Source organism: Cupriavidus sp. SHE, assembly GCF_000812445.1.
In the GTDB taxonomy this organism is placed as follows: domain Bacteria; phylum Pseudomonadota; class Gammaproteobacteria; order Burkholderiales; family Burkholderiaceae; genus Cupriavidus; species Cupriavidus metallidurans.
The window spans coordinates 1-44,543 of the sequence record NZ_JWMB01000056.1 but is presented as its reverse complement, the minus strand read 5'-3'; the positions used below and the strand labels follow the sequence as shown (position 1 = coordinate 44,543).

Below are 44,543 nucleotides of genomic sequence, written 5' to 3'. Positions count from 1 at the left end.
TGATCGCCGTGGTGGCCCTTGGCCGACGCGCCGCAGTGCGCAACACCGCACCCGCCATGCCGTTGGCATCCGCCGCCGAGGAGGCGCCCCCCATCCTTCCAGGACGACTTCACTGACAGGAGACATGCATGTCCGTCTATGACACCCTTGCCCGTCTGGGCGTGGAACTGCCCTCGGCCGGCGCCCCCGCCGCTGCCTATGTCATGGCAGCGACCACCGGCAACACCGTATTCCTGTCCGGCCATATCGCCAGGAAGGATGGCAAACCCTGGGCTGGCAAGCTCGGCAAGGATATCGACACCGAATCCGGCAAGCAGGCCGCGCGCGCGATCGCCATCGACCTGCTGGCCACGCTGCACACCCATATCGGCGACCTGAACCGCGTCAAGCGCATCGTCAAGGTGATGAGCCTGGTGAACTCGACGCCCGAGTTCACTGAACAACATCTGGTCACCAACGGCTGCTCGGAGTTTCTGGCCGAGGTGTTCGGCGAGAAAGGCAAGCACGCACGCAGCGCGTTCGGCGTGGCGCAGATTCCGCTGGGCGCCTGCGTCGAGATCGAAATGATCGTCGAGATCTGACGTCGTCGGAAACCACCCAACACAGATAATGCCGCGCCGCCTCTTGCCGAGGCCGGCGCATTGAATTCCCCCACCACGAGACCAATCATGAAATGGGCCATCTCCCGCCGGGCGCAGCAACTGACCAGCTCGGCCATCCGTGAAATCCTGAAAGTCACCGAGCGTCCGGAAGTTATTTCGTTCGCCGGCGGCCTGCCCTCGCCGGCTTCGTTCCCGGTAGCGGCCATGGAAGCGGCAGTGGCCCGTGTATTCGCCGACAACCCGCAAGGCGCGCTGCAATACGCGGCCACGGAAGGCTACATGCCGCTGCGCGAGTTCGTGGCCAAGCGCTACAACGTCGACGTGGAACGCGTGATGATCACCACGGGTTCGCAACAGGCGCTGGACCTGATCGCCAAGGTGATGATCGACCCGGGCAGCCCGGTGCTGGTGGAAACGCCGAGCTACCTGGGTGCGCTGCAGGCATTCTCGCTGTTCGAGCCGGAATTCGTGTCGATCCCGTCCGACGAAAAGGGCCTGATCCCCGAGGCGCTGACGCCCGAGCTGACCGCCGGCGCGCGCTTCCTGTACGCCCTGCCGAACTTCCAGAACCCCACCGGCCGCCGCCTGCCGCTGGAGCGCCGCCAGGAACTGGTCAAGCGCGCCAAGGAACTCGGCGTGCTGCTGGTCGAGGACGATCCGTACGGCGAACTGAGCTACTCGGGCAACCAGTTGCCGTCGCTGCTGTCGATGAACCCGGACGGCGTGATCTACATGGGCTCGTTCTCGAAGATCCTGGCGCCCGGTATGCGCCTGGGTTTCGTCATCGCCCCGCCCGACCTGCATTTCAAGCTGTGCCAGGCCAAGCAGGCCTCGGACCTGCACACGCCGACGTTCACGCAGCGCATCGCCTACGAAACGATCAAGGACGGCCTGCTCGAACAGCACATCCCGACCATTCGCGAGCTCTACGGCAAGCAATGCGCGTTCATGCTGGACGCGCTGAAGCGCCACATGCCGGCCGGCGTGACCTGGAACGCGCCCGAGGGCGGCATGTTCATCTGGGTGGAGCTGCCTGAGGGTCTGGACAGCATGAAAATCCTGGAAGAAGCCGTGCGCCGCAACGTGGCCTACGTGCCGGGCGCGCCGTTTTACGCGGGCAGCCCGCGCAAGAACACGCTGCGCCTGGCATTCGTGACCGTTTCGGCCGAGCGCATCGAACAGGGCGTGTCGATCCTGGGCGAGGTGTTCCGCGAAGCGATCGCGCAAGCCGCGCCGCAGGCACGGGCGGCCTGAGCCGGCACGCTACAACCAACCCGAGGAGCCATCGAACATGCTTCGCATCTGGGGCAGGCTGTCGTCAATCAATGTCCAGAAGGTGGTCTGGTGCGCGCGCGAGCTGCATTTGGACCACGAGCGCATCGACATCGGCAATCAGAAGGGCGAGCTCGATACCGAGGCGTACGTGCGTCTCAACCCGAACCGCCTGATTCCGGTGATCGAAGATTTCCGCGACACCGACGTGGCCGGCGAGCCGTTCGTGCTGTGGGAGTCCAACGCGATCGTGCGCTACCTGTGCGCGCGCTATGGCGAGGACACGCTGTGGCCCTCGGACGTCAAGGCGCGCGCCTCGGCAGACCGCTGGATGGACTGGCAGACCACGACGTTCAGCCCGGCGATGGTCCAGGCGTTCCTGCAACTGGTTCGTACACCGGCGGACAAGCGTGACGAGGCCGTCATCGAGAAATCGTGCGAGCGCGCCGAGCCGCTGGCGAAGATGCTCGACGACGCGCTGGAAGGCCGCGAGTTCATCGGTGGCGATCGCTTCACGATGGCCGACGTCTCGCTGGCCTGCGCGGCGCACCGCTGGATGGGCATGCCAAAGGCCCACACGGCCCGGCCCAACCTGGAGCGCTGGCTCGCGGCCATGCGGGCGCGTCCGGCGGCCACTGGCATCCTCGAACTGCCGCTGAAGTAATTCGTTGTATCGCGGTCACCGTCGCCCAGCCGGCCGGTGACCGCCTCCTCTCCCTCCCCCTGCCTGTGCGGAAAAAGTCACTACGCCAGCCCGCGTTTTCAGTGACCACGGCGTTGGTTTTACGCCCTTCCCTCCACATCCCCTATTTCGAACACTCGTATTAAGGAGTAGTCTCGCGCGAGAGTGTGAGGTGCTTCAGCCTGCCCCCGAGCAAACCCTGATCCCTGAATCCGGCTCATCATTCCGATGATCCGATTTAAGGCAGGCGGCCCGGAACCCATCCTTACAATCCCCTTCTGTCCACTTTGGGGCGCTATCAAAATGAAGCGGAGCGGTTCTGGCCAAACGTACGGCGGCAGACTGTAGAAGTCGTACGGCAAGGCCGTGCAACGACGCCTGACTCATTTTGATAGCGCCTCCCAGGGGCGCTATCGTCGCTTGAACGGGCATTTGCATTCCGGCAGCCCAGGCCCGTCAGAGGCAAGCTGTCGTTTCATTCCAGAGGAGGATTCAATCGTGTGGAGTCAAGTGTATGACCCGCTCGGCAGTATGGCGTTGTCCACTATTGCCGCCGCGGTTCCGGTTGTCGTGCTGCTCGCAGCGCTGGCGTTCTTTCACATGCAGGCCCACCTGGCGGCCGGGCTGGCGCTGGTCGTTGGCGTCGTCGTGGCGTCATTCGTGTTCGGAATGCCTGCGGAAATGGCTGGCAAAGCCGCCGGGCTCGGCATCATCTCCGGCTTGTTCCCGATTGGCTGGATCGTCCTCAACATCATCTTCCTGCACCGGCTGACCACGATAAACGGGTCATTCAAGGTGTTGCAGAACTCGATCTCGGGCGTCACCGAAGATCGCCGCCTGCAGCTCCTGCTGGTGGCATTCAGCTTTGGCGCGTTCTTCGAAGGCGCGGCCGGCTTCGGCACGCCCGTGGCCGTGACCGGCGCCATCCTGATCGGCCTGGGCTTCTCACCGCTGGCCGCATCGGGCCTGGCGCTGATCGCCAACACTGCGCCGGTGGCATTCGGCGCGCTCGGCGCGCCGATCATCGGCCTGTCCTCCGTGACCGGCATCGACCAGGTGCAACTCTCCGCGATGATCGGCCGCCAGTTGCCGTTCTTCTCGGTGCTGGTGCCGTTCTGGCTGATCTGGGCGTTCGCGGGCTTCCGCGGCATGCTGGCGATCTGGCCGGCGATCCTGGTGGCCGGCGTCAGCTTCGCGGTGCCGCAGTTCCTGGTGTCGAACTTCCACGGCCCGTGGCTGGTGGACGTGATTTCGGCGCTGGTCTCGATGGGCTGCCTGACCGCCTTCCTGAAGATCTGGCATCCGAAGGAAATCTGGACCTCGACGCGCATCCTGGGCCGTCACGACGATTCCAAGGTCGACAATGCCGAAGCCCTCGAAGCCGACGCCAAGGCCAACGCCGCATCGGCCAACATCTCGGTGATCAAGGCGTGGATGCCGTGGGTGATCCTGACCGTCTTCGTGTTCGTCTGGGGCATCCCCGAGTTCAAGAAGCTGATGGACGGCGTCTGGCAATGGAAGTTCGCCATCCCGGGTCTGGACAAGGCGGTGCTCAAGGGCCCGCCCGTGGTGGCGAAGCAAATCGCCGAGCCGGCCGTGTTCGCGTTCAACGTGCTGTCGATGGCAGGTACCGGCATTCTGGTGTCGGCCCTCATCGGCGGCCTGCTGATGGGCTATTCGATCCCGCGTCTGATCAAGGAGTACTTCGAGACGATCAAGCTCGTGCGCTACTCGCTGCTGACGATCTGCGCGATGTTCGGCATCGGCTACCTGACCCGCTACTCGGGCCTGGATGCCACGCTGGGCCTGGCTTTTGCACAGACCGGCGTGCTCTACCCGCTGTTCGGCACGATGCTGGGCTGGCTGGGTGTGGCGCTGACGGGCTCGGACACCGCGTCGAACGTGCTGTTCGGCGGCCTGCAGAAGACCACGGCGGAACAGCTTGGCCTGTCTCCGACCCTGATGGCCGCGGCCAACAGCTCGGGCGGCGTGATGGGCAAGATGATCGATGCACAGTCGATCGTGGTGGCTTCCACCGCCACCAAGTGGTATGGCCACGAAGGCGAGATTCTGCGCTACGTGTTCTTCCACTCGATCGCGCTGGCGCTGATGGTCGGTATCTTCGTGACGCTGCAGGCGTACGTGCATCCGTTCACGCTGATGGTGATCCACTGATCCACCAGCCATCATCCGCTGCAGTCTTCAAGCCCCGCCCTCGAGCGGGGCTTTTTCATGGGCGTATCATGATCGGCTCACCCGGCAGACATGACGAGGATCGCCCCCCATGCTGATGCGCCGTCTGGAAAGACTGATCGACCCGTTCCGCGGCCTGCCCGACAGCCAGCCGCCGGAAAGCGTGTGGCGCTTCTATGCCCATTTCCTGCGCGAAGTCCGCGGCGTCTTCGCGGCGTTGCTGATCGTCGGTCTGATCGGCGCGCTGGTCGAGGTCGCGCTCTTCAGCTTTCTCGGCCGGCTGGTCGATCTGGCGCGCGAGACGCCCGACGGGTCGTTCTTCGCACGCCACCAGAACGAATTGCTGTGGATGGCGTTCGTCGCGCTGATCCTGCGCCCACTGATGATCGGGGCTCACGATGTGCTGGTGCACCAGGTGATCAACCCGAGCCTGGCCAACATGATCCGTTGGCAGAACCACCGCTACGTGCTCAAGCAGAGCCTGTCGTTCTTCCAGAACGACTTCGCCGGCCGCATCGCGCAGCGGATCATGCAGACCGGTTACTCGCTGCGCGACTCGGCCGTGCAGGCCGTGGATGCGCTCTGGCACGTGATCGTCTACGCGGTCAGTTCGCTGGCGCTGTTCGCCGAGGCCGACTGGCGGCTGACAATTCCGTTGCTCATCTGGATCGTCGGGTACATCGCCGCGCTGGCGTGGTTCACGCCCCGGGTCAAGCAACGCTCCGTGGTGGCCACCGACGCGCGCTCGCGCCTGATGGGCCGCATCGTCGACGGCTATACCAACATCACCACGCTCAAGCTGTTCGCCCACTCGCAGCATGAGGAGACCTACGCGCGCGATGCGATGGCCGACCAGACCGACAAGGTCCGACAGGCCGGCCGGATGGTCAGCGCGATGGACGTCACGGTGACCACGCTGAACGGCCTGCTGATCGCTGGCACCACGGGCATCGCGCTGTGGCTGTGGAACCAGGGGCTGGTCACCACGGGCGCCATTGCGTTGTCCACGGGGCTGGTCATCCGGATCAACAACATGTCCGGCTGGATCATGTGGGTGGTCAACGGCATCTTCGAGAACGTGGGCCAGGTGCAGGACGGCATGAAAACCATCGCCGTACCGCGTCGCGTGCTCGACCGTCCCGATGCGCAGCCGCTCGACATCCGCCAGGGCGAGGTCAGGTTCGACCATGTCGGCTTCCACTACGGCAAGGGCAGCGGCGTCATCGACAACGTGAACCTCGTGGTGCGGCCTGGCGAGAAGATCGGACTGGTCGGTCCGTCTGGCGCGGGCAAGTCGACGCTCGTCAACCTGCTGCTACGGCTCTACGACGTGGAGACCGGCCAGATCCTGATCGACGGCCAGGACATTGCTGGCGTGACGCAGGAGAGCCTGCGCGCGCAGATCGGCATGGTCACGCAGGACACATCACTGCTACACCGCTCGATTCGCGACAACCTGCGCTACGGCAAGCCCGACAGCACAGAGGCCGAGTTGCACGAGGCTTTGCGTCAGGCCCGCGCCGACGACTTCATGGACCTGCTGGTCGACTCGCACGGCAATCACGGGCTGGATGCGCTGGTCGGGGAGCGTGGCGTGAAGCTCTCGGGCGGGCAGCGGCAGCGCATCGCCATCGCGCGGGTGCTGCTGAAAAACGCACCGATCCTGATCCTCGATGAAGCAACGTCCGCACTGGACTCGGAAGTGGAATCCGCGATTCAGGAAAGCCTGGAGGCGCTGATGCATGGCAAGACCGTAATCGCCATCGCGCACCGGCTATCGACGATTGCCCGCATGGATCGTCTGGTAGTGCTCGACGGCGGTCGCATCGTCGAAAGCGGCACGCACGCCGAATTGCTGGCGGATGGTGGCCTGTATGCGCGGCTTTGGGCGCACCAGACCGGGGGCTTCGTCGGCGTCGATTGATCCGCCGTCAGACCAGCCCCAGAAGCCCTGCCCCGGCGCCAAGCGCCACCAGCGCCAGCGGGTGCACCTTCGTCTTCAGCATCAGCCCCACCGTCACCAGCGTCACGAGCGCGGCCGTCCAGCTATGGTCCACGCTGCCGGCCAGCACCCAACCCGTGGACATGAGCAGGCCGATGGTCAATGCAGACAGGCCGCGTCGGATCAGGCCTGGCCATACCGCGTGCGGCGAACGGCCCGCGAAGTATTCGAACCCGAGCGCGATGACGCTCGACGGCCCGCAGATGCCGGCCATCGACGCGAACGCGCCGGCCGGCCCGGCCACCTGCCAGCCGAACAGCGCCACAAACAGAATGTTGGGCCCGGGAGACGCCTGCGAGATGGCATAGAGCGCGGCAAATTGCTCATCGCTCATCCAGCCATTCGCTTCGACCAGGAAGCGATGCATGTCGGGAATCACGGAACCGCCGCCACCGACAGCCAGCAACGAGAGCATGCCGAAGTGGCCAAGCAGGCTGCGCAGGATCTCGGGCGAAGTCATGCGCCCCCCTTGCGCATCGCGCGGTATTCGAGCACCAGCGCAACGGGCACCAGCACGGCCATCACCGGCAACAGCGGCCAGCGCAGCAGGCCGATCGCAACGAACGCGGCAACCCCGACAGCAATCGCGCGCACGGTGCGCGGCTGGCTCTGCGCCAGCTTCACGCCCGTCGACAGCACCAGCCCCGCCGCCACCGCGGTCATGCCCGCCAGCATCTGCCGCACGGCAGTCACATCCTGGAAGCGCAGGTACAGGCCCATCGCGCAGAGCACCACGACCAACGGCATCAGCACCAGTCCGGCGAATGCGGCCAACGCGCCGCGCAGTCCGGCGAAGCGCAGCCCGAGCATCAAGGCCAGGTTGATCACGTTCGGCCCCGGCAGCACCTGCCCGAGGCTCAGGATCTCGACGAAATCGCGGTCATTGAGCCAGCGGTTGCGTTCGACGACGGACCGTCGCACGAATGGCAGGACGCCGCCAAACCCTGACAGCCCCATGCGAGCAAATTCGATGAACAACGTACGGGGCGTGGGAGCCGGCGCAAGCTCGGACTCAACGGGAATCGGCGTGGAGGACATGGTCGTGATGATCTTCTTATGCCCTCGCACTGGAGGAATTGGGGGCAGCCGACATGGTACGGCAATCCTGCACGGCGGCACGCACGCGGGGTCATCACGGATTGGAAAGAGGGGGTCTCGATTGGCGATGCCGCAGGATGGGAGTGATGCGTGCGGTGTCGCGGATTATGCGACTTGCTCTGTCCCGTGGGGCCGGAGAGGTGAGAGCCCCGACAGCAACTCACATGCCGAGGGTTCGCTCCCCTCTCCCGCCCAGCAGGAGAGGGGCCGGATCAGAGAATCAGAGGACCAGCGCCGGAGTCACCGACGCCGTTCCCCTTTACTCCCCAGCCTTTACCGGCTCGATCTTCACTTCCTTGAGGCGCGGCTCGATCGCCTTGCCCTTGCGGGCGCGCTTGCCCACGTAAGGGATCAGCGTCTTGCCGGCCAGCTTCTGCGGCGGCACCTTGCCGCCACGAACGCCGATGCCCGAGATCATCAGGCCCGGCGCGCCCACGGCCACCGCCTGCATCAGCGTTTCCTTCGGTTCCAGCTCCATCAGGATCACGCCGCGGCCACCGGCCGACAGCACCTTGACCTCGTCCAGCGCCGCCAGCAGCAGTCGGCCATTGGCCGAGAAGCAGGCCACATGCGTGCACTCCTCACCAACCGGCGTTGGGGCCAGCAGCATGTCACCCTCGTCCAGCGTGACGAAGGCCTTGCCTGCCTTCTGGCGGCCGATCATGTCGCCAACCTTGGTCACAAAGCCATTGCCACCCGCCGTGGCGATCAGCATCCGTTGTTCGGCGGCACCGGCGAACGTATGCGCGATCTGCGTGCCGGCGGCCAGGTCGATCAGCGTCGTCACAGGCACGCCATCGCCCCGCCCGCCCGGCAGGCCCGATACGGCCACCGAGTACACGCGGCCGTTGCTGCCGAACGCCAGCAACGTGTCGATGGTGCGGCATTCGAAGGTGCCGTAGAGGTTGTCGCCCGCCTTGAATGTGAACTGCGACGCATCGTGGCCGTGGCCCTGACGCGTGCGCACCCAGCCCTTGCCCGACACGATGACCGTCACCGGCTCGTCGATCACCTTCACCTCGGCGGCGGCACGGCTGGCCTCCTGGATCAGCGTGCGGCGCGGATCCTTGTCTTCCGGGCTGTACTGCTTCGCGTCCTGCTCGATTTCCTTGATGATGCGACGGCGCATCATCGTCTCGGACTTCAGCAGCACGTCCAGTTCGGCCTGCTCGTCGCGCAGCTTCGCCAGTTCCTGTTCGATCTTGATCGCTTCCAGGCGCGCCAGCTGGCGCAGGCGGATTTCCAGGATGTCCTCAGCCTGGCGGTCGCTCAGGCGGAACGCCTCGATCAGCGCGGGCTTCGGCTCATCGCTTTCGCGGATGATGCGGATCACCTCGTCGATGTTCAGCAGCACCAGCATCCGGCCTTCCAGGATGTGGATGCGGTCCTCCACCTTGGTCAGCTGGAAGCGCGTGCGGCGCGTCACCGTGGCAAAGCGGAACTCGATCCACTCGCGCAGGATTTCCTGCAGCCCCTTCTGGCGCGGACGGCCATCGGTGCCGATCATCACCAGGTTGATCGGCGCGCCCGATTCCAGGCTCGTATGCGCGAGCAGCGTCTGGATGAAGTCCTGCTGCTCGGTGTTCTTGCTCTTGGGCTCGAACACCAGGCGAACCGGCGCATCCTTGCCCGACTCGTCGCGCACCGCGTCGAGCACGGACAGCATCGTCGTCTTGAGCTGGGTCTGCTCGGGCGTCAGCGCCTTCTTGCCGGTGCGGATCTTCGGGTTGGTGATTTCCTCGATTTCCTCGAGCACCTTCTGCGCCGACGTGCCCGGCGGCAGTTCGGTCACCACCATCTGCCACTGGCCCCGCGCCATTTCCTCGATGGTCCAGCGCGCGCGCACCTTCAGGCTGCCACGGCCGCTTTCGTAGATCTGGGCGATCTCCGACGCCGGCGAAATGATCTGGCCGCCGCCCGGGTAGTCCGGCCCCGGCATCAGGGCCAGCAGGTCCGCCAGCGAGATATTCGGATTGCGGATCATCGCTACCGTGGCACCTGCCACTTCGCGCAGATTGTGCGGCGGAATTTCCGTGGCCATACCCACCGCGATGCCCGATGCGCCGTTCAGCAGCACGAACGGCAGTCGCGCGGGCAACAGCTTCGGCTCTTCTTCCGAACCGTCGTAGTTCGGCAGGAAGTCCACCGTGCCCATGTCGATCTCATCGAGCAGCAGGCGCGAGATCGGCGTCAGGCGGGCTTCCGTGTAACGCATGGCCGCAGCGCCATCGCCATCGCGCGAGCCGAAGTTGCCCTGGCCGTCGATCAGCGGATAGCGCAGCGAGAAGTCCTGTGCCAGGCGCACCAGGGCGTCATAGGCAGACTGGTCGCCGTGCGGGTGGAACTTACCGAGCACCTCGCCGACCACACGGGCGGACTTCACGGGCTTGGCATCGGCACGCAGCCCCATCGCCTGCATGGCGAAGAGGATGCGGCGCTGCACGGGCTTCTGGCCGTCGGCCACTTCGGGCAGCGCGCGGCCCTTGACCACGCTCACGGCGTAGTCGAGATAGGCGCGCTCGGCGTAGCGAGCAAGCGTCAGCGAATCGGCAGGCTCGTCGGCCTGAAACGTAATGTCTGGTTGATCCATGTTTGGCAAGATTTCGGCCCGGCAGGCACCTGCGCGCCCGGCAGCCGGCTGTTGCAGTCAGCGTGGGATTCTAAAGGAAGTAGATGGCGATACCGCCGCAACCTCTGGCCGCGTGGCAAATCCATCTCAGGAAGCGGCATCAGGCGCCCGCATGTCAGGGCATGGGCCGGCGACCGCCGATCACCATCCTGACCCGCTCGGCCGCCATGCCGGTCCGCACCACGCGCGCCCCGGACGCCTCGCCCGGCTGGTACAGGCGATAGAACTCCAGCACCGTGGCGACATACTGCTGCGTCTCGGGATATGGTGGGATCTGGTTGTTGTAGCGTTGCACGGCGCCCTCACCGGCGTTGTAAGCGGCCAGCACCAGCTCCAGGTTGTTCGGGAACAACTCCATCAGCCAGCGCAGGTACCGCACACCGGCGGTGATGTTCAGACGCGGATCGGCCAGTTTCTGCTCCACGGTCCCGCGCTTGTCGGCGGCGATGCCGAAGCGCGCGCCCGTGTCCGGAATCACCTGCATCAGCCCGATCGCGCCCTTCGGCGACACCGCCGTCGGATTGAAGCCGCTCTCCACGGCCATCACGGCCTTGACCAGTGCCGGGTCCACGTTCTGCGCCGCAGCCGCCTTCTGGATGATCGGATCGACCATCGCCAGGTTCGGATGGTTGAGCACGTAGCGGTACAGCTTCTCGCGTTCGGGGTCCAGCTTGCCGCCGGGCAGGCCACCCCGAGGCAGACTGCGCATGTTGCTCGAATCGAAGCTGCCGCCATCCTTCATGAACAGCTTGTAGCGCGCATCGAGCTTCGCATCGGCAAAGTGCGCCACGCCATCGGCGTCGATAAAGCCCCAGAGCTCCGCATGGGCGGGCGCGGCAAGGCAGAGCGACGCCAGCGCGGCAAGCATTCCTGCCACCCGCGCTGCCACCCGCGCCACCATCCGCCCAGATCGGCGGAATCGACCGAATCGTTCGATGTTGTTGCTGCCCTGCCTCATTTGCGCATCGCCGTCAGATGTCGGCCTCCACTTCGTTGCCCTTCTCTTCCAGCCAGCTGCGTCGTTGCGAGGCTTCGCCCTTGCCCATCAGCATATTCATCATGGTGACGGTCTGCGGCATGTCGAACTCGCCCAGCGACACCGGCAGCAGCCGGCGCGTATCGGGATTCATCGTCGTCTCCCAGAGCTGCCCGGCGCTCATCTCGCCAAGGCCCTTGAAGCGCGAAATCTGCCACGCGCCTTCCTTGACGCCATCCTTGAGCAACTTGTCCTGGATGGCTTCAAGCTCGCCTTCGTCGAGCGCATAGAGCTTCTGCGCCGGCTTCTTGCCACGCGCCGGTGCATCCACGCGGAACAGTGGCGGGCGTGCCACGCAGACGTTGCCGTTCGCCATCAGCTTCGGGAAGTGGCGGAAGAACAGCGTCAGCAGCAGCACCTGGATGTGCGCCCCGTCGACGTCCGCATCGGACAGAATGCAGATCTTGCCGTACCGCAGGTTCGACAGGTCGGGCTCGTCGTCCGGGCCATGCGGGTCGACGCCGATCGCCACCGCGATGTCATGCACTTCGTTGTTGGCGAACAGGCGGTCGCGCTCGGTCTCCCAGGTATTGAGCACCTTGCCGCGCAGCGGCAGGATGGCCTGGAATTCCTTGTCGCGGCCCATTTTGGCCGAACCACCGGCGGAGTCGCCCTCCACCAGGAAGATCTCGTTGCGCTCGACATCGGTCGATTCGCAATCGGTCAGCTTGCCGGGCAGCACGGCCACGCCGGAGCCCTTCTTTTTCTCGACCTTCTGCGCGGCACGCGTGCGGGCCTGAGCCTGGCGAATCACCAGTTCCGCCAGCTTCTTGCCGAAATCGACATGATGGTTGAGCCAGAGTTCGAGCGCCGGACGGCTGAACGTGGAAACCAGACGCACGGCGTCACGGCTGTTCAGGCGCTCCTTGATCTGGCCCTGGAACTGCGGATCGAGCACCTTGGCCGACAGCACGAACGATGCGCGCGCGAACACGTCTTCGCTCATCAGCTTTACGCCCTTTGGCTGCAGCGAGTGCATCTCGATAAAGCTCTTCACGGCCAGGAACAGGCCTTCGCGCAGGCCGGATTCGTGCGTGCCGCCGGCTGGCGTGGGAATCAGGTTGACGTAGGATTCGCGCACCGGCGCGCCTTCCTCGGTCCACGCCACCACCCACGACGCGCCTTCGCCTTCGGCAAAGCCTTCCTCGCCGGCGTTCTTGTCCGGGTCGGCAAAGTGCTCGCCCTCGAACATCGGGATCACGAGTTCAGCGCCGCTGCCCTGGGCCAGGGCCTCGACCAGATAGCCCTTCAGGCCCTGTTCGTACTGCCACACGGTCTGCTCGCCAGTCTTCTCGAGCACCAGCGTGACCTTCACGCCCGGCAGCAGCACGGCCTTGCTGCGCAGCAGGCGCTGCAGTTCGGCCATCGGGATTGCGGCCGAATCGAAATACTTCGCGTCCGGCCACACCTGCACGCGCGTGCCGCTCTTCTTCTCGCCGCGCTCGATCTTGCGGGTCGCCAGCGGGCGGGTCACTTCGCCGCCATGCTCAAACGTCAGCGTGGACACCGCCCCATCGCGCCAGACCGTGACGTCCAGGCGCGTGGCCAGCGCGTTGGTCACCGACACGCCCACGCCATGCAGGCCGCCCGAGAACGCGTAGGCGCCGCCCTTGCCCTTGTCGAACTTGCCGCCCGCGTGCAGGCGGGTGAAGACGATCTCCACCACCGGCACCTGCTCTTCCGGGTGGATGCCCACCGGGATGCCGCGGCCATCGTCTTCCACGCTGATGCTGCCGTCGCGATGCAGCGTGACCAGGATTTCGGTGCCGTAGCCGCCGAGCGCTTCGTCGGACGCGTTGTCGATCACCTCCTGCACGACATGCAGGGGGTTATCGGTACGGGTGTACATGCCGGGCCGTTGCTTGACCGGCTCCAGACCCTTCAGGACCCGGATGGAAGATTCGCTGTACTGACTGGTTTTGCTCGCCATGGAGTCGTTTTGCGGAAAGTGGGACGCCCGGCCGTCGGCGGCCGGAATGCGCAGCATTGTAATGGATGGGCGCGGCACGAATCCCGTGCCGGCAAGATTGAATGGCGCGGAGTAAACTCGCCGGACCGCGCATACGGCACCTCCGCAGTCGCTATAGCAGCCGTCGACATAACAATAGAAACAATACCTACCGAGCCCGACATGACTGACCGCAAACTCTCCCTGACCACCGTCCTAGTGTGCGGTGGGCTGCTCGTGACGCTCTCGATGGGCATCCGGCATGGCTTTGGCCTGTTCAACCTGCCGATCACACAAACCCATGGCTGGAGCCGGGAGACCTTCGCCTTTGCCCTGGCGCTGCAGAACCTGATGTGGGGCGCCAGCCAGCCGATCACCGGCGCGCTGGCCGACAAGTTCGGCGCCCTGCGCATCATGATCATCGGCGTGGCGCTCTATGTGGCCGGGCTGATCGTCATGGGACTGGCCACCAGCGGCACCGCCTTTGCCACGGGCGCCGGGGTGCTGATCGGCATCGCGCAGTCCGGCACCACGTACAGCGTGGTCTATGGCGTGATCGGCCGCGTGGCCAGCGCGGAGAAGCGCGTCTGGGCCATGGGCATCGCAGCAGCGGCCGGGTCTTTCGGTCAGTTCCTGATGATTCCGGTGGAACAGACACTGATTTCCACCATGGGCTGGCAAAACGCGCTGTTCATCCTGGCATTCCTCGCATGTTTCATGCTGCCTCTGGCGCTGACGCTGCGGGAACCGAAGATGGTCGCGACGACCACCGGCCATCACCAGACCATCGGCGAAGCGACGCGCGAGGCATTCGGTAACCGCAATTTCCAGTTGCTGACACTCGGCTACTTCGTCTGCGGCTTCCAGGTGGTGTTCATCGGCGTGCATCTGGCCCCTTACCTCAAGGACCGGGGCTTCACCGATCCCAAGGTCGCCACGGTGGCGCTGGCGCTGATCGGCCTGTTCAACGTGTTCGGCACCTATACGGCCGGGTCGATGGGCCAGCGGATGCCCAAGCGCTACCTGCTGTCGTTCATCTATATCGCGCGCTCGGTGGTGATCGCCGGCTACCTGCTGATGCCGCTGACGGCGGCCAGCACCTGGGTGTTCGCGGCGCTGATGGGCTTCCTGTGGTTGTCGACCGTACCGCTGACCAACGGGATCATCGCCCAGGTGTTTGGCGTGAAGTACCTGTCGATGCTGTCGGGTGTGGTGTTCTTCTCGCACCAGATCGGCAGCTTCCTGGGCGCATGGCTGGGCGGCTACCTGTTCGACAAGACCGGCAGTTACAGCACCGTATGGATGATCGCGATCGCGCTGGGCTTGATGGCCGCGGTAGTCAACCTGCCGATCCGCGAGCAGGCGCTAGTCCGTCCACAACCCTTGGGGGCCTGAGATGAGACTGGCCAAGGGCCTTGGATTCCTTGCCCTGGCGGCGCTGCTGACGCTGGGATTTCTGGCTTACCTGCGCCCAGCGTTCATGGTCGACCTGACCAATATGGTGCTGGCGTGGTGCGGATGAGTGGATTGACTACCGACCAGCCCCTCTCTCCCACGCCGTGGGAGAGAGGGTGAAAACCAGGAGCAACGCTTAGGCGCCCTCGCCCTTCGTCTTCTTCTCCAGTACTTCCCAGCGCTCGAGTGCTTCAAGCAGTTCCATCTCGATCTCGTCGTGACGTGTGGCCAGATCGGCCGCCCGCTTCGGATCGGTGGCGTACATCGAGCCGTCCTCGAGTTGCGCGCCGATGGTCTTCTGCTCGGTCTCCAGCGACTGGATACGTTCCGGCAGACTGTCGAGTTCGCGCTGCTCCTTGTACGACAGCTTGACCGTGCGATTCGCGCCCCGCGCCTCGCGCGCGGCCGACTTTGGCGCCTCCGTGGCCTGCCTGGATTCAGCGCGGGCAGCCTGCAACGCCTGCGCACGAGCCGACTGTTCCAGCCAGTCCGAGTAACCGCCTACCGATTCGCGCCACATGCCATCGCCTTCGGCAGCGATCGTGGAGGTCACCACATTGTCCAGGAACGCACGATCGTGCGAAACCAGGAACACCGTGCCGCTGTAGTCCTGTAGCAGTTCTTCCAGCAGTTCGAGCGTGTCGATGTCCAGGTCGTTGGTCGGTTCGTCCAGCACCAGCACATTCGCGGGCCGCGCGAACAACCGCGCCAGCAGCAGCCGGTTGCGCTCGCCGCCCGACAGCGACTTGACCGGTGACCGCGCGCGTTCGGGCGCGAACAGGAAGTCGCCCAGGTAGCTCATCACGTGCTTGCGCTGGCCGTTGACCTCGACCCAGTCGCTGCCCGGACTGATGGTGTCCGCGAGCGACTTCTCCAGATCCAGCGAGGTACGCATCTGGTCGAAGTACGCCACCTGCAGATTGCTGCCATTGCGCACCGTGCCGCTGTCGGGCGGCAGTTCACCCAGAATCAGCCGCAGCAGCGTGGTCTTGCCGACGCCGTTCGGCCCGATCAGGCCGACCTTGTCGCCGCGCATGATCGTCGCGGTGAAGTCGCGCACGACCGCCTTGTCGCCATAAGCCTTCGACACGTTGGTCAACTCGGCCACGATCTTGCCCGAACGCTCGCCCTGCGAGACTTCGAGCTTGACGTTGCCCTGCACCTCGCGACGCGAGGCGCGCTCCGCCCGCATCGTCACCAGCCGCTGCACGCGCGCCACGCTGCGGGTACGGCGTGCTTCCACGCCCTTGCGGATCCACACTTCTTCCTGCGCCAGCAGCTTGTCGAACTTGGCTTGCTCCACGGCCTCGTTGGCCAGCAGTTCGGCCTTGCGCGTCTGGTAGGCGGCAAAGTTGCCCGGGAACGAAACCAGCCGGCCCCGATCGAGTTCGACGATGCGGGTTGCCACGCGATCCAGGAACGCGCGATCGTGGGTGATCAGCAGCACGCTGCCGCGGAACCCGAGCAGCAGGTCTTCGAGCCAGCGGATGGCCTCCACGTCGAGGTGGTTGGTCGGCTCGTCGAGCAGCAGGATGTCCGGCTCGGCCACCAGACCCTGGGCCAGCGCCACGCGCTTCTGCAGACCGCCAGAAAGCGCGTCCACGCGCACATGAGGGTCGAGCGCGAGCTTTGCCAGCGTGGTTTCCACGCGGGTGCGCAACTGCCAGGCGTCGGCGGCATCGAGTTCGGCCTGCACGCGATGCAGTTCGGCCAGGGTGGCCTCGTCGTTGTGGGTTTCCAGCTTGGTGAGCGCGGCGTCATAGCGCAGCAGCAGATCGTGCGCCGCGCCCATGCCCTGGCTCACCGCATCGAATACGGTCAAGCCCGGCGCGAACTGCGGCTCTTGCGCCACATAGGCGCACGTCACGCCGCTCTGGCGGGAGATCAGGCCATCGTCGGGCGCTGACATGCCGGCCACGATCCGCAGCAGGGACGACTTGCCCGTGCCGTTGCGGCCGATCAGGCCAACACGTTCGCCGGCTTCAAGGGAAAAATCGGTGTGGTCGAGCAACGCCACGTGGCCGAAAGCCAGCTGGGCATCGGTAATGGAGAACAGGGCCATGGTGGGTCCGACTGAGTAGGCCCAAGATTGTAGACGAGTCGCAGGCGTCGGCACCCATAAGGTGCCCCGGGAAAAGAAGTTCATTGCCGATCTGCGTGACCGCCTGGAAACAAAAAGGGCCAACCGCCAACCGCTTTGATCCTGGCCTCCAACCATCGCTGGTGACGGTCTACGTGCTCAAGGACGGCCTCAAGGCGGCGAGGGACGGCCAGCACTCGGGCTCCGCCAGCGGCGCGCCGCGTCAACGTTCACAGAGCGCAAACTTGCGGGCCACGATGATGGCCTCGTAGCGACTTGTTACCTGCAGCTTGACGAAAATATTCTTGAGGTTCCACTTCACGGTCTGCACGCTGATATTGAGCGTCAGTGCGATCCGCTTGTTGGACATGGATTGCTCCAGCAGCGCAATGACTTCCAGCTCACGGCGCGTCAGCACCGGTATCGGCATATCGTCGTTCGCGCCGCCCCCTCCTTCGTCGTTCGACTCGATGGGGATCGGTGGCCAGGGCACTCCAGCACTTTCGAGTGCCGGACACTCACCCATGAGCCCCCTCACGTATTCCACAAGTGCGGCACCCCCTCCCACGCCTGCGCGCAGCAGTATGCCGTGCAGCCCCTCCCCCTCCTCGATCAGCGTCCGGTGCAGGCCCAGCCGATAGCACGCTGCCAGCGCCGATTGCATGCAGGCGTGCGCCTCCACCCTCCTGCCCAGCGCCTCCAGGGCCCGGGCCTGGAGGAAATCGCTCACGGCAAGCAGGCGGCCGCTGCTCATCGCACCGATGAAGGGACGGGCAGCGTCCAGCGCGATCAAGGCCTCCCGCGCGAGCCCCATGGCAAGCAGCAAGCGCGTGCGTGACATCGCTACGACGGCACCAACTTCGGCGAACTGCGGGTCGGTGTCCGCGTGGGTGCTGGCGATCTCGTCCAGCGCAGTCTGCATGGACCGCGCATGGCGCAAATCGCCGTAGCTCAACACAATGCGCTGCTGCTCCGCCAGCATGCATGCCACCCCTCGGTGCGCGCCAATGGCCCGGAAGTGCACTTCCGCCCTGGTGAAGTAGGCCAGCGCATCCTGCGGTGATTCGCGCAAGCTCATGATCCGCCCGAACACCTGCGCCGCACGCAGCCGCAGGTCGGCAGAGGCGGCTCGCAAGGCCGTCCGGCAGTGCAGCAAGGCCTCGCGGGCCTCATCGACGCGGTCGAGCTCGTACCAGGCCTGCGCCATCACGGCGGTACAGGTCACGGCACAGAGCGAGCGGTCCCCGTGTATGGTCCGCGCGCGGCGCAGGACCATGGCGCCGATGCGCTCGGCCTCCAGGGCGTCCCCCTCGCGCATCGCCACGCCGGCGACGGTCGCCGCCGCGACCAGCGCAAGTTCACCGCGGCCCGTACGCGTGCTGCGCGCGGCCGGCGAGTGGTAAAGATCGCGCGCGCGCAAATGCTGACCCTGCACGGACAGCCAGCGCATACGCAGCGCGAGCTCAACGTCCTGCAAGGCGTCGGGCGTGGACCCCGGCTCATCGGTCTGTAGCACCTGCAGCGCCTGCAGCGCCGTCAGCGCGGCGGCACCATCGTCGCGATGGGTGGCAATCAGCGCCCTGAGCAACAGGACATGGCGGGCAGCCGCTGCATCGGTGCCGGTCGAGCCCGACTGTTCCACGCTTTGCAGCCACTGCTCCGCCAGGTCGTGCCGTCCCGACAACGCACAGGCCCATGTGCCCATGGACAACAGCCGTGGGTGGCCGGCCAGCCGTTCGCAGCCGACGCTTTCCAGCCAGCGCGAAAAGACCCCGAGTTGTGCCAGGCTGTGCGGCGGCGGTAAAGCACGGTCTACCAGCTGCGTCACCAGGCCGAGATCGTCACTCAGGACCGCGCTGCGCATGGCTTCGGCAAAACGTCCGCGCTGTATGAACCAGTGCGCCGCCCGGTAGTGAAGCGGCCTGGCATCGATGCCAACGCGCGCGCGCCGCTTGCCGAGATACGCGCGAAAGATGGGATGGAAGCGATACCACCGCTGGCCGTCGCGTCGCTCGACCGGCAACAGAAACATATGCCGCGAGAGAATTTCAGCCAGGTACCCCGCAGCATCCGCGCATCCGGTGACGCTGGCGGCCAGATCCGCGTGGAAGCAGCGCAGCACCGAAACCTGGAGAACGAAGTCGAGCAGTTCGGGCGACAACTCGTCAATCACCTCTTCCGACAGGTAGGCGTCGAGATTGTCACTGTCGCAAACACACTTGCGCGCGGTCTTGCCATCCGGAAACTGGCTGCACATAGCCCGACTGGCCAGGCGCACACCGACCGGCCAGCCGTCCGTGATGTCATGGATTTGCCATGCCGACTCGGGGCCGAGCCGGACATCCGGCCGAGCTTTCAGGAAGGCCTCCGTTTCATCCAGGTTGAACAGCAGTTCGGCACCATCAACGGCGACCACGTCTTCCATGGCCAGCAAGCGCCCCAGCCGCAGGGCTGGCCTGGTGCGAGACGCAATCACAAGATGCAGGCCCGGGAGCATGGCATCGGCCATGGCCTGCACCAGTCCCACCGTCGCCGGATCGCCGACGTGATGGAAGTCGTCGATCATCAGGTACGATTCGCCAGGTGCTTGTGCCAGGGCATCAAGCAGGGCTGCCGCGAGATCGAATTCGTCAGAAGAATCTTCGGTAGTGACCATCTTCGCCGGCGCCACGGACACGCCGGCACGACCCAGCGCGCTTTCCAGGACCGCACAGAATTTCGGCAATGTCCCGTCGCCAGCGGCCAGCGTCACCCACAGCACGCGCGCGCCGGCCTGCTCCAGGTGGTGATGCCATTGCGCCATCAGGGTCGTCTTGCCGAAGCCCGCGCCAGCGGTCAGCAGGAAGAGTTTTCTGTCACCTGCCGCATGCAGCTTGCCAATCAGACGTTGGCGGATCGTCGTGCCGCTGCCCAGACGTGGCGGCACGATCTTCGGCAAGATACGCGAAGGCAGACTCATCGCTTCATGACTCCTTGCGGTATCGGCACGGGCAGGTTGCCCCGGGGATGCCGGCGCCCCGGGACGCCAAAGCTGCTCCCCTGCGGCATTGCCGCCGGCGGGGAGGGCGGCTACTTCCAATGGCGCTTGCGCAGCTCGTTCTTGAGCACCTTGCCGACGCTCGACAACGGCAGCGCATCGACGAACTCGACGCTGCGTGGGATCTTGTAGCCGGCAATCCGTTCACGGCAATGGGACTGGATCGACTCGAGCGTGGCGCTCTCGCCCTGCCGGAGAACCACCACCGCGTGCACGGACTCACCCCACTTCTCGTGGGGCACGCCGATCACAGACGACTGCGCGACGGCCGGATGACTCGCCAGCGCCTTCTCCACCTCGGCGGAATAGACGTTCTCGCCACCGCTGATGATCATGTCCTTCATGCGGTCGACCAGGAACAGGAAGCCGTCCTTGTCCATGTACCCACCGTCGCCGGTATGCATCCAGCCATTGCGGATCGCCTCTGCGGTAGCCTGCGGCTGGTTCCAGTAGCCGAGCATCACATTCGGGCCACGTACGATGATCTCGCCCACGGTACCGCGCGGGACCTCGTTGCCCTTGGCGTCGACCACCTTGACCTCAACCGTATGCGCCGGGCGGCCGACCGAATACATCTTGCCGCTCGCCTGCGCCGCCGCGTCGTGATACTCCGGGCCAAGCAGCGTGGCCACCGGCGCCAGCTCGGTCATGCCATAGCCCTGCGAAAAGCGCACCGCGGGGAAGGTCTGCCTGGTGCGCTCCAGCAGCGCAGGGGTCATCGGCGAGGCGCCATAGCGCAGGCTGTTTAGCGACGACAGGTCCAGCTCGGCCGCGCGCCCCGGATGCCGGTCCATCCAGTCCAGCCCCATCTGGATCATGGTCGGCGCCAGCAGGACGGCCGTCACCCTGTCCTGCGCAATCCCCTCCATCATGCGGCCAGGATCGAAAGCGGATATCGCCACATGCGTGCCGCCGACCAGGAACACAGCGTTGATCGCCGCGAAGCATGCCAGGTGGAACATCGGCATCACATGCATCATCACGATGGATTCATCCACCGTCCCCGACATCGGCTGGTTGCAGGCCGACGAGATCAGGTTCGCATGGCTGAGCATCACCCCCTTCGGGAAGCCGGTGGTGCCTCCGGTGTAGAAAATCCCCGCCAGGTCGTTGCCGTGACGGTAGGCGTCTTCCATCGGAGCGCTGTCCGCAACCAGGGTTTCATAGTTCAGCATGCCTGCCGGGGTCTCTCCGTCACCGGCATAGATGACGTGGCGCACGGTCGTGCACTCGGCCGCGACCTTCTGCGCAACCTCGGTGAACGGGTCGTCGACAATCAGCACCGCAGTGCCGGAGTCCTTGAACGAATACGCGATCTCTGCCGCGCTCCAGCGGAAGTTGACAGGGTTGAGCACGGCGCCTGCCCACGGTACCGCCATGTAATACTCGATGTAGCGCGCCGAGTTAAGCGAGAACATTGCTACACGTTCGCCTTCGGCCACGCCCAGCTTGCGCAGCGCACCTGCCAGCCGCGCGACGCGATCACCGATTTCGGCGTAGGTCAGCGCACGGCCGTTAAAACGTACTGCGACCTTGTCTGGTCGCTGCTGCATCGAGCGGTGCAGCGCCTGTGTCATATACATGTCGTTGTCTCTGCATTCGTTATCCGCACGTGCGGCAGCGAGCCTCTTGAAGGGCCGCTTTGGCAGCCAGGCGAGCCTTGCCCGCCACCGGCAGGCAAGGCTGTGGCCCGGTTCCGATCAGAAGTTTGCGCCAGGGCCACCGCCACAGTACAGTACCTGACCGGACAGGAAGTTCGACTCCGGCGTGCAAAGCAGATAGACAGCGCCAGCTGCCTCTTCGGCCCTGCCCGCGCGGCCGGCCGGAATCATGCGGCTGGCACCATCGAGCATGGCCTGCTGCACACCGACCTTGATCTCACGGCCTTCGATACTGACGCTCTTGCTCTGGTCCGCCGCCAGCGCCTGGGTCAGGCGCGTTTCGATCAGACCAAACGCCACGGCGTTGACGTTGACCTTCAGGCGGCCCCACTCCTTGGCCAGCGTCTTGGTCATGCCCAGGATGCCGGCCTTGGCGGCGGAGTAGTTCGACTGCCCGGCATTGCCACCGGCCGCACCCGAGGAAATGTTGACGACCTTGCGGAAGACTTCGCGGCCTTCGGCGGCTTCGGCCTTGGCCGCGGCGCTGATGACCGGCTGTGCGGCACGCAGAATGCGGAACGGTGCGGTCAAGTGGCAGTCGAGTATGGCGTACCACTGCTCGTCGGTCATCTTCTGGATCACGTTGTCCCAGGTGTAGCCGGCGTTGTTGACGATGATGTCGATGCCCTTGAAATTGTCGACCGTGGTCTTGATGAGGCGGTCGGCAAAATCAGGCGCGGTCACGCTGCCGACGCAGGCCACGGCTTCGCCGCCGTTTGCACGGATCAGCTCCACCACTTCTTGCGCCGGATCCGCGTCCAGGTCGTTCACGACCACACGGGCACCTTCTGCTGCCAGTTTCATTGCGACTTCACGGCCGATGCCACGGCCCGAGCCGGTGACGATGGCGGACTTTCCTGCGAGCTTGCTCATTGCATGGTTCCTTTCGATGCTGGATGCGGCGGGCCACGCCATGGCCCGTCCGCGAATGGATGGCAGTTCGGCCTGGTGACTCAGTGCAGCGCCACCACGGCTTCGCCAAGCAACTTCTCTTCGCCGTACTGGTTCGTGCACTTGAGCGCGACCTTGATACGTTTCTCGCCGCTTTCCTCGTACTTCTCGGTGACCACGCCCGTGCAGGTTGGCTGGTTGCCCAGATGGGTGATGCCGGTGAACCGGATCGACACATTGCGCACCTGCGACTGCGGCACCCAGCCGGTCAGCAGGCGGCCAAGGTACGCGGCCGACAGCATGCCGTGCGCGAACACATCCGGCATGCGCGCCTTGCGGGCAAAGTCGATGTCGATATGAATGGGATTGTGGTCGCCGGAGGCACCGGCGTAGAGCGCCAGCGTAGTGCGGTTGATCGCCGGCAATGCCAGCGCAGGCAGCTTGTCGCCAACCTTCACGTCATCGAAACGGGGGGATTGCATGGTTCTCTTCTCCTTGTCGATGGTCAGCCGCGACGTTCCACGAGCGTGCCGCGCATGTCGGCGACGTGCTCGCCGTTCTGGTTGGTGACGCGCGTCGTGGTGACAACGAAGTGCAGCGCTCCGCCCTTCTTGTCGTAGACGTCGGTGAGGGTCGTCTCGAATTGCAGGACGTCGCCGGCATAGGCCATACGGTGGTAGTCGAATGCCTGCTCGGCGTGCAGGATGCGGCCCAGGTCCAGTTGCAGCACTTTCATGCGGTCGATGCCGGAAGCGGCCGCGACATCGCTGTTCAGGCACATGAAGAAGGTGGGCGGAACTGGCAGCGAACGATGGCCGGCGTCGCGCGCAGCGGATTCATCCACGTATTCCGGACTGGTCTCGCCGGTCGCCTTGGCGAAGAAGCGCAAACGCCCTTTCTCCACGTCGATCGACCCCTTGCCGAGGTCCATCCCAATCATGCTCTTGTCAGCCATCTGATGTTCTCCTCTCGATAGTCATGGCCGGACGCGGGCCACACCCGCTCCCGCGCCGATCTGGCCTTATGCGCGGCCGTACAGCGTCACCACGCAGGCGCCGCCGAGGCCAAGGTTGTGCTGCAATGCAAGCTGCACGCGCTCCACCTGCGTCGTCTCCGCCGTGCCCCGGATCTGGCGGGTCAGTTCGTAGCACTGCGCCAGGCCGGTGGCGCCCAGCGGATGGCCCTTGCTCAGCAGACCGCCCGACGGGTTGATCACGACCTTTCCGCCGTAGGTGTTGTCGCCGTCTAGCACCATCTTCTCGGCCTCACCGATCTTCGCGAAGCCCAGCGACTCGTAGGTCAGCAGTTCGTTATGCGCGAAACAGTCGTGCAGTTCGCAGACCTGGATATCCGACGGGCTCACGCCTGCCGCCTCGTACACGGCCTTCGCGCCGCGCTCGGCCATATGGAAGCCAACCAGGCCGACCATCGACGGTGGATCGAAGCTCGGCGCCACGTCGGTGGTCAACGACTGGGCCAGGATGCGCACATCGGTGCGGATGTTGTGCTTCTTCGCGAACGCTTCCGTGCAGACGATCGCGGCCGCGGCGCCGCTGGTGGGCGGGCAGGCCATCGAGCGGGTCATGACGCCAGGCCACATAACCTTCTCGTTCATCACGTCTTCCTCCGTCACCACGGTGCGGAACACGGCCAGCGGGTTGTTGGCGGCATGGCGGCTCGCCTTGGCGCGGATCTTCGCGAAAGTCTCCAGCTTCGTGCCGTACCTTTGCATATGCTCGCGACCGGCGCCGCCGAACAGCGTCAGTGCACTAGGCACCCCGGCATCGAGCGCATCCTGCACCATCGGCGCCGAGATTTCCGTGAAGCGCGCCATGGCACGCTCACGGTCGGTCCAGACGCTCGTCAGTGCGCCCGGCTGCATGAACTCGAAGCCCAGCGCCAGCGCGCATTCCACCGCGCCGCTTTCCACCGCCTGGCGGGCCAGGAACAGCGCGCTGGAACCGGTGGAGCAGTTGTTATTGACGTTGACAATGGGAATGCCGGTCACCCCGACCTTGTACAGCGCGGTCTGGCCGCAGGTGGAGTCACCGTACACATAGCCGACGTAGGCCTGCTGGATCCTGTCATATGGCAGGCCCGCATCCTCCAGCGCGAGCCTGGTCGCCGTGGCGCCCATGACGCTGTAGGAATCGCTCTGACCCGGTTTCTTGAACGGGATCATGCCGACCCCGGCTACCACCACATGCTTGGACATCGCTGTTGTCTCCTCGCTGAAATCGCCGTCGTTACATCTTGCGCGTGATGATGTCGCGCATCACTTCATTGGACCCGCCGTAGACGCGCGCCACGCGCATGTCGACAAAGGCGCGGGCGATCGGATACTCGAGCATGTAGCCGTAGCCGCCATGCAGCTGGACCATGTCGTCAATGCATTTCCACTGCACTTCGGTGGCGTGCAGCTTGGCAATGGCGGCTTCTTCGCCTGACAGCCGGCGGCGCATGTGCTCGCCCAGGTAGTAGTCCACCATGGTGCGCAGCGCGACGGCATTGGCCTTGACATCGGCCAGCTTGAACTTGGTGTTCTGGAAGTCCCAGACAGTGCCGCCGAAGGCCTTGCGGTCCTTCACATACTCGATGGTCTGTTCCAGCAGGCGTTCAATCTTGGCGGCAGCCGTCACAGCGATGATGAACCGCTCCTGTGCCAGGTCGTGCATCAGGTAGCCGAAGCCCTTGTTGACTTCGCCCAGCAGGTTGCCCGCCGGCACGCGCACGTTGTCGAAGAACAGCTCGGCGGTGTCCTGCGAGTGCATGCCCACCTTGTGCAGCTTGCGGCCGCGGCGGAAGCCTTCTCGGTGGGTCTCGACCAGGATCAGGCTCACGCCCCTGGCGCCGGCCGCGGGGTCGGTCTTGCAAACCACCATCACCATGTCCGAGCAAAAGCCGTTGCTGATGAAGGTCTTGCTGCCGTTGATGACCCATTCGTCCCCGTCGCGCACCGCCGTAGTCCGGCAGGCCTTGACGTCCGAGCCGCCTCCTGGCTCGGTGATGGCAACGGCGAGGATGGTCTTGCCCGCGCAGATGTCGGGCAGCCAGCGCTGCTTCTGTTCCTCCGTGCCCAGGCGGGCAATGTAGGGCGCCACGATATCCGAGTGCAGCCCGAACGACACGCTGACACCGGCATAGGCCATTTCCTCCGCGATGATGGCCGCGTGGCCGAAGTCGCCACCGCCGCCGCCATACTCGGTCGGCAGTGCCGTGCAAAGAAGCCCTTCGCGCCCGGCCTTGAGCCAGGTTTCGCGGTCGACGATGCCGTCGGCCAGCCATTGTTCCTGGCGCGGCACGCATTCGCGCTCCAGGAAGCGGCGCACGGTGGTACGGAACTGCTCATGATCTTCACGATAGACACTACGAACGACTTCCACGACGTCTCCTCCCTGTCAGGTATTGGCGTAGCCGGCAGGTCCAACGATCCGGCCGGCTCTCGGTGAACAGATGATGCGCCGCGAGCCCCACCACCCCCCCTCCCCGATATGGGTAGTCCGGACACGCTGCTGCACGCCGGGGCGGAACCGGGGCCAGCCCCTACCCAACTCGGGGAGGCGTTCGCCTACAGGCTGGCCGCCATCATTTCCCGCAATGGCAGCGAGTGCGGTGACCACCGCCCTGCCCTCAGGCAACCAGGACCAGCAAGGAGATCACTGTGGACATCACCCGTACCGTGTTCCGCGAGGACCATGAGATGCTGCGCGACAGCGCGCGGCGCTTCTTCGAGCGCGAATGCGCGCCACACCAGGAGGCGTGGGACCAGGCCGGCCGCGTCGACCGCGAAACCTGGCTCAAGGCCGGCCGTGAAGGCCTGTTGTGCGTCGCGATCCCGACCGAGTACGGCGGTGGCGGCGGCGACTTCGGGCACTCCGCGGTGGTGCTGGAAGAAATGCATCGCGCCGGCATCTCTGGGGCCGGCTTCTCTTTGCACTCTGACATCGTCGCGCCGTACATCAACCGTCTGGGTACCGAGGAACAGAAGCAGCGCTGGCTGCCCGACATCTGCGCAGGCAAGACCATCCTCGCCGTTGCCATCACCGAGCCGGGAGGCGGCTCGGACGTCAAGGCCTGCCGGACTACGGCGGTGCGCGACGGGGACGAATGGGTCATCAACGGCAGCAAGACCTTCATCTCCAACGGCATGAGCGCAGACCTGATCATGCTGGTCTGCAAGACCGACCCAGCGGCCGGCGCCAGGGGCGTGAGCCTGATCCTGGTCGAGACCCACCGAGAGGGTTTCCGCTGCGGCCGCAAGCTGCACAAGGTCGGCCAGCCGGCCGCCGACACCGCCGAACTGTTCTTCGACAACGTGCGCGTGCCGGCCGGCAACCTGCTGGGCGAGCCAAACCAGGGCTTCGGCTACCTGATGCAGGAGCTGGCGCAGGAGCGCCTGATCATCGCGCTGTACGCCGCCACGGCACTGGAGCGCCTGCTCCGCGTCACGCTGGAATATGTGAAGGACCGCAAGGCTTTCGGCGGCACCGTCTGGGACTTCCAGAACACCAAGTTCAAGCTGGCCGATGTCAAGGCCAATGCCGTGGCGCTGCGCACCATGGTGGACTACTACCTGGGCGAACACATGCGCCGCAAGCTCACCGTGAATGAAGCGGCCATTGCCAAGCTGCATTCGACCGAAACGCTGTGGAAGTGCATCGACGACATGGTCCAGCTGCACGGCGGCTACGGCTACATGCTCGAGTACCCGATCGCACGGGCCTTTACGGACTACCGCGTGTCCCGCGTGGTGGGCGGCGCCAACGAAGTGATGCGCGAACTGATCGCACGCAAGCTCTGAGCGCGACGCGAACGATCACGGTGCTACCTGCCCGCAAGCCGCGGGCCAATTATCTGGAGAAGACAAGATGAGTGAAAAAGTACTGGTTGGCGGCGTGGGGATGATTCCCTTCAGCAAGCCGGGCGCCAGCCCCAGCTATACCGACATGGGCGCGGAGGCAGTCCGGCGGGCGCTGGCCGACGCCGGCATCGGCTACGAGCAGGTGCAGCAGGCCTACGTCGGCTATGTGTACGGTGACTCCACCTGCGGCCAGACCGCGTTGTACGAAGTCGGCCTGACCGGCATTCCCGTGGTCAACGTCAACAACAACTGTTCGACGGGTTCCACCGCGCTCTATCTGGCCCGCCAGGCCGTGGCGCTGGGCGACGCCGACTGTGTGCTGGCACTCGGCTTCGAGCAGATGCAGGCCGGCGCGCTGAAATCGCACTGGGACGACCGCCCCAAAACACGCGCCCGCTTTGCGCACGTGCTGCAGGATCTGACCGCCGACGTCGCTGACCTGCCGCAGGCGCTGCGCACGTTCGGCGGCGCGGGCCGCGAGCATATGCAGAAGTACGGCACGAAGATGGAAACCTTTGCCGCCATCCGCGCCAAGGCCAGCCGCCACGCCGCCAACAACCCGCTGGCACTGTTCCGGAACGTGGTCACCACCGAGGAGGTCATGAACGACAAGGTGATGTGGCCCGGCGTCATGACTCGCCTGATGGCCTGCCCGCCGACCTGCGGCGCCGCCGCCGCGCTGATCGTCTCGGAAAAGTTCGCGAAGAAGCACGGTCTGCGCACCGACGTGCAAATCCTGGCCCAGGCCATGGCCACGGATCCAGTCGAATCGTTCGATCCGCCGTCCATGATCAGCTATGCCGGCTTCCACATGGCGCAAGCCGCTGCCAACAAGGTCTACGAGAAGGCCGGCGTGAACCCGAAGGACATCCGGGTCGCGGAGTTGCATGACTGCTTCGCCCATAACGAGTTGCTGAGCTACGAGGCACTGGGCCTGTGCGGCATTGGCGAGGGCGAGAAGTTCGTGATGGACGGCGACAACACCTACGGCGGCCGCGTTGTGACCAACGCGTCCGGTGGCCTGCTGTCGAAGGGCCACCCACTCGGCGCGACGGGCCTCGCCCAGTGCTACGAACTGACCCACCAGTTGCGCGGTACCGCGGACAAGCGCCAGGTGGAAGGCGCGAAGCTCGCGCTGCAGCACAACATCGGCCTGGGCGGCGCCTGCGTGGTGACGCTCTACGGCAAGGCCTGACCGACCGTCACGGATGCGGCGGCTTCGTGTCGCCGCCACTCGAAATCTTGAAATCCCACAGCGGGAAACATCCAGCAGGAGCATGAACATGAGCAGGAAACTGGAAGGCAAGGTTGCCATCGTCACTGGTGCAGGGCGTGGTATCGGCCGCTGCATCGCCCTGAAGTTCGCGAGCGAAGGTGCCGGCGTGGTTGTCAACGATCTTGACGCCGCACCGGCCAATGATGTGGTGGAGGAGATCCGCCGCAGCGGCGGCAAGGCACTGGCCTTCGCCTGCAATGTCACCGAGCCGGACTTCGGTGAACGCCTGGTCAAGGCCACACTGGAGGCGTTCGGCGGCATCGACATCATCGTCAACAACGCGGGCTATACCTGGGACAACGTCATCCAGAAGATGAGCGACGAACAGTGGGACGCCGTCATCGACTGCCACCTGAAGGCACCCTTCAACCTGCTACGGGCGGCCCAGCCCTACTTCCGCGAAGTCAGCAAGGCCGAGGCCGCCGAGGGCCGCGAGGTCTTCCGCAAGGTGGTCAATATCTCGTCGATCTCCGGTACGCAGGGTAACGCTGGGCAGGTCAACTACTCCGCCGCCAAGGCGGGCGTGATGGGCATGACCAAGACGCTGGCCAAGGAATGGGGCCGGATGAAGGTTAACGTCAACTGCGTGGCCTTCGGCTTCATCTCGACCCGCCTGACCGAGGCCACCACCGAAGAGAAGACCGTGAGCATCGAAGGCCGCGACATCAAGGTCGGTGTCAACCCGGAGCGCATCGCGCAGGCCAGCAAGGAGATGGCGCTCGGCCGCCCCGGCACGGCGGAAGAAGCCGCCGGCTCGGTCTACATGTTCTGCATTCCGGAGTCGAACTACGTGACCGGCCAGACCATTATCTGCGGCGGCGGTCGCGGCGGGTTCTGAGGCAGGGACAACGGGGCTGCCTGTAGAGAGTCCCGTCTTGCAGCAACCCCGAATGCCAAAGGCGCCGGCAAGTTGGGGAGCGGATCGCGCGGACGTCGGCGGCTTCAGCGAGGCCTGGGGGCGCCGAGGTCTGGCGTATCGGCGGCCAGATCGCGCAACAGCGCCACGGCTTCATCCCTCCCGGACACGCCGAGCTTGATGTAGATGTTTTTGAGATGCCACTTCACCGTCTCCGGTGAAACGGAAAGCGTGCGCGCCACCATCTTGTTCGACATCGCCTGCGCGATCAGCTTCAGGACTTCAGCCTCACGCTCGCTGAGCGTTCTGATAGGCGTGGAGCGGCGCACGGCGGAAGCTGGCGCCACGGCGCGGCCGCGCCATCGGCTCGACGCTTCCAGCAGGCGCCTGGCATAAAAGGCCACGACCGGGTCGAGCCCCTGCTCGTCCAGCAGCCTGCGCATCAGCCCCTGTCCGCCTGTCGCGGCGTCGAGAAGGCTGCGCACCAGACCAAACCGCTGGCCATGGCGCAGCGCCCCGCAGAGGTGCTCCCTTGCAGCGCGTGCGTTGCCGCGCCCGTCCTCGGCCACGGCGCACTGAACCAGCACGGTGGCAAAGTGCCGGCCTCGCGCGGCAAGCTCCACGCTGTCCAGGAGTGGCCTCAGGCGTGCCATGGCGCCATCGTAGTCATGGCGGTGCAGGGCCAGGCCGCTGGCGGACAGTTGCGCCACGACGTCGATCTCCCACACCGAAGCGCGGCCGGCCCCCGCTTCGGTCGACAGCTTCTGCGCGCGGGCGACGGTTGCTTCGGCCAGGTCGATCTCGCCCTCCTGCAACTGCCAGCGTGAGCGCACGGCCAGGGCCAGGGCCAGCAGACGGTCGAGGTGGTGCCGCACGGCGTAGTCCTCCAGCCGGTCCAGGTAGGCTGCGGCCTCCAGGCGCCGCCCGGCGACACGATGCGACAGCGCAAGCATGAGCAGGGCACGCAGCACCGCGTCGGGGACCGAAACGGCTTCGAGTTGCTCGATCCGATTCTCCAGCAATTCGCAGACGGAATCGATCTCATTGAGTTCGTAGAAGGTCTCGCTCAGCAGCACTGCGGCCATGTGCGCGGCGCCCACATATTCGCCGCCAAGCTGCTCCGCCTCGTTCAGCACCTGGCGGAGCACCGGCTCGGCTTGCAGGACCTTGCCTTCCATCAACAGGCTGAGCCCGGACAGACAGCGTCCGACCAGACCGCTGACCATCGCACCACCCCGCAGCGTGCTGTCGGCCAATACTTGCCGCGCCCGCTCGTGCTCGCCTCGGTGCATGTGGAGCCAGCCCACCACATTGCCACGCGCGGTCAGCAGGAAATCGTCCGCATCCGCGGGTACACGCTCCAGTTCCGGCAACAGGACTGCCGCAGCACCGATGTCATCCTGCATCAGGGCCATGCCGCCCCGCAGCACCGTGACAGCGTAACGCTCGCGCGGCCCCAGCGTGGCGGCCTGCTGCGCAAGGCGCCCGATTGCCTGCGCGGCCGCATCTAGCCGGCGCGCACGCAGGTTGATGTGGGCCTGCATGAGTTGCAGCGAGAAGCGCGACTCGACCTGCTCGGGCGGCAGCATGCGCAGAAGGCTGGTCAACTGGCCGAGGCCCCCGCGTGCCAGCAGTTCGGAAGCACGCGCCTCGATCGCATCGGCGGCCGCGTTTGCTTCGCCGGCGAGCACGGCATGCCGGACTGCCTCTTCCACCTGGTCGCGCTGCTCGAACCAGCGTGATGCCGCCGCATGGAGCGCTTGCTGCTGTGCGACCGGCATCGCCCCCACCCGCGCAAGCAGCACTTCGCGCAGCAGGGGATGAAGGCGATACCAGCTTTCGTGCTCATGGCCACTGACCTGGATGATGAACAGATTGCTGCTGTCCAGCCTGACCAGCCGCGTGGTCATGCGCGCAACGGCGTGCGGCTCGCCGACCAGGGCCGCGCACAGGGGTGCGCAAAAGCGGCTGCAGATCGCCACGCAGGTCAGCAGCTTCTGGTCGTCCTCGGCGAGCTTCTGCAAGACCTCGCGCTCGAAATACTCGGCGAAGGCACTCGCATCGCGCAATGCAGTGGGCGAAAAGCCAGCCCCTTGCTTCGCCTTGATATCCAGCGCGAACAATTGCAATCCGGCGACCCAGCCGTCGGTCAGATCGTGCAGCCGGCGGGCGTCGCGCGGGCTGATCCCGCCAAGCTGGTCACGCAGGTAGGCTTCGGATTCCTCGGGGCTGAAGCGCAGGTCGCGCAAGTCAAACATCGTGACGAGGCCTTGCGAGTGCAAGCGCGCCAGCGAAAGCGACAACTCGCCGCGCGAGCACAGCACCAGGTGCAGGTGCGGCGGGGCGTAGTCGAGCAGCCATTGCAGCGCCTGCCAGATGCGCGCGTCCTGGATGTGATGCACATCGTCGAGCACAAGGACCAGGTCCCGTGGCTGGCTGGCAATTGCCTCGATCAGCGTGACCACCCAATGCTCGACCCTGGAAGCGTCGCTGCCGTCCCCGATGAGGTTCGCGGCCTTGCGCGCAATCTCGCCCTCGACCAGCCCGATGCTGGCGAGCAGGCAGTCGAAAAAGCGGCCCGGCTCGTTGTCCTCTTCGGCCAGCGACAGCCACGCCACTTCGAAGCCCAGTGATACCAGCACCTGGCGCCAACTCACCATCGTCGAAGTCTTGCCGCATCCGGCCGGGCCCTGGATCACCACGCAACGCTGGTGCCGCGCTTCCAGCAGCCGCGCCAGCAGCGCCTCGCGAGCCAGTGGCCGCCGTGCAGGACGTGGCGGTACCAGCTTGGTGCCGGCAATGGGCTCGAATACGTGCGAGTGGATGCTTGCCAACGGTGTCTGCCCTGATTGGTACGAAGACATGATTCTGTGGTGCCGGACTCATCACGCAGGCCGTGGCCCGGCGACGGGAAGCTGGACATTATAGTGACATGTTCCGCGCCTCAGCCATTAAGAGGATCGCGGTAGCTCCGCTGTTCGGCGGGCTCCGTGCGCGGCCCGGCATGCTGCATCGCAGCGCAAATACCCCCCATTCTTTACTCCGTTCGGGTAGGCCGTGGTCTCTGTCGGCCCATGCATGATGGCGACTTCTGCCACAACACCGGGAACCCGGGAATGAGCCATGGCCGCCCTGCCTTCCGGCCGGCCGAGCAACCCATAACAAGATGCGGCGGACACCAGCCGCGACAAGGAGACTGCAACGATGATCCGCAAGAGATGGACGTGCACGCTGGCACTGGCGCTGGCACTGGCGCTGGTGAGCCAGTCGGCTTCGGCACAGCCCACCTACCCGACCCGGCCGATCAGCTTCGTGCTGCCGTTTTCCGCAGGCGGCGCCGCTGACACTGTCTCTCGCATGCTTGCTGAGGAAATGAGCAAGCGCCTGGGCCAGCCGATCATCGTCGAGAACCGTCCGGGTGCCGCCGGCGTCATCGGCACAAACGTTGCCGCCAAGGCTCCGGCCGACGGCTACACGGTATTGCTGACACTGACGCAGGCCATCCTCACCAACCAGTTTCTGTTCACCAAGCTTCCCTACGATCCCCGCAAGGAACTGGCCTTCGTCACCGAGGTCTGCGGCGGTTCCGTCCTTCTTGTTGTCAATCCCCGCATACCGGCAAAGGACGTCAGCGAACTGCTCAACTGGGCCGCCAACAACCGCGCGTCATTCGGCTCGTGGGGTACGGGCTCCTACGGACACCTCGCCAGTGCCTACCTGAACCGCTCACGCAAGGTCGACCTCACCCACGTCGCCTACAAGGGCGAAGCACCGATGATCCAGGACCTGGTGGGCGGGCAGATCGACATCGCCTTCGTTACCGCGTTCTCGGCCAAGCCCTTTATCGACTCGGGCAAGCTGCGTGTTCTGGCGGTGACGGGTGAGCGGCGCCTGCCCGCCCTTCCCAATGTGCCGACGCTGGCTGAAGCCGGGCTGACAGATCCGGAATTCCAGTCAACAGGCAAGCTCATCATGATGGTGCCCGCCGGCACCCCTGCGCCAATCGTCGAACGCATCGAGAGTACGGCACGTGCCGTGATCGGCACCGAAGCGATCCGCAACCGCATGCGCGCCATCGGCATGGAGCCGATCGGCAACAGCAGCAGGCAGGCGCTGGCCAACTATGAGGCGATGTATCCGGTGCATCAGCGGCTCGTTCAGTTGACCGGCGCCAAGCTGGACTGACGCCGCTCCCGCGCTGATGCTCGCCCGGGACCGCCCCGGGCCGCTAGACCACTTTCCCGTACTCCGCACTGACGCCGCCCCGCCCCACCTCCCCAATGCGGGGAGGCCGGTCGGGCGCCAACGCGCCCTAAGCTTGGCTGGCCTGCCGTCCGGCACCGGCGCCGCGGCAACTGACACGTGCCAGCGGCTTCACCTCGGAGAACGAAAAACATCATGCTGTCTGGCATCAGGATTGTGGAAATCTGTGGGATCGGCCCGGGTCCGTTTTGCGCAATGCACCTTGCGGACCTCGGCGCGGACGTGATTGCGATAGAGCGCACGGCCTCCGGAGAGTCCGGCGCTCCGGCAGACGGCAGCGTGCTCAATCGCGGCAAGCGTTCAGTGGTGGCCGACCTGAAGACCGCCGAAGGCCGGGAGCTGGTGCTGCGCCTGATCGAAGATGCGGATGCGCTGATCGAAGGCATGCGTCCAGGCGTCATGGAGCGCCTCGGGCTCGGGCCTGACGTGCTCCAGCAGCGCAACCCCCGCCTGGTCTACGGCCGCATGACAGGCTGGGGCCAGTACGGTCCACTGGCGCAAGCTGCCGGGCACGACAACAACTACATTTCGCTCTCTGGCGCGCTCTACTACAACGGCGCCCCTTCCGAGCCGCCCTCCTCGGCCATCACACTGGTCGGTGATGTGGGCGGGGGCGCGCTCTACCTCGCAATTGGCCTGCTGTCCGGCATCCTGAATGCACGCGCGACCGGCAAGGGCACCGTGGTCGACGCAGCCATCGTCGATGGCTCCGCGCACATGCTGCAACTACTGCTTGCCACGCGCAAGAAGGGCATGGTGACGGGCGTGCGCGGCCAGAATGTCCACGACAGCTCGCACTTCTTCGCCACCTATCGCTGCGCCGACGGCCACTTTGTCACGCTGGGCACGATCGAGCCGCAGTTCTACGCCTTGCTGCTGCAAAAGCTCGGCCTGGCCGAAGACCCGCGCTTCGCCCGGCAATGGGATAGCCAACGCTGGCCGGAACTGCATCGCCACTTTGCCGAGCGGTTTGCCAGCAGGACGCGTGCGGAATGGTGCGCGCTGCTCGAGAACACGGATGTCTGCTTCGGGCCGGTACTGAGCCCCGAAGAAGCCGCGGCGCATCCGCACAACGTCGCACGCGGCGTGTACTTCGAAAGCGACAGACAACTGCAGGCTGCGCCGGCACCGCGCTTCGACGGCCAGGCCCGGCGACCGGGGCCGATACCGAAGCCCGGCCAGCATACGGAAGAGATCGCGGCCATCCTTGCCGGCAAGGATGCGCACGGGCTCTGGCATTCCCCCCGTGCAGGCTGACCGGAGCCACCGCATGCGCCGCAGCACATACGCGGACAGTGCACGGGATTGCGCCACGGCGCAACGCGGGCGCCTGCAGCCCCGGCTGTCCGCGCTGATCGCCGAAGTACGCGCGCTGCGTCGCGAGCTCGAAACCATGCTGGCGCAGTACGCGATGCCCGATCCCCGCGAGGTGATGGCATGCCGTGGGCAACTGCTCGACCAATGGATCCAACAAGCACAGGGCCGGCGGCAACTGGTCTGCCTTGCCTGCGCGGCCGAAGAAGGGGTACTCACCCGGCACCATCTTGAGCTTGGCCAGCAGACCGCGTCGACGACATCCGACCGCGCGCTGCGTGCCTTGTACTGGGCAAGTGTCCAGCGCTGGAGTCGCCTGCCGGTTGCTGGCCAGCCCCGGACAAGCGCACCCGTGGTGCGGCGATACGCCTCGGACATCGTTGCAGCCGATATGTGCGAGCAGTGCTGTGAACTCAGGCATGACGCCAGGCGCTTCGCTCCACACGAGGCACTGGCCCTCGAGCACGACGAGATGCACCGGACTGACCAGGCAGTGACGATGTCCCGGTATGGCTGCATGGCCTGCGCGACGCGGTGGGTTCGACGGGTCTTGCCATGGGAGCCGTTTGTCTCCTGGAGCGTCGTGCAGTCCGATGTTGCTTCGGCTGCGACGCCGCCGGGCCCTCTTCACGCGCTGACCGCAATGGCAGTGGGACGGCCTTCCAGCCTCGTGCCATCCAGCCTGTAAAGCACAACAACCCGGTCCAGCCCCCTTCCGTCACCACACTGCGAAGAGAACAAAAAAAAGCCGGCCAACTGGCCGGCATGAAAATACCCGCCGGCAAGGACACCCGACAGGCGTGGAGAACGAACGGAACCAGCAGGACGGCGCGGCACGCGCGTCGACGCTCCATGCACTGGCAGCCAGTTCGACACCAGCGTAGCGGCTCAACCCGACTTTGGCGCCACCCCTGAAGGGTAGTCACCGACAACCCCGTATTACATGGAGATGGCACACCGCTGCCGCGCAGCGTCCACCGAGAACATCAGGGTCAATACGGATGGGTAGTGCGCGAATACGACACGCTGGCCATTTGGAGTGGTCTTCCTCGCCACGCTTCTGCGCTTTACTTTGCCTGCGCTGGCTGCCACGACCTGCAACAGGCAGCACAGGCACGCGCCCGAGAAACAGCGCGACCGGACGGGCCGGAACCACACATCGTGTCCCTGCCGCCGGAATCCAAAAAACGATACGGAGACCCTCAAGCATGAAAAGGAAGTTCCTGACCCTGGCGGCATTGGCGCCTGCTGCAATCACCGCCCATGCGCAGACCAGCGTGACGCTTTACGGAGTGATTGACGGATCCGTCGAGTACGTCAACCGGGTGGCCGCTGCCGCGGCCACGCCCACGCAGGGCGGCAGCCGCTTCGGCATGCCTAGCGTTGGCGGCCTGTCCGCCTCGCGTTGGGGCCTGCGCGGCGTGGAAGACCTGGGCGCCGGCAACTCGGCGATGTTCGTGCTGGAAAGCGGCTTCCAGTGGGATTCCGGAGCCCTGCAAAGCGCCCCGCTGTTCAACCGCCAGTCCTACATCGGCTTGCAGAACAAGGAATACGGCAAGCTCAGCTTCGGGCGTCAGTACACTTCTTTCTTCGATGGCATGGCCAACTTCGCGCCGCTGCGCTTTGCCGCCACCTACGAACCGGGGATCTGGTGGATGGGCCTGAACTACCGCGAAGACAATATGGTCAAGTACACCGGCCAGTTCGGACCGCTGCAGGCCGTGGGCCACTTCTCGTTCGGTACCGGCACGGCAGTGCAGAACGCCAACATCGTGTTGGCCAACGGCGGCGCGGGTGAAACACCGGGTAATTTCACCGACAACACCGCCTACGGCGGTTCGCTGATGTACCTGGACAGCAGCGGCCTGGGATTCTCAGTTGCCGCGGACATCTGGCGCCCGGCCGCCGTAACGGGCCAACCGGGCAGGGTGAACAAGTATGGCGCTGCCGCGCTCTACAACACCGGGCCGTTCAAGTTCACGGCAGGTTACCGCTACAACAAGGGCGAGTTTTCGAATGGCGCCACCGTGCTGCGTGACGACTACTGGTGGGCCGGCGTCAACTACCAGGCAACGCCCGCGCTGGGCCTGTCGCTGGCGTACTACTACGCGGACATCAAGGGCGCACGCGCTGCGGCCACGTCGCCGGAGACCAACCCGGCAAATATGCAGCAGGTCAGCTTCATTGCCGACTACAACTTCAGCAAGCGCACGGACGTGTACCTGTCCGTTGGCTATGCCCACAACGGTGGGTTGAGCTTCGACAGCACCGCCACTGCCTTTGCGTTCAAGTACCCGACCATGACCGGCCAGCAGAATATGGTCGGCGTGACGGTGGGCGTTCGCCAGGTCTTCTGACACAAGACGGCGGGCACCCGATACGCCGGACACCTTCGTCCGGCGCCCGGTACGCGGGATTTCCCGCTGCCCGCTACCCGATTGTGGGGGGTGGCAGAGCAGGCGCGTGCGTTCATCATCCTCTCAGGATGAGCAAGCCTGAAGGACAACGCATGGAACCAGAGACTCCGAACCAGCCCGGACGCACGCTGCGGCATACCCGCCAGATCCTTTGCCGCGGCTACCTGCGCGACGACGGCCTGTACGACATCGAGGCCGAACTGCATGACATCTCGCCAGTGCCGACCGAACTGCCTTTCATCGCGCTTCCGGCCGGTGGGTCCATCCACCAGATGCGCCTGACCATGACGATCGACGCGGAACTGGTGATCCGGCACATGTCGGCCCGTACCGATACCGGCCCCACGCCCTATTGCGCCGAGATCAACGCGGCCTATGCGGTGCTGGAGGGACTGCGTGTCGGCAGCGGCTTCCGGCAGGAGGCAAAGGCGCGCCTGGGTGGCGCCAGGGGCTGCACACACCTAACCGAACTGCTGGGCCCGCTGGCCACCACCGCCATGCAGACGATCATGTCCATGCAGCGCGAGACCACGCCCTGGCACGCGCGGCTGGAAGGCGACGCCCCCATACCCCGACCCTGGGTACTGGGCACCTGCCACGCCTATCGCCTCGACGGCGAAGCCGCCAAGGTCATCTGGCCGATCGACCGCCGCGCGCACGAGTAGCCCGGACCGCCTGACTACCCACTTCGCGGAGGGCTGCCCCGCCCTGCCGCCGTCCACATGCCTGCGAGCGATGCCCGTGCCGGTGCGTCGGTGCGCCGGTGCGATCCAATCCAACCCGGCCCTTCCCGAGATTCCGGTGGAGATAGCCGAGGCGGTGCGCCCAGCCGCGGGCTGCTACCAACACGCATGGCGCCGACGACGATGCGCAGGCGTTGGCACTGTTCTTGCGTATCACCGCCAGACAGAGACTCCCCATTTCTGCCGAAGCAAAAAAAGAAGGGCCCGTTCCTTCACGGGCCCAAGAGTCTCTCCTCGGTGCCCTGCTCGCAAGGCACGACTGAAGAATAGCTATTCGCCTGAGTCACAAGAAGTCGGATAACTCCGTAAGGGAAAGCCCCCGTCAACGCGGGTTGGGTCGAAGCGTTGCGTTACGGGGACGCCGCCATTGCGTAGCGCACGTCTGCCGGCGTTTGCAGTTGTGTCACCGCCGCCCCCCGTGGAACAATCAGCGCCATCGGAAACATCCGATCGCACAACAAGAAGCAGCACCACGAAGCACGACAGAGCCGGACCGATCCGGCCAATTGGTGATCGGCGGATGGCCAGGGCGGCCAGCGCCGCCACGGTTATTTCTGACTATTTTTCGACGGGTGTCATCATGACCAATTCGGGCCTGCCACGCCGCGCCTCGTTCGGGGGCGTCGCGTCTGTCTTCCTTTCCCTTGCCGCATTGCTGACGCCGGCCGCCATCCCGGCGGCGCAGGCGGCATCCAGTCCGGTTATCCAGCGCATCCAGCAGACCGGCGTGATCCGCATCGCGCACCGCGAAAGCTCCGTGCCGTTCTCGTTCATGGCCGACGGCAAGCCAGTCGGGTACGCCGTCGATCTGTGCCTGAAGGCGGCTGACGCCGTGCGCGCCCAACTGAAAATGCCGCAGTTGCGCGTGGAGTGGGTGCCCGTGACGCCGGCCACGCGCATCCCGGCCATCGTCGATGGCAAGGCCGATCTGGAGTGCGGGTCGACCACCAACAATCGCGAGCGTCGCGAACAGGTCGCCTTCACGATCCCGCACTACATCGCCGGCAGCCGCATGCTCGTCAAGTCGGATTCCGGCATCCGCCGCTGGAGCGACCTGCGCGGCAAGACCGTCGTCTCCACCACCGGTACCACGCCGCTGGCCATGATCCGCAAGATGGACGAGTCCGGCGCGATGGGCTGGAAGGTCCTGGAGGCCAAGGACCATGCCGAGGCGTTCGCGATGGTGGAATCGGGCCGCGCCGATGCGTTCGTGATGGACGACGTGCTGCTGTTCGGCCTGCGCGCAAACGCGAAGAACCCGGCTTCGCTGGCGGTGACCGGCGACCTGCTGACGATCGAACCCTACGCGATCATGCTGTCGAAGCAGGACGCCGAGTTCAAGAAGATCGTCGACAAGGCCCTGGTCAACGCGATCTATGACCAGGAAACCCAGAAGCTCTACCGCAAGTGGTTCCAGCAGCCGATCCCGCCCCATGGGATCACGCTGGATATTCCGATGAGCTACCTGCTGCGGGACTCGTTCAAGTTCCCGAGCGACAAGGTGGCGGATTGAGGCGCTGACGCCGACCACCGGTCTTTCTCCCCTCTCCCACTTGCGGGAGAGGGGAGAAAACAGAACACCACTCCGGTCATCCCGTGCGAAGATACCGCCCGTTGCCCTCGGGCCCGCACCGCACCATCCACCATGACCGCAGCCCCCCTCAAGCTGTCCGACCTGTCCGTTTCCACCACGGTGGCCGGGCTGATCGCCATGCTGACCGGCTACACCAGTTCGCTGGTGCTGATGATCCAGGCCGGGCAAGCCGCGCACCTGACTGATGCCCAGATATCGTCCTGGATCTGGGCGCTATCGATCGGCATGGGTGTCACCACGCTCGGACTATCGCTGCTGATGCGGGTGCCGATCGTGATTGCATGGTCCACGCCCGGGGCGGCGCTGCTGATCGCATCCCTGCCCGGCGTGCCCTACCCGGAAGCGATTGGCGCGTTCCTGATGGCGGCCCTGCTAATGACGGCGGCCGGCCTGACCGGCTGGTTCGACAAGCTCATGAAGGCGCTACCGGCCAGCATCGCTTCGGCCTTGCTGGCCGGGATCCTGTTCCGCATCAGCGTCGACGTATTCGTCCAGGCCCAGCACCAGACGCTGCTATTGCTGGTGATGTTCGCCGTCTACCTGTTTGGGCGGCGCTGGTGGCCGCGGTATGCGGTGCCCGGTGTGCTGGTGATCGGCGTGGCGCTGGCCGGCGTACTCGGCCAATTGCACTTCGAGCAGTTTCACTTCGCCGTGACCATGCCGGTCTGGACCACACCGGCGTTCTCGGTATCGGCATTCGTCAGCATTGCCGTGCCGCTGTTCATCGTGGCGCTGGCGTCCCAGAACATCCCGGGGCTGGCCGTGCTGCGTGCCGATGGCTATCACGTGCCGGCCAGTCCGCTGATTGCGGTCACCGGCGTGGCGTCGGCCATCCTGGCGCCGTTCGGATCGCACGGTATCAATCTGGCGGCCATCACGGCCGCGATCTGCACCGGCCCGCAGGCTGACGCCGATCCGCGCCGCCGCTACATGGCCGCCGTGGTCTGCGGTATCGGCTACCTGGTCATGGGCATCATGGCGGCCAGCATCGCCGCATTGTTCGCGGCCTTCCCGAAGGCGCTGGTGGTGGCCGTCGCCGCCTTTGCGCTGCTTGGCTCGATCGCCAATGGCCTGACGGTGGCCATGCAGACGCCGGTCGAACGGGAATCGGCCCTGCTGACGTTCATGATCACGGCGTCCGGCATGACGCTGGCAGGCGTCGGCTCGGCGTTCTGGGGCGTGGTGGGCGGCATGCTCGCGCTGCTGGTGCTCAAGCCGCGCGAGCCAAAGTCCGCTTGATGGTCGCCTGATGGTCGCCTGATCGTCGCCGGGCAACGGCGCCAGCTCAAAGACCCGATCTGCTACAGCAGCAGGAAGGCAATGTCCCCCACGCCGATCTGCGTGAGCGACATGCCCTTGCGGCGCTGGAACAGCACGTGCTCGAGCACCCGGTCACGGTGCTCGGCGAACACAGCGGGATCGAACCGCAACGCGGCGGTGGCGTAGTGCTCCGCCAGCAGCTTGTAGACACGATGGCGCACCAGCAGCAGTTCGTTGTCGGTTTGCAGGCGCGACATCTCGACGCTGTGCTCATCCTCGAGCTGCCGCATGCTGACCACCACGCGCGCGTGCATCCCTCGATAGCGATCGATCTCGGCATGAGCGCGGCGCAGTTCGTCGCGCAGCGTCCGCACTTCCTGCATCAGTTTCAGATTTTGCTGCACGCCTCGCTGAATGCGGGACGCTTCTTCCAGCGCGTGGTCGGCGGCGGCAATCGTGTTCTGCCAGACGCCCTCTCCCGGATCGCGCCCGGGATCGGACTCCCCCTGCAAATGGCCGAGTCGCGTGGTCGGCCAGGCCGTTACCCCGTCAAGCTCGTTGTTCATGATGCTCCCCTTGATCCCATCTACAACCTCGCCAGCCGCCGGCGTATGTTTTGGTGCCGGCATGGTCAGGCCAGATTGGATACTGCCGCGACATTCTGGAGGCGCCTCTTGTGTATTCCCGGGCGCCCCGTGCGTTTTCAGCGCATACCATCATTCAATTCCCCTATCCCTTGCAGGGCAACCACCGCGTGGGAGGGTAATCGATCACCTGAAATTACGATGACGCCAGGATTCTCGGCAATTCGTCCCATGGTTTGCAGCCCCGTTTGGGGGTAATCGGGGGCGCGGATTGCATAATATCGAATCCACGTGCCGCAACAGTCTCTTTTGATCAACTCATGAACGGATATCTGCTCCTCGCCCTGGCCATCGTTGCCGAAGTCATCGCCACCAGCAGTCTCAAGGCCGCGGAGAACTTCACGCGCCTGGTCCCCAGCGTCCTGGTGGTGACCGGATACGTAGCGGCGTTCTGGTTACTGATGCAGGTGATGAAAACAGTGCCAGTCGGTGTGGCCTATGCGATCTGGTGCGGCGCCGGAATCGTGCTGGTGACGCTCATCGCATCGGTGCTCTACCGTCAGGTCCCCGACCTTGCGGCCTGGCTCGGCATCGGGCTGATCATTGCCGGCGTGGCGGTGATCCAGCTTTTTTCGAAGATGTCGCACTGATTCCGACAGCACCCTGCCCGGCTGCGCTCACCCTTTCGGTGGCAGCGTACGCAGCAGCCGGTTGACCTGTGCCAGCGTCTCGCATTCGTCAGCCTTGCGCTGCCGGCGCTGTTCGACGATTTCCAGCATGGCGCGGATCTGCCCATTCTTGGCCTCGCAGGCCTCGCGATTTGGCTCCGCGCACGGGACCTCCAGCTCACCCCGCAAGCTCTCCTGCACGATATTGATCAGCGCCGTGCAGCCCGATGTATCGGCCAGCGCCGGATCGGACGCCGGTGGCACCGCCAGAGCCGGCATCGCACCCATCAGGACAAGCAGCGGCAACCGGCAAAGACTCGCGCGGACGGATGGCATGGTTGGGCGGAAGCTGGCCAAATGGGTCCCCCTTTGCGGCGTGAAGCCAACATCATATCCGTTCGCTGAATCATCCAATCGGAAATGTCCACAAGGTGAGCGGATCGCGTCAAGAAACGCCGCGTTTCGCCTGAACAGAGACATTCAATTTATTACTATTCAAGCACCAACAGCCACACCGTTAGCGTAGTAACTCGACAAAACCGGCTTTGGCGCATGGCATCGAATGCACCACGATTGCAGCCACCGTTCCGTTCAATTCCAGTAGATGGACCGCGGTGCAGACACTGGCCAAAATGAAAACAGACCATCGTGAAATGGTCTGCCAAAAGGTGGATAGGTAGATCGGCGACGGGCCAATCAGTCGTCTCCCCAACGCCAGCGTGGCGGCTCCCCCTTGATCCAGCAAACGACGAACAGCGCCAGGCTCAGGATCACCACGACGAAGACAAAGACAATGGGACGGTGGTCAACACGGAAGAAGAAGACAGCCAGCGCTAGCAACGCGAAGTACGCGCCATAGGCTACCCAGCCTTGCCAGCAAGTCGGGAGCCCCCATCCCCAGCCATAGCGCTTGGCGTAAAACCAGTATTCAGGGTCGGTTTGCATGGTCAGGCTCCGTATGCCGCATGGACGTCAGCGCAATGTACCCGCGCAGACTTGATCCTCAACGATACGCCTGCCCCGTGGACCTAACGAGGTGCTGTCGCAGGAACGACTGTGGTCCCCGGAGGCGCGATGAACGGAATGAACTTGCAGGGCTCACGCTGTCCGAACGAGCAGTTGGACCCGATCGCGCAGCCGGTAATTAGCAGGGCAAAACACATACTGGTCAATGCTCTCATTATTATTTTCCCAGAGTATCCCTATAGCGTAGCACGGCATCCGACCAGCTCTTCGCCACAACTGCGAAGAAGATGACCTGCCACAATTTCTTATGCTCCGATCGTTCCAGATACTAGCGCAGACAATCAATGTGCAAAGGCCAAGTGGTAATGACTGAGAGGCCGCCAAGTAGAGAACTGCTGCGGCAACTACTAAGGCAAGCCAATTCACCTTGATTTCCAGCTACAAGTCTTGGTGTCAGCGTAACCGCGGGTGAGGATGGCCTTGTCCACAAGACGGGGCGCGTCCAGCCACCCCGTCTACCGTGGGCCACCGCGCGTGGCAGCAACTACGGATAGTTCATGCACAGCGTCGCAATGGCGCTGACGTTTCCGCTGGTGACGACCTGCCCCGCCTGGAAAGGCGTAGGGAGCCCCCATCCCAGCCGTGGCCGCCTGGCACGCGATCAGGACACACGCTAGTAGTGCGGGCCGCCCTGCCAGCGATCCCGGTCACTTTCGTTATCCCGGTGATCGCCCCGATCACGATCGCCATGATCGTGGTCTCGATCGTAATCAGATCGACCATCTCCGCTGTAATACCCACCGCCTCTGTGATCGCCATGATCGGGGGTAATGACGCACCCACCGAGCAACGCCACGGAGGTGACGAGAAGCACAAGAATGGGCTTCATATGGCACTCCTGTTCAGCCTTTTCCTTTCTCGAGCATACGCATTGGACTACCGGCACGATGTAGGAATGAGGACATTCCGCAGCAAGGCGTTCTCCTACAGCGAGAGACGGCGCAGCGCGAAACAACCGGAGGCAACGATGAAGGGAGAGGCCAGTGCCGACTGAACGATGGTCCCGCCGACAGGAATCATAAAATATGCTGTAACCGTTTATTTTGGCGGAACAGAGAATTATGAATAACTGTGATGCCCCAAACAGTGCCCCAA

General features: G+C 64.9%; 36 protein-coding genes and 1 pseudogene. 20 read left to right on the top strand and 17 right to left on the bottom strand.

The window, feature by feature from the left end:
• The 6 genes and pseudogenes from RN01_RS34765 to RN01_RS26470 form a co-directional block, all read left to right on the top strand.
• A pseudogene (locus RN01_RS34765) lies at positions 1-116 on the top strand (EamA family transporter); the annotation flags it as partial.
• A 12-nt stretch (positions 117-128) separates the two neighbouring features.
• On the top strand, positions 129-581 hold the full coding sequence (locus RN01_RS26490) for a RidA family protein (protein WP_017513045.1): 453 nt from the start codon (positions 129-131) through the stop codon (positions 579-581).
• 87 nt (positions 582-668) lie between these two features.
• Positions 669-1,856 (top strand): PLP-dependent aminotransferase family protein, encoded by a 1,188-nt coding sequence (locus RN01_RS26485; RefSeq protein ID WP_017513046.1) that lies wholly within the window; start codon positions 669-671, stop codon positions 1,854-1,856.
• A gap of 37 nt (positions 1,857-1,893) precedes the next feature.
• Entirely contained in the window at positions 1,894-2,538 is a 645-nt protein-coding gene (locus RN01_RS26480) for a glutathione S-transferase family protein (protein WP_017513047.1), read from the top strand.
• Positions 2,539-3,054: 516 nt separating this feature from the next.
• Positions 3,055-4,731, top strand: a complete 1,677-nt coding sequence (locus tag RN01_RS26475; RefSeq protein ID WP_024569928.1) for an L-lactate permease — start codon at positions 3,055-3,057, stop codon at positions 4,729-4,731.
• A 109-nt stretch (positions 4,732-4,840) separates the two neighbouring features.
• The gene (locus RN01_RS26470; RefSeq protein WP_017513049.1) at positions 4,841-6,673 is read left to right on the top strand and encodes an ABC transporter ATP-binding protein; all 1,833 of its coding nucleotides are present in this window, start codon (positions 4,841-4,843) and stop codon (positions 6,671-6,673) included.
• Positions 6,674-6,680: 7 nt separating this feature from the next.
• Here the strand turns inward: RN01_RS26470 and RN01_RS26465 are convergent, their stop codons facing one another.
• The 5 genes from RN01_RS26465 to RN01_RS26445 form a co-directional block, all read right to left on the bottom strand.
• The gene (locus RN01_RS26465; RefSeq protein ID WP_008649963.1) at positions 6,681-7,211 is read right to left on the bottom strand and encodes a chromate transporter; all 531 of its coding nucleotides are present in this window, start codon (positions 7,209-7,211) and stop codon (positions 6,681-6,683) included.
• Positions 7,208-7,789, bottom strand: a complete 582-nt coding sequence (locus tag RN01_RS26460) for a chromate transporter (protein WP_011517094.1) — start codon at positions 7,787-7,789, stop codon at positions 7,208-7,210. The genes RN01_RS26465 and RN01_RS26460 overlap by 4 nt, the downstream gene beginning before the upstream one ends.
• A 319-nt stretch (positions 7,790-8,108) precedes the next feature.
• On the bottom strand, positions 8,109-10,439 hold the full coding sequence (gene parC / locus RN01_RS26455) for a DNA topoisomerase IV subunit A (RefSeq protein WP_024569929.1): 2,331 nt from the start codon (positions 10,437-10,439) through the stop codon (positions 8,109-8,111).
• 154 nt (positions 10,440-10,593) lie between these two features.
• On the bottom strand, positions 10,594-11,379 hold the full coding sequence (locus RN01_RS26450) for a lytic transglycosylase domain-containing protein (RefSeq protein ID WP_029700226.1): 786 nt from the start codon (positions 11,377-11,379) through the stop codon (positions 10,594-10,596).
• A gap of 70 nt (positions 11,380-11,449) precedes the next feature.
• Positions 11,450-13,444: a DNA topoisomerase IV subunit B gene (locus tag RN01_RS26445; protein WP_008649957.1), complete on the bottom strand. Its 1,995-nt coding sequence runs from the start codon at positions 13,442-13,444 to the stop codon at positions 11,450-11,452.
• A 201-nt stretch (positions 13,445-13,645) separates the two neighbouring features.
• Between RN01_RS26445 and RN01_RS26440 the strand changes: the two genes are divergently transcribed.
• A complete protein-coding gene (locus RN01_RS26440; protein WP_024569930.1) occupies positions 13,646-14,857 on the top strand; it encodes an MFS transporter in 1,212 nt (403 codons plus the stop codon).
• Between the two features lies 1 nt (position 14,858).
• Entirely contained in the window at positions 14,859-14,984 is a 126-nt protein-coding gene (locus RN01_RS34950; RefSeq protein ID WP_008649954.1) for a hypothetical protein, read from the top strand.
• Between the two features lie 69 nt (positions 14,985-15,053).
• Here the strand turns inward: RN01_RS34950 and RN01_RS26435 are convergent, their stop codons facing one another.
• The 8 genes from RN01_RS26435 to RN01_RS26400 form a co-directional block, all read right to left on the bottom strand.
• Positions 15,054-16,979: an ATP-binding cassette domain-containing protein gene (locus RN01_RS26435; RefSeq protein ID WP_017514490.1), complete on the bottom strand. Its 1,926-nt coding sequence runs from the start codon at positions 16,977-16,979 to the stop codon at positions 15,054-15,056.
• Positions 16,980-17,220: 241 nt separating this feature from the next.
• On the bottom strand, positions 17,221-19,935 hold the full coding sequence (locus RN01_RS26430) for a LuxR C-terminal-related transcriptional regulator (RefSeq protein WP_160171253.1): 2,715 nt from the start codon (positions 19,933-19,935) through the stop codon (positions 17,221-17,223).
• A gap of 131 nt (positions 19,936-20,066) precedes the next feature.
• The gene (locus RN01_RS26425) at positions 20,067-21,617 is read right to left on the bottom strand and encodes a long-chain-fatty-acid--CoA ligase (protein ID WP_024569932.1); all 1,551 of its coding nucleotides are present in this window, start codon (positions 21,615-21,617) and stop codon (positions 20,067-20,069) included.
• 117 nt (positions 21,618-21,734) lie between these two features.
• Entirely contained in the window at positions 21,735-22,568 is an 834-nt protein-coding gene (locus RN01_RS26420; RefSeq protein ID WP_024569933.1) for an SDR family NAD(P)-dependent oxidoreductase, read from the bottom strand.
• Between the two features lie 80 nt (positions 22,569-22,648).
• Entirely contained in the window at positions 22,649-23,068 is a 420-nt protein-coding gene (locus tag RN01_RS26415; protein ID WP_017513658.1) for a MaoC family dehydratase, read from the bottom strand.
• A gap of 23 nt (positions 23,069-23,091) precedes the next feature.
• Positions 23,092-23,541 carry a MaoC family dehydratase N-terminal domain-containing protein gene (locus RN01_RS26410; RefSeq protein ID WP_011517104.1) on the bottom strand — a complete coding sequence of 150 codons (450 nt, stop codon included), beginning with the start codon at positions 23,539-23,541 and terminating at the stop codon, positions 23,092-23,094.
• A 66-nt stretch (positions 23,542-23,607) separates the two neighbouring features.
• A complete protein-coding gene (locus RN01_RS26405) occupies positions 23,608-24,801 on the bottom strand; it encodes a lipid-transfer protein (protein WP_017513657.1) in 1,194 nt (397 codons plus the stop codon).
• A gap of 31 nt (positions 24,802-24,832) precedes the next feature.
• Entirely contained in the window at positions 24,833-25,969 is a 1,137-nt protein-coding gene (locus RN01_RS26400) for an acyl-CoA dehydrogenase family protein (RefSeq protein WP_017513656.1), read from the bottom strand.
• Between the two features lie 278 nt (positions 25,970-26,247).
• Between RN01_RS26400 and RN01_RS26395 the strand changes: the two genes are divergently transcribed.
• From RN01_RS26395 to RN01_RS26385, 3 genes are all read left to right on the top strand, one after another.
• Complete coding sequence (locus RN01_RS26395) at positions 26,248-27,387, top strand: acyl-CoA dehydrogenase family protein (RefSeq protein WP_017513655.1); 1,140 nt, start codon at positions 26,248-26,250, stop codon at positions 27,385-27,387.
• 67 nt (positions 27,388-27,454) lie between these two features.
• On the top strand, positions 27,455-28,642 hold the full coding sequence (locus RN01_RS26390) for a lipid-transfer protein (protein WP_017513654.1): 1,188 nt from the start codon (positions 27,455-27,457) through the stop codon (positions 28,640-28,642).
• 88 nt (positions 28,643-28,730) lie between these two features.
• A complete protein-coding gene (locus RN01_RS26385; protein WP_011517109.1) occupies positions 28,731-29,561 on the top strand; it encodes an SDR family NAD(P)-dependent oxidoreductase in 831 nt (276 codons plus the stop codon).
• A 104-nt stretch (positions 29,562-29,665) separates the two neighbouring features.
• On the opposite strand, the gene RN01_RS26380 is transcribed toward RN01_RS26385, so the two are convergent.
• Positions 29,666-32,443, bottom strand: coding sequence for a LuxR C-terminal-related transcriptional regulator (locus RN01_RS26380; protein WP_024569934.1), 2,778 nt, complete (start codon positions 32,441-32,443; stop codon positions 29,666-29,668).
• A 340-nt stretch (positions 32,444-32,783) separates the two neighbouring features.
• On the opposite strand from RN01_RS26380, the gene RN01_RS26375 reads away from it, so the two are divergent.
• The 7 genes from RN01_RS26375 (at position 32,784) to RN01_RS26345 (ending at position 41,149) form a co-directional block, all read left to right on the top strand.
• Positions 32,784-33,764, top strand: a complete 981-nt coding sequence (locus RN01_RS26375) for a tripartite tricarboxylate transporter substrate binding protein (RefSeq protein ID WP_017512657.1) — start codon at positions 32,784-32,786, stop codon at positions 33,762-33,764.
• A 213-nt stretch (positions 33,765-33,977) separates the two neighbouring features.
• On the top strand, positions 33,978-35,099 hold the full coding sequence (locus tag RN01_RS26370) for a CaiB/BaiF CoA-transferase family protein (RefSeq protein ID WP_017512656.1): 1,122 nt from the start codon (positions 33,978-33,980) through the stop codon (positions 35,097-35,099).
• Positions 35,100-35,112: 13 nt separating this feature from the next.
• Positions 35,113-35,844 carry a hypothetical protein gene (locus RN01_RS32600; protein WP_017512655.1) on the top strand — a complete coding sequence of 244 codons (732 nt, stop codon included), beginning with the start codon at positions 35,113-35,115 and terminating at the stop codon, positions 35,842-35,844.
• 520 nt (positions 35,845-36,364) lie between these two features.
• Entirely contained in the window at positions 36,365-37,513 is a 1,149-nt protein-coding gene (locus tag RN01_RS26360) for a porin (protein ID WP_017512654.1), read from the top strand.
• Positions 37,514-37,665: 152 nt separating this feature from the next.
• On the top strand, positions 37,666-38,238 hold the full coding sequence (locus RN01_RS26355; protein ID WP_017512653.1) for a DUF2889 domain-containing protein: 573 nt from the start codon (positions 37,666-37,668) through the stop codon (positions 38,236-38,238).
• 658 nt (positions 38,239-38,896) lie between these two features.
• Positions 38,897-39,829, top strand: coding sequence for an amino acid ABC transporter substrate-binding protein (locus RN01_RS26350; RefSeq protein WP_024569935.1), 933 nt, complete (start codon positions 38,897-38,899; stop codon positions 39,827-39,829).
• Between the two features lie 132 nt (positions 39,830-39,961).
• Positions 39,962-41,149 (top strand): benzoate/H(+) symporter BenE family transporter, encoded by a 1,188-nt coding sequence (locus RN01_RS26345; protein ID WP_024569936.1) that lies wholly within the window; start codon positions 39,962-39,964, stop codon positions 41,147-41,149.
• Positions 41,150-41,211: 62 nt separating this feature from the next.
• On the opposite strand, the gene RN01_RS26340 is transcribed toward RN01_RS26345, so the two are convergent.
• The gene (locus RN01_RS26340) at positions 41,212-41,736 is read right to left on the bottom strand and encodes a hypothetical protein (protein WP_011517119.1); all 525 of its coding nucleotides are present in this window, start codon (positions 41,734-41,736) and stop codon (positions 41,212-41,214) included.
• Positions 41,737-42,074: 338 nt separating this feature from the next.
• On the opposite strand from RN01_RS26340, the gene RN01_RS26335 reads away from it, so the two are divergent.
• The gene (locus tag RN01_RS26335) at positions 42,075-42,404 is read left to right on the top strand and encodes a multidrug efflux SMR transporter (RefSeq protein WP_011517120.1); all 330 of its coding nucleotides are present in this window, start codon (positions 42,075-42,077) and stop codon (positions 42,402-42,404) included.
• 27 nt (positions 42,405-42,431) lie between these two features.
• Here RN01_RS26335 and RN01_RS26330 read toward each other — a convergent pair whose 3' ends face one another.
• Both RN01_RS26330 and RN01_RS26325 read right to left on the bottom strand, forming a co-directional pair.
• Complete coding sequence (locus RN01_RS26330) at positions 42,432-42,758, bottom strand: hypothetical protein (protein ID WP_024569937.1); 327 nt, start codon at positions 42,756-42,758, stop codon at positions 42,432-42,434.
• 360 nt (positions 42,759-43,118) lie between these two features.
• Positions 43,119-43,367, bottom strand: a complete 249-nt coding sequence (locus RN01_RS26325; RefSeq protein ID WP_017513373.1) for a hypothetical protein — start codon at positions 43,365-43,367, stop codon at positions 43,119-43,121.
• 700 nt (positions 43,368-44,067) lie between these two features.
• On the opposite strand from RN01_RS26325, the gene RN01_RS26320 reads away from it, so the two are divergent.
• The gene (locus RN01_RS26320) at positions 44,068-44,442 is read left to right on the top strand and encodes a hypothetical protein (RefSeq protein ID WP_017513374.1); all 375 of its coding nucleotides are present in this window, start codon (positions 44,068-44,070) and stop codon (positions 44,440-44,442) included.
• The last annotated feature ends 101 nt before the right edge of the window (positions 44,443-44,543 follow it).

What these genes read in the sequence shown, in the direction of transcription:
- RN01_RS26420 (WP_024569933.1), bottom strand. Translation starts at nt 22,568, where the DNA reads ATGAGCAAGCTCGCAGGAAAGTCCGCCATCGTCACCGGCTCGGGCCGT.
- RN01_RS26345 (WP_024569936.1), top strand. Translation starts at nt 39,962, where the DNA reads ATGACCGCAGCCCCCCTCAAGCTGTCCGACCTGTCCGTTTCCACCACG.
- RN01_RS26325 (WP_017513373.1), bottom strand. Translation starts at nt 43,367, where the DNA reads ATGCAAACCGACCCTGAATACTGGTTTTACGCCAAGCGCTATGGCTGG.
- RN01_RS26380 (WP_024569934.1), bottom strand. Translation starts at nt 32,443, where the DNA reads ATGTCTTCGTACCAATCAGGGCAGACACCGTTGGCAAGCATCCACTCG.
- RN01_RS26465 (WP_008649963.1), bottom strand. Translation starts at nt 7,211, where the DNA reads ATGACTTCGCCCGAGATCCTGCGCAGCCTGCTTGGCCACTTCGGCATG.
- RN01_RS26410 (WP_011517104.1), bottom strand. Translation starts at nt 23,541, where the DNA reads ATGGCTGACAAGAGCATGATTGGGATGGACCTCGGCAAGGGGTCGATC.
- RN01_RS26490 (WP_017513045.1), top strand. Translation starts at nt 129, where the DNA reads ATGTCCGTCTATGACACCCTTGCCCGTCTGGGCGTGGAACTGCCCTCG.
- RN01_RS26435 (WP_017514490.1), bottom strand. Translation starts at nt 16,979, where the DNA reads ATGGCCCTGTTCTCCATTACCGATGCCCAGCTGGCTTTCGGCCACGTG.
- RN01_RS34950 (WP_008649954.1), top strand. Translation starts at nt 14,859, where the DNA reads ATGAGACTGGCCAAGGGCCTTGGATTCCTTGCCCTGGCGGCGCTGCTG.
- RN01_RS26390 (WP_017513654.1), top strand. Translation starts at nt 27,455, where the DNA reads ATGAGTGAAAAAGTACTGGTTGGCGGCGTGGGGATGATTCCCTTCAGC.
- RN01_RS26385 (WP_011517109.1), top strand. Translation starts at nt 28,731, where the DNA reads ATGAGCAGGAAACTGGAAGGCAAGGTTGCCATCGTCACTGGTGCAGGG.
- RN01_RS26350 (WP_024569935.1), top strand. Translation starts at nt 38,897, where the DNA reads ATGACCAATTCGGGCCTGCCACGCCGCGCCTCGTTCGGGGGCGTCGCG.
- RN01_RS26460 (WP_011517094.1), bottom strand. Translation starts at nt 7,789, where the DNA reads ATGTCCTCCACGCCGATTCCCGTTGAGTCCGAGCTTGCGCCGGCTCCC.
- RN01_RS26355 (WP_017512653.1), top strand. Translation starts at nt 37,666, where the DNA reads ATGGAACCAGAGACTCCGAACCAGCCCGGACGCACGCTGCGGCATACC.
- RN01_RS26405 (WP_017513657.1), bottom strand. Translation starts at nt 24,801, where the DNA reads ATGTCCAAGCATGTGGTGGTAGCCGGGGTCGGCATGATCCCGTTCAAG.
- parC (WP_024569929.1), bottom strand. Translation starts at nt 10,439, where the DNA reads ATGGATCAACCAGACATTACGTTTCAGGCCGACGAGCCTGCCGATTCG.
- RN01_RS26440 (WP_024569930.1), top strand. Translation starts at nt 13,646, where the DNA reads ATGACTGACCGCAAACTCTCCCTGACCACCGTCCTAGTGTGCGGTGGG.
- RN01_RS26450 (WP_029700226.1), bottom strand. Translation starts at nt 11,379, where the DNA reads ATGGTGGCGCGGGTGGCAGCGCGGGTGGCAGGAATGCTTGCCGCGCTG.
- RN01_RS26360 (WP_017512654.1), top strand. Translation starts at nt 36,365, where the DNA reads ATGAAAAGGAAGTTCCTGACCCTGGCGGCATTGGCGCCTGCTGCAATC.
- RN01_RS26370 (WP_017512656.1), top strand. Translation starts at nt 33,978, where the DNA reads ATGCTGTCTGGCATCAGGATTGTGGAAATCTGTGGGATCGGCCCGGGT.
- RN01_RS26445 (WP_008649957.1), bottom strand. Translation starts at nt 13,444, where the DNA reads ATGGCGAGCAAAACCAGTCAGTACAGCGAATCTTCCATCCGGGTCCTG.
- RN01_RS32600 (WP_017512655.1), top strand. Translation starts at nt 35,113, where the DNA reads ATGCGCCGCAGCACATACGCGGACAGTGCACGGGATTGCGCCACGGCG.
- RN01_RS26375 (WP_017512657.1), top strand. Translation starts at nt 32,784, where the DNA reads ATGATCCGCAAGAGATGGACGTGCACGCTGGCACTGGCGCTGGCACTG.
- RN01_RS26330 (WP_024569937.1), bottom strand. Translation starts at nt 42,758, where the DNA reads ATGCCATCCGTCCGCGCGAGTCTTTGCCGGTTGCCGCTGCTTGTCCTG.
- RN01_RS26470 (WP_017513049.1), top strand. Translation starts at nt 4,841, where the DNA reads ATGCTGATGCGCCGTCTGGAAAGACTGATCGACCCGTTCCGCGGCCTG.
- RN01_RS26480 (WP_017513047.1), top strand. Translation starts at nt 1,894, where the DNA reads ATGCTTCGCATCTGGGGCAGGCTGTCGTCAATCAATGTCCAGAAGGTG.
- RN01_RS26415 (WP_017513658.1), bottom strand. Translation starts at nt 23,068, where the DNA reads ATGCAATCCCCCCGTTTCGATGACGTGAAGGTTGGCGACAAGCTGCCT.
- RN01_RS26335 (WP_011517120.1), top strand. Translation starts at nt 42,075, where the DNA reads ATGAACGGATATCTGCTCCTCGCCCTGGCCATCGTTGCCGAAGTCATC.
- RN01_RS26340 (WP_011517119.1), bottom strand. Translation starts at nt 41,736, where the DNA reads ATGAACAACGAGCTTGACGGGGTAACGGCCTGGCCGACCACGCGACTC.
- RN01_RS26485 (WP_017513046.1), top strand. Translation starts at nt 669, where the DNA reads ATGAAATGGGCCATCTCCCGCCGGGCGCAGCAACTGACCAGCTCGGCC.
- RN01_RS26425 (WP_024569932.1), bottom strand. Translation starts at nt 21,617, where the DNA reads ATGTATATGACACAGGCGCTGCACCGCTCGATGCAGCAGCGACCAGAC.